Origin of the sequence: Zeimonas arvi (assembly GCF_008039575.1) — a bacterium.
In the GTDB taxonomy this organism is placed as follows: Bacteria; Pseudomonadota; Gammaproteobacteria; order Burkholderiales; family Burkholderiaceae_E; genus Zeimonas; species Zeimonas arvi.
The window spans coordinates 1-54,996 of record NZ_VDUY01000008.1 but is presented as its reverse complement, the minus strand read 5'-3'; the positions used below and the strand labels follow the sequence as shown (position 1 = coordinate 54,996).

51 protein-coding genes, 3 tRNA genes and 1 other RNA gene (1 of these 55 only partly in view) are annotated in these 54,996 nt (G+C 70.0%); 21 read left to right on the top strand and 34 right to left on the bottom strand.

Features of this window, described 5'->3' with window-relative positions; all coding sequences use genetic code 11:
- A protein-coding gene (locus tag FHP08_RS16885) for a hypothetical protein (RefSeq protein WP_147705669.1) crosses the window boundary here: on the top strand, positions 1 to 629 show its 3' portion. The gene continues 37 nt to the left of window position 1, outside the view; only the last 629 of its 666 coding nucleotides appear in the window; its start codon lies off the left edge, out of view; the stop codon is at positions 627 to 629.
- 163 nt (positions 630 to 792) lie between these two features.
- Complete coding sequence (locus FHP08_RS16880) at positions 793 to 2,301, top strand: sensor histidine kinase (RefSeq protein WP_187272342.1); 1,509 nt, start codon at positions 793 to 795, stop codon at positions 2,299 to 2,301.
- 13 nt (positions 2,302 to 2,314) lie between these two features.
- Here the strand turns inward: FHP08_RS16880 and FHP08_RS16875 are convergent, their stop codons facing one another.
- Positions 2,315 to 2,719 carry a c-type cytochrome gene (locus FHP08_RS16875; RefSeq protein WP_147705752.1) on the bottom strand — a complete coding sequence of 135 codons (405 nt, stop codon included), beginning with the start codon at positions 2,717 to 2,719 and terminating at the stop codon, positions 2,315 to 2,317.
- Between the two features lie 221 nt (positions 2,720 to 2,940).
- Positions 2,941 to 3,768 (bottom strand): RNA polymerase sigma factor, encoded by an 828-nt coding sequence (locus FHP08_RS16870; RefSeq protein WP_225879182.1) that lies wholly within the window; start codon positions 3,766 to 3,768, stop codon positions 2,941 to 2,943.
- A 192-nt stretch (positions 3,769 to 3,960) separates the two neighbouring features.
- Here FHP08_RS16870 and FHP08_RS16865 point away from each other — a divergent pair, with 192 nt between their 5' ends.
- Positions 3,961 to 4,551, top strand: a complete 591-nt coding sequence (locus FHP08_RS16865) for a ferritin-like domain-containing protein (RefSeq protein ID WP_147705667.1) — start codon at positions 3,961 to 3,963, stop codon at positions 4,549 to 4,551.
- Positions 4,552 to 4,642: 91 nt separating this feature from the next.
- Positions 4,643 to 5,890: a c-type cytochrome gene (locus FHP08_RS16860; protein WP_225879181.1), complete on the top strand. Its 1,248-nt coding sequence runs from the start codon at positions 4,643 to 4,645 to the stop codon at positions 5,888 to 5,890.
- A gap of 93 nt (positions 5,891 to 5,983) precedes the next feature.
- On the opposite strand, the gene FHP08_RS16855 is transcribed toward FHP08_RS16860, so the two are convergent.
- The 7 genes from FHP08_RS16855 to FHP08_RS16825 form a co-directional block, all read right to left on the bottom strand.
- A tRNA-His gene (locus FHP08_RS16855) sits at positions 5,984 to 6,059 on the bottom strand.
- A 9-nt stretch (positions 6,060 to 6,068) separates the two neighbouring features.
- A tRNA-Arg gene (locus tag FHP08_RS16850) sits at positions 6,069 to 6,145 on the bottom strand.
- A gap of 67 nt (positions 6,146 to 6,212) precedes the next feature.
- Positions 6,213 to 6,289, bottom strand: a tRNA-Pro gene (locus FHP08_RS16845).
- A gap of 61 nt (positions 6,290 to 6,350) precedes the next feature.
- Complete coding sequence (gene glmM / locus FHP08_RS16840) at positions 6,351 to 7,700, bottom strand: phosphoglucosamine mutase (protein ID WP_147705665.1); 1,350 nt, start codon at positions 7,698 to 7,700, stop codon at positions 6,351 to 6,353.
- 37 nt (positions 7,701 to 7,737) lie between these two features.
- Positions 7,738 to 8,589 carry a dihydropteroate synthase gene (gene folP, locus FHP08_RS16835; protein WP_147705750.1) on the bottom strand — a complete coding sequence of 284 codons (852 nt, stop codon included), beginning with the start codon at positions 8,587 to 8,589 and terminating at the stop codon, positions 7,738 to 7,740.
- A 72-nt stretch (positions 8,590 to 8,661) separates the two neighbouring features.
- Positions 8,662 to 10,572 (bottom strand): ATP-dependent zinc metalloprotease FtsH, encoded by a 1,911-nt coding sequence (gene ftsH, locus FHP08_RS16830; RefSeq protein ID WP_147705664.1) that lies wholly within the window; start codon positions 10,570 to 10,572, stop codon positions 8,662 to 8,664.
- A 238-nt stretch (positions 10,573 to 10,810) separates the two neighbouring features.
- Entirely contained in the window at positions 10,811 to 11,485 is a 675-nt protein-coding gene (locus tag FHP08_RS16825; RefSeq protein WP_147705663.1) for an RlmE family RNA methyltransferase, read from the bottom strand.
- Between the two features lie 15 nt (positions 11,486 to 11,500).
- On the opposite strand from FHP08_RS16825, the gene FHP08_RS16820 reads away from it, so the two are divergent.
- A complete protein-coding gene (locus FHP08_RS16820) occupies positions 11,501 to 12,193 on the top strand; it encodes a YhbY family RNA-binding protein (RefSeq protein WP_147705662.1) in 693 nt (230 codons plus the stop codon).
- On the opposite strand, the gene greA is transcribed toward FHP08_RS16820, so the two are convergent.
- From greA to FHP08_RS16785, 7 genes are all read right to left on the bottom strand, one after another.
- Entirely contained in the window at positions 12,138 to 12,614 is a 477-nt protein-coding gene (gene greA, locus FHP08_RS16815) for a transcription elongation factor GreA (protein WP_147705661.1), read from the bottom strand. The genes FHP08_RS16820 and greA overlap by 56 nt on opposite strands.
- A gap of 147 nt (positions 12,615 to 12,761) precedes the next feature.
- Entirely contained in the window at positions 12,762 to 15,983 is a 3,222-nt protein-coding gene (gene carB, locus FHP08_RS16810) for a carbamoyl-phosphate synthase large subunit (protein WP_147705660.1), read from the bottom strand.
- Positions 15,984 to 16,022: 39 nt separating this feature from the next.
- Complete coding sequence (carA, locus tag FHP08_RS16805) at positions 16,023 to 17,240, bottom strand: glutamine-hydrolyzing carbamoyl-phosphate synthase small subunit (protein ID WP_147705749.1); 1,218 nt, start codon at positions 17,238 to 17,240, stop codon at positions 16,023 to 16,025.
- Positions 17,241 to 17,582: 342 nt separating this feature from the next.
- On the bottom strand, positions 17,583 to 18,473 hold the full coding sequence (locus tag FHP08_RS16800; RefSeq protein WP_222707923.1) for a hypothetical protein: 891 nt from the start codon (positions 18,471 to 18,473) through the stop codon (positions 17,583 to 17,585).
- A 543-nt stretch (positions 18,474 to 19,016) separates the two neighbouring features.
- Positions 19,017 to 19,754: an ABC transporter permease gene (locus FHP08_RS16795; protein WP_225879188.1), complete on the bottom strand. Its 738-nt coding sequence runs from the start codon at positions 19,752 to 19,754 to the stop codon at positions 19,017 to 19,019.
- A 126-nt stretch (positions 19,755 to 19,880) separates the two neighbouring features.
- Positions 19,881 to 20,717 (bottom strand): ABC transporter ATP-binding protein, encoded by an 837-nt coding sequence (locus tag FHP08_RS16790; protein ID WP_147705658.1) that lies wholly within the window; start codon positions 20,715 to 20,717, stop codon positions 19,881 to 19,883.
- Complete coding sequence (locus FHP08_RS16785; protein ID WP_147705747.1) at positions 20,717 to 21,718, bottom strand: ABC transporter substrate-binding protein; 1,002 nt, start codon at positions 21,716 to 21,718, stop codon at positions 20,717 to 20,719. The genes FHP08_RS16790 and FHP08_RS16785 overlap by 1 nt, the downstream gene beginning before the upstream one ends.
- A gap of 228 nt (positions 21,719 to 21,946) precedes the next feature.
- Between FHP08_RS16785 and FHP08_RS16780 the strand changes: the two genes are divergently transcribed.
- Both FHP08_RS16780 and FHP08_RS16775 read left to right on the top strand, forming a co-directional pair.
- Positions 21,947 to 22,228, top strand: coding sequence for a type II toxin-antitoxin system Phd/YefM family antitoxin (locus FHP08_RS16780; protein WP_147705657.1), 282 nt, complete (start codon positions 21,947 to 21,949; stop codon positions 22,226 to 22,228).
- Between the two features lie 15 nt (positions 22,229 to 22,243).
- Positions 22,244 to 22,666 carry a type II toxin-antitoxin system VapC family toxin gene (locus FHP08_RS16775; protein WP_147705656.1) on the top strand — a complete coding sequence of 141 codons (423 nt, stop codon included), beginning with the start codon at positions 22,244 to 22,246 and terminating at the stop codon, positions 22,664 to 22,666.
- A gap of 28 nt (positions 22,667 to 22,694) precedes the next feature.
- On the opposite strand, the gene FHP08_RS16770 is transcribed toward FHP08_RS16775, so the two are convergent.
- The 5 genes from FHP08_RS16770 to ffs all read right to left on the bottom strand — a co-directional run bounded on the left by FHP08_RS16770 (position 22,695) and on the right by ffs (position 26,894).
- Positions 22,695 to 23,951 (bottom strand): CaiB/BaiF CoA transferase family protein, encoded by a 1,257-nt coding sequence (locus tag FHP08_RS16770; RefSeq protein WP_147705655.1) that lies wholly within the window; start codon positions 23,949 to 23,951, stop codon positions 22,695 to 22,697.
- Positions 23,952 to 23,967: 16 nt separating this feature from the next.
- A complete protein-coding gene (gene recR, locus FHP08_RS16765; protein ID WP_147705654.1) occupies positions 23,968 to 24,564 on the bottom strand; it encodes a recombination mediator RecR in 597 nt (198 codons plus the stop codon).
- 49 nt (positions 24,565 to 24,613) lie between these two features.
- Positions 24,614 to 24,940, bottom strand: coding sequence for a YbaB/EbfC family nucleoid-associated protein (locus FHP08_RS16760; protein WP_147705653.1), 327 nt, complete (start codon positions 24,938 to 24,940; stop codon positions 24,614 to 24,616).
- Positions 24,941 to 24,944: 4 nt separating this feature from the next.
- The gene (gene dnaX, locus FHP08_RS16755) at positions 24,945 to 26,714 is read right to left on the bottom strand and encodes a DNA polymerase III subunit gamma/tau (RefSeq protein ID WP_147705652.1); all 1,770 of its coding nucleotides are present in this window, start codon (positions 26,712 to 26,714) and stop codon (positions 24,945 to 24,947) included.
- Between the two features lie 81 nt (positions 26,715 to 26,795).
- Positions 26,796 to 26,894: signal recognition particle sRNA small type (ffs, locus tag FHP08_RS16750), an RNA gene on the bottom strand.
- 101 nt (positions 26,895 to 26,995) lie between these two features.
- Here ffs and trxA point away from each other — a divergent pair.
- The 5 genes from trxA (at position 26,996) to FHP08_RS16725 (ending at position 32,697) form a co-directional block, all read left to right on the top strand.
- Entirely contained in the window at positions 26,996 to 27,316 is a 321-nt protein-coding gene (gene trxA / locus FHP08_RS16745) for a thioredoxin TrxA (RefSeq protein WP_147705651.1), read from the top strand.
- Between the two features lie 288 nt (positions 27,317 to 27,604).
- Positions 27,605 to 28,870 carry a transcription termination factor Rho gene (gene rho / locus FHP08_RS16740; RefSeq protein ID WP_147705650.1) on the top strand — a complete coding sequence of 422 codons (1,266 nt, stop codon included), beginning with the start codon at positions 27,605 to 27,607 and terminating at the stop codon, positions 28,868 to 28,870.
- 154 nt (positions 28,871 to 29,024) lie between these two features.
- Positions 29,025 to 29,279 carry a type B 50S ribosomal protein L31 gene (locus tag FHP08_RS16735; protein WP_147705649.1) on the top strand — a complete coding sequence of 85 codons (255 nt, stop codon included), beginning with the start codon at positions 29,025 to 29,027 and terminating at the stop codon, positions 29,277 to 29,279.
- 242 nt (positions 29,280 to 29,521) lie between these two features.
- Complete coding sequence (locus FHP08_RS16730; RefSeq protein WP_147705648.1) at positions 29,522 to 31,252, top strand: glycosyltransferase family 39 protein; 1,731 nt, start codon at positions 29,522 to 29,524, stop codon at positions 31,250 to 31,252.
- Positions 31,249 to 32,697 carry an MATE family efflux transporter gene (locus FHP08_RS16725; RefSeq protein ID WP_225879180.1) on the top strand — a complete coding sequence of 483 codons (1,449 nt, stop codon included), beginning with the start codon at positions 31,249 to 31,251 and terminating at the stop codon, positions 32,695 to 32,697. The genes FHP08_RS16730 and FHP08_RS16725 overlap by 4 nt, the downstream gene beginning before the upstream one ends.
- Here the strand turns inward: FHP08_RS16725 and orn are convergent.
- Positions 32,619 to 33,281, bottom strand: a complete 663-nt coding sequence (gene orn / locus FHP08_RS16720) for an oligoribonuclease (RefSeq protein ID WP_147705647.1) — start codon at positions 33,279 to 33,281, stop codon at positions 32,619 to 32,621. The two genes, FHP08_RS16725 and orn, sit on opposite strands and share 79 nt — an antisense overlap.
- 116 nt (positions 33,282 to 33,397) lie before the next feature.
- Between orn and FHP08_RS16715 the strand changes: the two genes are divergently transcribed.
- Genes FHP08_RS16715 through rsgA form a run of 3 tightly spaced genes read left to right on the top strand, consistent with a single transcriptional unit; the run spans position 33,398 to position 35,981 of the window.
- Complete coding sequence (locus FHP08_RS16715; protein ID WP_147705646.1) at positions 33,398 to 34,675, top strand: M48 family metallopeptidase; 1,278 nt, start codon at positions 33,398 to 33,400, stop codon at positions 34,673 to 34,675.
- A 10-nt stretch (positions 34,676 to 34,685) separates the two neighbouring features.
- Positions 34,686 to 35,039, top strand: a complete 354-nt coding sequence (locus tag FHP08_RS16710; protein ID WP_187272340.1) for a 4a-hydroxytetrahydrobiopterin dehydratase — start codon at positions 34,686 to 34,688, stop codon at positions 35,037 to 35,039.
- Positions 35,040 to 35,048: 9 nt separating this feature from the next.
- Positions 35,049 to 35,981, top strand: a complete 933-nt coding sequence (gene rsgA / locus FHP08_RS16705; RefSeq protein ID WP_147705645.1) for a ribosome small subunit-dependent GTPase A — start codon at positions 35,049 to 35,051, stop codon at positions 35,979 to 35,981.
- Here the strand turns inward: rsgA and FHP08_RS16700 are convergent.
- The 8 genes from FHP08_RS16700 to FHP08_RS16665 all read right to left on the bottom strand — a co-directional run bounded on the left by FHP08_RS16700 (position 35,953) and on the right by FHP08_RS16665 (position 43,489).
- Complete coding sequence (locus FHP08_RS16700) at positions 35,953 to 36,948, bottom strand: CobD/CbiB family protein (protein WP_147705644.1); 996 nt, start codon at positions 36,946 to 36,948, stop codon at positions 35,953 to 35,955. The two genes, rsgA and FHP08_RS16700, sit on opposite strands and share 29 nt — an antisense overlap.
- 27 nt (positions 36,949 to 36,975) lie before the next feature.
- Positions 36,976 to 37,713: a CoA pyrophosphatase gene (locus FHP08_RS16695; RefSeq protein ID WP_147705744.1), complete on the bottom strand. Its 738-nt coding sequence runs from the start codon at positions 37,711 to 37,713 to the stop codon at positions 36,976 to 36,978.
- Between the two features lie 174 nt (positions 37,714 to 37,887).
- A complete protein-coding gene (gene rplS / locus FHP08_RS16690; RefSeq protein ID WP_147705643.1) occupies positions 37,888 to 38,268 on the bottom strand; it encodes a 50S ribosomal protein L19 in 381 nt (126 codons plus the stop codon).
- A 144-nt stretch (positions 38,269 to 38,412) separates the two neighbouring features.
- Positions 38,413 to 39,927 carry a DEAD/DEAH box helicase gene (locus tag FHP08_RS16685; RefSeq protein WP_147705642.1) on the bottom strand — a complete coding sequence of 505 codons (1,515 nt, stop codon included), beginning with the start codon at positions 39,925 to 39,927 and terminating at the stop codon, positions 38,413 to 38,415.
- Positions 39,928 to 40,191: 264 nt separating this feature from the next.
- Positions 40,192 to 40,989 (bottom strand): tRNA (guanosine(37)-N1)-methyltransferase TrmD, encoded by a 798-nt coding sequence (trmD, locus tag FHP08_RS16680; RefSeq protein WP_147705641.1) that lies wholly within the window; start codon positions 40,987 to 40,989, stop codon positions 40,192 to 40,194.
- Positions 40,990 to 41,060: 71 nt separating this feature from the next.
- Positions 41,061 to 41,750 carry a ribosome maturation factor RimM gene (gene rimM, locus FHP08_RS16675; RefSeq protein ID WP_147705640.1) on the bottom strand — a complete coding sequence of 230 codons (690 nt, stop codon included), beginning with the start codon at positions 41,748 to 41,750 and terminating at the stop codon, positions 41,061 to 41,063.
- Between the two features lie 104 nt (positions 41,751 to 41,854).
- Positions 41,855 to 42,127: a 30S ribosomal protein S16 gene (rpsP, locus tag FHP08_RS16670; RefSeq protein WP_147705639.1), complete on the bottom strand. Its 273-nt coding sequence runs from the start codon at positions 42,125 to 42,127 to the stop codon at positions 41,855 to 41,857.
- Positions 42,128 to 42,232: 105 nt separating this feature from the next.
- Positions 42,233 to 43,489: a PA0069 family radical SAM protein gene (locus tag FHP08_RS16665; RefSeq protein WP_147705638.1), complete on the bottom strand. Its 1,257-nt coding sequence runs from the start codon at positions 43,487 to 43,489 to the stop codon at positions 42,233 to 42,235.
- Positions 43,490 to 43,700: 211 nt separating this feature from the next.
- Between FHP08_RS16665 and FHP08_RS16660 the strand changes: the two genes are divergently transcribed.
- The gene (locus tag FHP08_RS16660; protein ID WP_147705637.1) at positions 43,701 to 44,576 is read left to right on the top strand and encodes a hypothetical protein; all 876 of its coding nucleotides are present in this window, start codon (positions 43,701 to 43,703) and stop codon (positions 44,574 to 44,576) included.
- A gap of 65 nt (positions 44,577 to 44,641) precedes the next feature.
- Here FHP08_RS16660 and FHP08_RS16655 read toward each other — a convergent pair whose 3' ends face one another.
- From FHP08_RS16655 to FHP08_RS16645, 3 genes are all read right to left on the bottom strand, one after another.
- Complete coding sequence (locus FHP08_RS16655; protein ID WP_147705636.1) at positions 44,642 to 46,444, bottom strand: acyl-CoA dehydrogenase; 1,803 nt, start codon at positions 46,442 to 46,444, stop codon at positions 44,642 to 44,644.
- A gap of 111 nt (positions 46,445 to 46,555) precedes the next feature.
- Positions 46,556 to 47,488, bottom strand: coding sequence for an electron transfer flavoprotein subunit alpha/FixB family protein (locus tag FHP08_RS16650; protein ID WP_147705635.1), 933 nt, complete (start codon positions 47,486 to 47,488; stop codon positions 46,556 to 46,558).
- Positions 47,489 to 47,502: 14 nt separating this feature from the next.
- A complete protein-coding gene (locus FHP08_RS16645) occupies positions 47,503 to 48,252 on the bottom strand; it encodes an electron transfer flavoprotein subunit beta/FixA family protein (RefSeq protein WP_147705634.1) in 750 nt (249 codons plus the stop codon).
- 150 nt (positions 48,253 to 48,402) lie between these two features.
- On the opposite strand from FHP08_RS16645, the gene FHP08_RS16640 reads away from it, so the two are divergent.
- The gene (locus FHP08_RS16640; RefSeq protein WP_187272339.1) at positions 48,403 to 48,828 is read left to right on the top strand and encodes a MarR family winged helix-turn-helix transcriptional regulator; all 426 of its coding nucleotides are present in this window, start codon (positions 48,403 to 48,405) and stop codon (positions 48,826 to 48,828) included.
- 8 nt (positions 48,829 to 48,836) lie between these two features.
- Here FHP08_RS16640 and FHP08_RS16635 read toward each other — a convergent pair whose 3' ends face one another.
- Positions 48,837 to 49,640: an enoyl-CoA hydratase gene (locus FHP08_RS16635; RefSeq protein ID WP_147705632.1), complete on the bottom strand. Its 804-nt coding sequence runs from the start codon at positions 49,638 to 49,640 to the stop codon at positions 48,837 to 48,839.
- Positions 49,641 to 49,817: 177 nt separating this feature from the next.
- Here FHP08_RS16635 and FHP08_RS16630 point away from each other — a divergent pair, with 177 nt between their 5' ends.
- Genes FHP08_RS16630 through mltB form a run of 4 tightly spaced genes read left to right on the top strand, consistent with a single transcriptional unit; the run spans position 49,818 to position 54,818 of the window.
- A complete protein-coding gene (locus tag FHP08_RS16630; protein WP_147705631.1) occupies positions 49,818 to 50,741 on the top strand; it encodes an AAA family ATPase in 924 nt (307 codons plus the stop codon).
- Entirely contained in the window at positions 50,738 to 51,751 is a 1,014-nt protein-coding gene (locus tag FHP08_RS16625) for a DUF58 domain-containing protein (RefSeq protein WP_147705630.1), read from the top strand. The genes FHP08_RS16630 and FHP08_RS16625 overlap by 4 nt, the downstream gene beginning before the upstream one ends.
- The gene (locus FHP08_RS16620) at positions 51,748 to 53,820 is read left to right on the top strand and encodes a transglutaminase TgpA family protein (RefSeq protein ID WP_147705629.1); all 2,073 of its coding nucleotides are present in this window, start codon (positions 51,748 to 51,750) and stop codon (positions 53,818 to 53,820) included. Before FHP08_RS16625 ends, FHP08_RS16620 begins: the two co-directional genes overlap by 4 nt.
- Entirely contained in the window at positions 53,796 to 54,818 is a 1,023-nt protein-coding gene (mltB, locus tag FHP08_RS16615) for a lytic murein transglycosylase B (protein ID WP_147705628.1), read from the top strand. The genes FHP08_RS16620 and mltB overlap by 25 nt, the downstream gene beginning before the upstream one ends.
- The last annotated feature ends 178 nt before the right edge of the window (positions 54,819 to 54,996 follow it).

Genomic DNA, 54,996 nt, shown 5'->3' with positions numbered 1-54,996 from the left:
TCGCCGGGGTCGCTGGTGCCGAGGCGATCGCCGAAACCGATCCGATCGCCAGGCCCCGCACGATCGCGGGCACCGCGGCGATCGCCTGCCTCCCGCTGCTCCTTCTCTGGCCGGCCCTGCGCCACGCCATCGAAAGCCGGATGCTCCTGCACATGCTGGTCGAGTTCCCGGCGCTGCTGGCCTCGGGCTGGGCTGTCCGGCGCATGTGCCCGGCTTCCGGGCCGATGCGGGCGTTGTCGTTGGCGTGGCGGCAACTCGACTGGCGCGGCTGGACCGGCGCGACGCTGCTGAGCGCGGTGACTGCCGTCTGGATGATCCCCACGCTGCTGGACCTGGCCCTGCTGACGCCGGCGGTCGCGGCGGCCAAGCACGGCGCCTGGTGGCTGGCGGGCTGGGCGATTGCCGACAGCTGGGGCCGCCTCGACCCCGAGCTGCGTCTCTGGATGCTGGGCAACCTGGCCTGGATGACGGGCACCGCGGGCCTGCTCTACCTCGATGCGCCGCAGCGCTTGTGCGTGAACTACCTGCAGGACGATCAGCGCCTCACCGGAATCGCGCTGATCGCGCTCGCCTTGCTGCTGGGCGCGCTCGGGCTGCGCGAGGCGATGCGGCCGCCCGCTTCGCCATAGACCGGGGCGCGCCGGATGGATGCCTGCCCGGCGGCACATCTGGCATACTGCCCCGCGCCGTCCGCGGCTCGCCCGGGGCCGGGCCCCGCCGGGGGCCAAGCCCGCGGGTACGAATTCTTGCACCGACGCCGTCCAGCCGATCGGACAACCGACCACTCCTGCCGTGACGCCGCCGCCATCGCCCCACGATCCCGCCGCGAACGCCGCCGAGAGCCCGGCCCGCCTTCTGACGCAGCTCGGCCTCGAGCCTCGCGGGGGCCACGCAACCGAGTCGCTGAGCCAGAAGGTGCTGGTCGATGCCGACGAAGCGGCGCGTCACAGCGAGGATCGCCGGCGTCACTTCAATGTCGACGTCTATCCGGTGGTGCGGGCAATCGGCTTCCAGCTGCTGATCCTCGTGCTGGTCGGGCACAACGCTGCCAACGACATCGACGACTGGCGACCGGTGATCGCCTACGCCGCCATCGCCGAGGCCTACTGCCTGCTCTCGTGGCTCGTGCTCGCGCGCTTCTACAGTCGCGTCCGGATCGTCGACCTGGGCCTGCTGTTCCTCGCGGTGGACATGGTGCTCTGGACTGGCGCGGTCTACGTGTCGGGCGGGCACAGCAGCTGGCTGTTCTTCCTGCTCGCCCTGCGCGTGGCCGACCAGAGTTTCGTGAGCTTCCGCCGCGCCGCGGCCTTCGCTCACTTCGCGCCGGTCTGCTACCTGGCGATGCTCGCCTACCAGCTGCATGTCGACGGTGTCCAGATCGCCTGGGGACAGGCGCTCGCGCAGTTGCTGTTCCTGTACCTGTCCTCGCTCTACCTGCTGATGAACGGCCGCAACGCCGAGCAGTTGCGCAAGCGCACGACGGCCGCCGTGCGCCTGGCGCGCGACTCGATTGCGCAACTGCAGCAGCGCTCGGTCGAGCTGGCCCGCGCCAAGGAGGCGGCCGACGCGGCGAACGTCGCCAAGTCGCAGTTCCTCGCGAACATGAGCCACGAACTGCGCACGCCGCTCAACGCGGTGATCGGCTACAGCGAGATACTCGAGGAGGAGTTGAAGGAGGACGGCGCGCCGCCCCAGGTCCTGGGCGACCTGGCCAAGATCAAGGGCGCCGGCAAGCACCTGCTGGGGCTGATCAACAACGTGCTCGATCTCTCGAAGATCGAGGCCGACCGCGTCGAGCTGAGCCAGGAGGACTGCGACATCAGCCAGCTCGTCGACCAGGCCGCCTCCACCGTGCGCCCGCTGCTCGCCGCGAATCGCAACACCCTGGTGCTCGACCTGCCCGAGCGGCCGGGCCAGCTTCGCGCCGATCCGATGCGCCTGGGGCAGGTGCTGATCAACCTGCTGTCGAACGCCGCGAAGTTCACCCGAGGCGGCAGGGTCACGCTGCGCGTGCGCAGGCGGACCGAACAGGGCGTGGAAGTGGTGGCATTCGAAGTCGAGGACACCGGCATCGGCATGACGCCCGAGCAGGTCGCGAAGGTGTTCGAACCCTTCACCCAGGCCGACGCCGCCACCACCCGCAAGTACGGCGGCACCGGGCTGGGGCTCGCGATCAGCCGGCGCCTTTGCCGGATGATGGGCGGCGACGTGGTCGTCGAGAGCGCGTACGGCGCCGGCAGCCGGTTCACCGCGACGGTGCGCACCGACCTCAGCGACAGCTCCGAGTCGATTCCGGGCTGAACGGGCCGCGCGATCAGCGTGCCACCGAGCAGGCCTTCCCTGCCCGAGTGGCGACGCGCAGCCAGGCGATCAGCTCGGCGCGCTCGCGCGCGTCCTTCACCCCGGCATAGCCCATGGTGGTGCCCGGCAGGAACTCGGTCGGTGCCTGCAGGAAGCGGTCCAGGCTGCGATCGTCCCAGACGATCTTCGCATCGCGCATGGCGGGCGAGTACGCGTCGTAGCCAGGCGCGGTTCCGGCACTGCGGCCGAACAACCCGCAGTGCTGGGGGCCCGTTCGATTGGCCTCGATGGCGTGACAGGCCACACAACGGGAATAGACCTGCTCGCCGCGCCGGAGCGCGGCAGGATCGGCAGCGGCTTCGGTGGCAGCAGGAGCCGGTCGAGCGGCCTGCGCGGCAAGCGCCGACGCAGGACCCATCAGTATCCCCAGAAGCAGGCCCAGCAGCACGCCCATCAACGCGCCGATCAGGCCGCCGAGCAGCGTGCCGACGGCGATCGTTGGCGCAGCGCGCCAGCGGTTCCTGCCCGCCGCGCCGACGTCGAGACCTTCGGGCCGCCTGCCCGCCGGCACGGCGCCGTCGCCGGATCGATCGTTCATGCAAAACTGGCGGCTCATGGGCATTCCCTCGGCTGAGCGACTCAAAGGCGAGATTCGGATTCGACGCAAGTCGCCGGACGTTCCTGCGCGTCGGTGCAAACGAGTCCCTGGCGCCGGAGTTCGTCCAGCACACCGGCGACGACCGCGTCGCAGCGGGAACCGGCGAATGCATAAGCCTCGCGGGCGCGCGGTTCGAGCCGATCGCCGAGCGCATCCCGCAGCTTGGTCCGCGCGCGCAGGTAACGGGTCTTGACGACCGCGTCGCTGACCTCGAGACAGTCGGCCGTCTCCTCCACGCTCATTTCCTCGACGGCGCGAAGGATGAACACGCTCCGGTAGATCGGCGGCAGGGCTTCGATCGCGTTCGTCAGGAGCACTCGCATCTCGCCGCGCTCAGCCTGAGAGTCGGGCGACTCGGCGGTCGAGACATTCCAGTTCATCATCGGCTCCACATCGGATTCGGTCCCTTCTTCGGACTCGTCGTCGAGCGACACGGTTCGGCCGCGCCGGCGCTGCGCGTCGATCGCAGCATGAAAGGCGATTCGCGCCAACCAGGTGCCCAGCGCGCAATCTCCACGGAACCCTGCCAGGGTCGAGAAGGCGCGCAGGTAGGTTTCCTGAACCACGTCCTGCGCCTCGGCGTCGTCGCCGAGCACGCCCCGGACGCAGCGGAAGAGCAGCCGGTTGTAGCGCCTCATGATCGCCTCGAAGGCGCCCGCTTCACCTCTCAATGCGCGAGCGACGAGCTGGGCGTCGGCCGGGGCAGGCGCGGCCTTCGCGGCCCCTGCGCCCGCACTGCCGTCGCCCTGACTGCCGGCCATGCCATGGACGCTCTCTATCGGCGCGCCGGACTCGGAGACGATGAACATGCTGTGCCCTCGGTTCGCTGTGTTCCTGGCGATTAGACGCTCGGACCCCGGAAAAGGTGACAAAGACCGCCTTCCGGGAATGCCCCGCGCCTGGAAACCGGGCGGCTTGTCACCTTTGCCCGGCCGGGGCGTCTATTCATCGCGGGCCGGCACCGCTCGCGCTGCAGACACCTCTTACCCAAGGACGAAATCATGACGAGCCGAGAACTGTTCATTCCTCCCCAGGCGTTGACGCTGTCGCGCCGCCGCGCAATGACGGGGGGCGCCGGTCTCCTGTCGGCCGGCGCCATCGCGCTGCTCGGGGGTCGCGATGCGCTCGCGGCCTCGGCCAGGGTCGCCCCGGCCGACATCGAGGCCGATGTGCGCATCCTCAACACCGCGCTGGGAGCCGAACTCGAAGCCGTGGCGGCGTACCAGGTCGGCGCCGAGAGCGGCCTGCTGAGCAAGGACGTGCTGAAGGTGGCCGTCCAGTTCCAGGGCCATCACAAGGAGCATGCCGATGCGCTCGCGGCCACGGTCCGCAAGCTCGGTGGCAAGGCGGCCGCCGCCAAAGACAAGTACAGCTTTCCAGTCGAGAAACTGAAGAATCAGGCCGACGTGCTGAGATTCGCTGCCGGGCTCGAGAAGGGCGCAGTCTCCGCCTACCTCGGCGCGGTCCCCCTGTTCGCCGATCGGACCCTCGCCCAGGTCGCCGCCAGCATCCTCGGCGACGAGGCCATGCATCTGGCCGTCCTTCGCCACGTCGTCGGCGAGGTTGCAGTGCCCACGGCGTTCATGTCGTGAGGAGCCGGGGCAGGCGCTCGCCTGCTCCCGGAACATGCGCCAGATCTTGTCAAGGAGACTGTCAGTGAGGAACTCAGGCGGTGGAGAACGCATGCCCGCACGGCGCAGGCGGATCGCGGATCGGGCGGCGGACGTCGTCAGGCCATTGGCGGCTGCGGGGGTGGGGGCCGCAGTCGCCGCATTCGTGGCTGCCTGCGGCGGCTCGTCGGAGGCGCCCGTGGACGCTGCGGAACAGGCGGCCCTGATCGCCGAAGGCAAGGACACCTTCCGGTTCGACACCTTCGGCGACGAGCGCTTCTGGACGGACACGCTGAAGATGCACGAGGTGATCGCCTCGGCCGTCGATCCGCTCACCGCCTTGTCGGTGGGCCTGAAGGTCGATTCCGAAGCCCTCCCCGCTTCGCTGGTCGAGGCCATCCAGGCCGGAGCCGTCGACCTCACGAAGCCCGCAACGACCCTGGCGCTGCTACGCCTCGATGCGGTCGTGGGCGTGAAGGGAACGGTCGAGACGGTGAACGGCGTGGACACCCTCACCAGGGTCGGCATCACCTGCGCCTTGTGCCACTCGACCGTCGATGACTCCTTCGCTCGCGGAATCGGCAAGCGCCTGGACGGCTGGCCGAATCGCGATCTCGATCCCGGTGCGATCATCGCCTTGTCTCCCGCCCTCGATGCCGACGGCAAGGCGAGCTACGCATCGTGGGGCCCCGGCAAGTTCGACCCCCGTCACAACATCGACGGCAAGAACAAGCCCGTCGTCATCCCGCCCGCCTACGGCCTGGACGGCATTCACAGTGTCACGTTCACCGGGGACGGCACCGAACTTGCGTACTGGAATCGCTATGTCGCGGTGGCCGAGATGGGCGGCCAAGGCACCGTCACCGAGCCCCGGCTCAACCTGGTCGTTCAGAACGGCATCGAAGATCTCGTGACGGCGAAGCTCCCGGGCCTGCAGGCCTATCAGCTGTCCCTGAAGGCCCCGGCGCCTCCGGCGGGCAGCTACGACGTCGGCGCCGCCCTGCGCGGCAAGGCGGTCTTCGAGGGCGCGGGCACCTGCTCGACCTGCCACAGCGGGCCGCAGTTCACCGACGCCAACATACGGTTGCATCCGGCGAGCGATTCCATGGCCGAGCCCGAATCACCCAGCTACGCCTCACGATCGGCCACCAAGCAATATCGAACGTCGCCCCTCAAGGGGATCTGGCAGCACCCGCCCTACTTCCACGATGGCTCTGCAGCCACCCTGGCCGACGTTGTCCGGACCTACGACACCCGTCGGTCACTGGGCCTGACCGCACAACAGGCCGCCGATCTGGTCGAATACCTGAAATCGCTGTAGCGCGAAGCCCGCGTTGCCGGGCGCGGCGTGCATGAAGGAAAGGCCCTGGTCTCCTCTGGAGAGCAGGGCCTTTTCGTATCGACGGAAACTGGGTGGGGTGGCTGATGGGACTCGAACCCACGACAACCGGAATCACAATCCGGGACTCTACCAACTGAGCTACAGCCACCACTGAAACTGGCCTGCCCGACAGGATTCGAACCTGTGACCCTCGGCTTAGAAGGCCGATGCTCTATCCAACTGAGCTACGGGCAGCGGGGTCGGACCTTGTCGGGCCGGTTCCGGGTAATGCCGCTGGCATCGGCGCTGCCCGGGAACAACGTGGTCGGGGCGAGAGGATTCGAACCTCCGACATCTTGCTCCCAAAGCAAGCACTCTACCAGGCTGAGCTACGCCCCGGAGGACGCGAATTGTAGCGCAAAAACGAGCGGCCCGTTTTCGGTGCGCCGTGCGCGAGGCCTCAATGCGCCGCGGCAGGCCTGCCCACCGAATCGGCGAGCCGCTTCGCCATGCCCTGCGCGAGGCCTTCGTCGCGCGCCTCGACCATCACGCGCAGCAGCGGTTCGGTGCCGGAGGGGCGAATCAGGATCCGCCCGGCGCCGCCGAGCTCCGCCTCGACCTCGCGCTGCGCGCGCTGCAGGCCCTCGTGCGTCTGCCAGTCGAAGCCGCGCTCCACCCGCACGTTGATGAGCGTCTGCGGATAGAGCCTGAGCTCCGCGCACAACTCCGCCAGGCCGCGGCCTTCGCGCCGGATCGCGGCCAGCACCTGCAGCGCGCTGATCGTGCCGTCGCCGGTGCTGTGCCGGTCGAGGCACAGCAGGTGGCCCGAGCTCTCGCCCCCGAAGAGCCAGCCCCTCTCGCGCAGACGCTCGAGCACGTAGCGGTCGCCGACCTTGGCGCGCTCGAAGCCGATTCCCATCCGGCCGAAAGCCTGTTCCAGCGCGAGGTTGGACATCAGGGTGCCCACCGCGCCTTGCACCGGGCCGACCTTCATCCGGTCGCGCACGATCGCGTAGAGCAACTCGTCGCCGTTGTAGATCCTCCCGCCCGCGTCGACCATCAACAGGCGGTCTGCGTCGCCGTCGACCGCGATGCCGAGGTCGGCCTTCTGCTCCAGCACCTTGGCCCGCAGCGCCTCGGGCGCGGTGGCGCCGACGCCGTCGTTGATGTTGAAGCCGTTGGGCGAGGCGCCGATGGTCACCACCTCGGCGCCCAGCTCGTCGAAGACCAGCGGGGTGGTGTGATAGCCGGCGCCGTTCGCGCAGTCCACCACCAGTTTCATGCCGCGCAGGTCCAGGTGCGAGGGAAAGCTGCTCTTGCAGAACTCGATGTAGCGGCCGGCCGCGTCCTCGATCCGGCGCACGCGGCCCAGGCCGTCGGAGCGCACGCAAACGAAGGGCTCGTCGATCGCGGCCTCGATCTCGGACTCGACCTCGTCGGGCAGCTTGTCGCCGTCGGCCGAGAAGAACTTGATGCCGTTGTCGTCGTAGGGATTGTGCGAGGCACTGATGACCACGCCGGCCGACAGGCGCCAGGCGCGCGTGAGGTAGGCGATCGCCGGCGTGGGCAGCGGTCCGGTCAGCAGCACCTGCATGCCGGCCGAGGAAAACCCGGCCTCGAGCGCGGACTCGAGCATGTACCCCGAGATCCGCGTGTCCTTGCCGATCAGCACGGTGCGGCGCTGGCCATCGGCGCGCCGCGCGAGCACCCGCCCGGCCGCCTGGCCGAGCTTGAGCACGAAGTCGGGGGTGATCGGCGCGTCGCCTACGCGGCCGCGGATGCCGTCGGTGCCGAAATACTTGCGGGACATTTCGTGTTCTCTCCTGTTGCCTGCGCAGGCCGCGCGTTCAGCCGGCGCCTGCCTCCTCGATCGCCTGCCACACGCGCAGCGCGTCGCGGGTCTCGGGCACGTCGTGCACCCGCACGATCTTCGCGCCGCGCGCCAGCGCCGCCAGGGCAGCGGCCAGGCTGCCTGCCAGCCGGCCGTCGACCGGCCGCCCGGTCAGCGCGCCGATCAGCGACTTGCGCGACACGCCGATCAGCAGCGGCATGCCGAAGACCGCGAACTCGTCCAGCGCCTCGAGCAGTTGCAGATTGTGCTCGACGGTCTTGCCGAATCCGATGCCCGGATCGAGCACGATGCGCGTGGCGTCGACGCCGGCCGCCCCGAGCGCAACCACCCGCTCGTGCAGCCAGTCCTGCACCTCGGCGACCACGTCGCCGTAGGCCGGGGCCTGCTGCATGGTGCCCGGTTCGCCCTGCATGTGCATCACGCACAACCCGCAGTGGCTGGCCGCAACGGCCTCGACGGCGGCGGGCGTCGAAAAGCCGGCGATGTCGTTGATCATGTCGGCGCCGGCGGCGAGCACCTCGCGCATGACCTCGGGCTTGCGGGTGTCGATGGACAGGGGCACGCCGCAAGCCGAAAGCCCGGCGATGACCGGCAGCAGGCGACGGATCTCCTCGGCGGGCGTGACGGTCGCGGCCCCGGGACGCGTGGATTCGGCGCCCAGGTCCAGGATGTCGGCGCCTTGCGCCACCATGGCCAGCCCGGCGTCGATCGCCGCCCCGGGATCCAGGTGACGACCGCCATCCGAGAAGGAGTCGGGCGTGAGGTTGACGATCGCCATGAGCAAGGGCCGGTCGAGCGAAAGCTCGAATCGGCCACATTGCAGGACGGCTTGCTGCCGGCGCGGCATCGACGGAAGGGAGCCGGGACGCGAACTCACAGGCGATCGGGGCCGCCCCGGCTGGGGCGGCCCCGATCGCGTTCACTGTGCGGCGGGCTCCGCCGGCGGGGCCGACGGGGCGGCCGGCGCGGCCGGCGTCACCGGGGCATTGCCGGACCCACCGCTGCCGGAAGCGCTGCTGCGCTCCTTCGGCGGGCGCGGCGGACGGCCGGCCATGATGTCGTCGATCTGGTCGGCGTCGATGGTTTCCCACTCGAGCAGCGCCTTGGCCATCACCTCGACCTTGTCGCGATTGTCCTCGAGGATCTTGCGAGCGGCCGCGTACTGCTCGTCGATGATGCGGCGAATCTCGCTGTCGACCTTGCGCATGGTCTCTTCGGACATGTGCGTGGTCTTGGTGATCGAACGGCCCAGGAAGATCTCGCCTTCGTTCTCGGCGTAGACCATGGGACCGAGCAGGTCGCTCATGCCGTAGCGGGTGACCATGTCGCGCGCGATGGCCGTGGCGCGCTCGAAGTCGTTCGACGCGCCGGTGGTCATCTGGTTCATGAAGAGCTCTTCGGCGATCCGGCCGCCGAAGAGCACCGCGATGGTGCTGAGCATGCGCTCGCGGTCCATGCTGTAGCGGTCACCCTCGGGCAGTTGCATGGTCACGCCCAGCGCGCGGCCGCGCGGGATGATGGTGACCTTGTGCACCGGGTCGGTCTTGGGCACCACTCGCGCCACCACCGCGTGACCCGACTCGTGGTAGGCCGTGTTGCGGCGCTCGTCCTCGGGCATGACGATGGAGCGCCGCTCGGCGCCCATGATGATCTTGTCCTTGGCGCGCTCGAAGTCGATCATCTCGACCAGCCGGGCGTTTCGGCGCGCGGCGAACAGCGCCGCCTCGTTGACCAGATTGGCCAGGTCCGCGCCCGAGAAGCCCGGCGTGCCGCGCGCGATGACATCGGCGCGGACGTCCGAGCCCATGGGCACCTTGCGCATGTGCACGTTCAGGATCTGCTCGCGGCCGCGGATGTCGGGCAGCGGCACGACCACCTGGCGATCGAAGCGGCCCGGCCGCAGCAGCGCCGGATCGAGCACGTCGGGCCGGTTGGTGGCGGCGATGACGATGACGCCCTGACCGGTTTCGAAACCGTCCATTTCGACCAGAAGCTGGTTCAGCGTCTGCTCGCGCTCGTCGTTGCCGCCGCCCAGGCCGGCGCCGCGCTGGCGACCGACCGCGTCGATCTCGTCGATGAACAGGATGCAGGGCGCGTGCTTCTTGGCGTTCTCGAACATGTCGCGAACGCGCGCGGCGCCCACGCCGACGAACATCTCGACGAAGTCCGAACCCGAGATGCTGAAGAACGGCACCTTGGCCTCGCCGGCGATCGCCCTGGCCAGCAGGGTCTTGCCGGTGCCGGGCGAGCCCACCATCAGCACGCCGCGCGGAATGCGACCGCCGAGCTTCTGGAACTTGGACGGATCGCGCAGGAACTCGACCAGCTCCTGTACCTCTTCCTTGGCCTCGTCGCAGCCGGCCACGTCGGCGAAGGTGACGTTGTTGTTGCTCTCGTCGAGCATGCGGGCCTTGGACTTTCCGAACGAGAACGCGCCGCCTCGCCCGCCGCCCTGCATCTGTCGCATGAAGAAGACCCAGACGCCGATCAACAGCAGCATCGGGAACCACGACACGAAGATGTTGAGCAGCAGCGACTGCTCCTCTTCGGGGCGCACGTTGACCTGCACGCCGTACTTCATCAGGTCGCCGACCATCCAGATGTCGTTCGGCGCGTTGACGGTGATCGGGCGGCCGTCCTTGGAGCGCGCGCGCAGCGTCTTGCCGTCGACGACGACGCTGTCGATGCGCCCGTCGCGGGCTTCGGCCATGAACTGCGAATAAGGCATGTCGCCGCCGCGCGCCTGCCGTGTGTCGAACTGCTTGAACACGGTGAACAGCACCAGCGCGATGACCAGCCAGACCGCAGCCTTGGAGAACGCGTTGTTCACTAACCACTCCTTTTGGGGGCCCTGGGGCCCATCCTGTCGGGCCTCGAGCCCCTCGCGGGCCTTCCGGGCCCGCCACACGCTTCGCAGGCTTTCAGGCCCACTGACACGCTTCGATTCTACGCCGTTTGACCGGAGCGCCGGCCGGATCCCATGATGGGTCAGTGCCGCGCCCGTCGCCTTTCAGCGTCCTCCGGTCGATTCGGCGCCGGACACCGCCGCCGGCATGCCGGCCCGCGGCTCAGTCGCCCGCCACCGGTTCGATCGGCCCCGCCGCCTTGAGCCCCCGGCCCAGCAAGTAGGTCTCCGCGGACTTGTCGCGCGAGGCCTTGGGCTTGCGCGGCGACACTTTCACGAAGGTCTTCCTGAACAGCTCGACCGTCTGGCTGTAGCCGCTGCCGTGGAAACATTTGACCAGCAGCGCGCCTTCGGGCTTCAGGTGCGCCTTCGAGAAAGCCACCGCCAGCTCGATCAGGTCGGCCATCCGCGCGGCATCGGCCACCGCCACGCCGCTCAAGTTGGGGGCCATGTCCGAGACCACAAGGTCCGCCTTGCGCCCGCCGAGCACCGCCTCGAGTTCCGCGAGCACCGCGTCGTCCCGGAAATCGCCCTGGATGAACGCCACGCTCTCGATCGGCTCCATCGGCAGCAGATCCAGCGCGACGATCCGGCCGTCGATGCCGCCGCCGTCGCTGGCCGGCCGGGCCAGCCGCTCGCGCAGCACCTGGCTCCAGGCGCCGGGCGCCGAGCCCAGGTCGACCACGGTCATGCCCCGGCGCAGAAGCTTGTCCTGCTCGAGGATCTCGATCAGCTTGAAAGCCGCGCGCGAGCGATACTGATGCTTCTGCGCAAGCTTCACGTACGGATCGTTGATATGCTGCGCGAGCCAGGCGCGATCGACCTTGCGTTTCTTCATAAGACCACCGACATCATGACTACCGCCCCGACTTCCGCGCGCCGCGCGGCGCCCGAGCTCACCTCGGCCGAACGCAAGGCCCTGCGCGCCCTCGCCCACCACCTCGACCCCGTGGTCACCGTGGGCGACGCCGGGCTGACTCCGGCCGTGCTCGCCGAAACCGGCCGCGCGCTCACCGCCCACGGCCTGATCAAGATCCGCGTGCATGGCGATGACCGCGAGCGGCGCCTGGCGATCCTCGCCGAGATCTGTTCCACCCTGGGCTGCGCGCCGGTGCAGGCCATCGGCAAGCTGCTGGTGGTCTGGCGCGAGAAGCCGGAGACCGGCACCGGCGGCGATGCCGGCACCGCCCGCCGCCGCCCCGGGCGGCAGACCAAGAAGGCGGCCGGCGCCGGGCAGAAGGCTTCGGTCGCGCGGCGCGCCGCGGCAGGCAAGGCGGCTGCGCCGGCGAAGGCGGCGGCTGCGGCGGGCAAGACTTCTGCGGCCGGCAAGCCGGCGGCGCCTGCAAGGGCACCGGCGAAGGCGCCGTCACGGGCCCGTCCGGCTGGCGCCGCCACGGTGCCCGGGCGCAAGGCTCCCGCCAAGGCCAAGACCGCCGCCAAGGGTCGCGCGCCCGCGCGCGCCGGAGCCGGCCCGGCGGCCGCCAGCGGCCTCACTCGTAGCGCACGTCCAGGATCTGGTACTCGCGCACGCCGCCGGGCGCCCTGACCTCGGCCACGTCGTCCACGCCCTTGCCGATCAGCGCGCGCGCGATCGGGCTGGACACCGAGATCCGGCCGGTCTTGATGTCGGCCTCGTCCTCGCCGACGATCTGGTAAGTCACCGCGTCGCCCGACTCCAGGTCCTCGAGCTCGACGGTGGCGCCGAACACCACGCGGCCGTCGGCGTCGAGTTCGGCCGGGTCGATGACCTGCGCATTGGCGAGCTTCGACTCGATCTCGGCGATCCGGCCTTCCACGAAGGCCTGCCGTTCGCGCGCGGCGTCGTACTCGGCGTTCTCGGACAGGTCGCCCTGCGCGCGCGCTTCCGCGATCGCGTTGATCACCGCCGGCCGCTCGACCGACTTGAGCCTCTGCAGCTCGTCCTTCAGCAGCTCCGCGCCGCGGCGGGTGAGCGGAATGGTCGCCATGTGGAATCCCCTGAAAAGAATTCGGACCGCGGGCCCTCGCGGGTCCGCGGTCCGATCGAATGGAAACGATTGTAACGCCAAGCGGCGGCCGGGGCGCAAGGCCCCGCCCGCTGCACGGGAACGCGGCCTGCGGCGCCGGCCGCCCTCTCAGAGCGCCGCGTGCAGCTCCTGCAGCGAATACACCTCGAGCCGATCCAGGTGGCGCATGCCTTCCACCGCGGCGCGGGCGCCGGCGATCGTGGTGTAGTAGGTCACACGCTGGGCCAGCGCAGTGGTCCGGATCGAGCGCGAGTCGTGGATCGCACCGCGCTTCTCGTCCACCGAGTTGATCACCAGCGAGATCTCGCCGTTCTTCAGGATGTCGACCACGTGGGGGCGGCCTTCCTGCACCTTGTTGACCGCGGTGACCGGCAGGCCGGCTTCGGCGATGGCCGCCGCGGTGCCCTTGGTGGCCACCAGCGCGAAACCCATCTCGTGCAGCGTGCGGGCGATCTGCACCGCCTTCGGCTTGTCGGCGTTCTTGACCGACACGAAAACCTTGCCCGATTCGGGCAGCTTGACCCCCGCGCCGAGCTGCGACTTCACGAAGGCCTCGCCGAAGGAGTGGCCCACGCCCATCACCTCGCCGGTGGATTTCATCTCCGGCCCCAGGATGGTGTCCACGCCCGGGAACTTCACGAAGGGGAAGACCGCCTCCTTGACCGAGAAGTACGTCGGCACCACCTCGTGCTCGACGCCCTGGTCGGCCAGGCTGCGGCCCGCCATGCAGCGCGCGGCGATCTTGGCCAGCTGCAGGCCGGTGGCCTTGGACACGTAGGGCACGGTGCGCGAGGCGCGCGGATTCACCTCGAGCACGTAGACGGTGCCGTCGCCGCCCGCCGGATCCTGCTGGATCGCGAACTGCACGTTCATCAGGCCGCAGACCTTCAGCGCCTTGGCCATCAGGCCGGTCTGGCGCTTGAGCTCGGCCACCACCGCCGGCGACAGCGAGTAAGGCGGCAGCGAGCAGGCCGAGTCGCCCGAGTGCACGCCGGCCTGCTCGATGTGCTCCATGACCCCGCCGATGAACACACGCTCGCCGTCGGACAGGCAGTCCACGTCGACTTCGATCGCGTCGTTCAGGAAGCGGTCGAGCAGCACCGGGCTCTCGTTCGAGACCTTGACCGCCTCGCGCATGTAGCGCTCGAGGTCCTTCTGCTCATGCACGATCTCCATCGCGCGGCCGCCCAGCACGTAGCTCGGGCGCACGACCAGCGGGTAGCCGATCTCGGCGGCCAGCTCGAGCGCCTGCGCCTCGGTGCGGGCGGTGCGGTTGGGCGGCTGCTTCAGTTTCAGTTGGTGGAGCAGCTTCTGGAAGCGCTCGCGGTCCTCGGCCACGTCGATCGACTCGGGCGAGGTGCCGATGATCGGCACACCGTTGGCTTCCAGCGCCAGCGCGAGCTTCAGCGGGGTCTGGCCGCCGTACTGCACGATGACTCCGACCGGCTTCTCGATGGCCACGATCTCGAGCACGTCTTCCAGCGTGAGCGGCTCGAAGTACAGGCGATCGGACGTGTCGTAGTCGGTCGAGACGGTCTCCGGGTTGCAGTTGACCATGATCGTCTCGAAGCCGTCGTCGCGCAGCGCGAAGGCCGCGTGCACGCAGCAGTAGTCGAACTCGATCCCCTGCCCGATCCGGTTCGGGCCGCCGCCCAGCACCATGATCTTCCTGCGGCCGGTGGGCTGCGACTCGTCCTCGTCCTCGTAGGTGGAGTACAGATAGGCGGTGTCGGTGGCGAACTCGGCCGCGCAGGTGTCGACCCGCTTGAACACCGGCCGCACGCCCAGCTCGTGGCGGCGCGCGCGCAGCGTGTCGGCATTGGTGTCGAGCAGCATGGCCAGGCGCCGGTCGGAGAAGCCCTTGGCCTTGAGCCAGCGCAGCTCGTCCGCGGACAGCGCCTGCAGCGACCGGCCCTTCAGCCGCCGCTCGATGTCGACCAGCTCCTCGATCTGCGCGAGGAACCAGGGGTCGACGCCGGACTCTTCGTAGATTTCCTCCACGCTCATGCCCACGCGGAAGGCGTCGGCCAGGAACAGGATGCGCTCGGGGCCGGGCTCGCCCAGTTCGGTGGCGATCTCGTCGCGGTCGGTGCTGCGCTCGTCCAGGCCGTCGATGCCGGTCTCCAGGCCGCGCAGCGCCTTCTGGAAGCTCTCCTGGAAGGTGCGGCCGATGGCCATGACCTCGCCCACCGATTTCATCTGGGTGGTGAGCCGGGAATCGGCCAGCGGGAACTTCTCGAAGGCGAAACGCGGGATCTTGGTGACCACGTAGTCGATGGTCGGCTCGAACGAGGCCGGCGTGGCGCCGCCGGTGATCTCGTTCTTCAGCTCGTCGAGCGTGTAGCCGACCGCCAGCTTGGCCGCGATCTTGGCGATCGGGAAACCGGTCGCCTTCGAGGCCAGGGCCGACGAGCGCGAGACCCGCGGGTTCATCTCGATGACGATCATGCGGCCGTCGGTGGGGCTCACCGCGAACTGCACGTTGGAGCCGCCGGTCTCCACCCCGATCTCGCGCAGGATCGCGATCGAGGCATTGCGCATGATCTGGTATTCGCGGTCGGTCAGCGTCTGCGCCGGCGCCACGGTGATCGAGTCGCCGGTGTGCACGCCCATCGGGTCGAGGTTCTCGATCGAGCAGACGATGATGCAGTTGTCGGCGCGGTCGCGCACGACCTCCATCTCGTACTCTTTCCAGCCGATCAGCGACTCCTCGATGAGGAGCTCGTTGGTGGGCGAGGCCTCGAGGCCCCGCTTGCAGATGGTCTCGAACTCCTCGCCGTTGTAGGCGATGCCGCCACCGGTGCCGCCCAGCGTGAAGCTGGGCCGGATGATGACCGGGAAGCCGATGTTCTTCTGCGCCGCCCAGGCCTCGTCGAGCGAGTGGGCGATGGCCGAGCGGGCCGAGCCCAGCCCGATCCTGGTCATCGCCTCCTTGAACTTCTGGCGGTCCTCGGCCTTGTCGATGGCCTCGGGCGAGGCGCCGATCAGCTCCACGCCGTACTTCTTCAGCACGCCGTTCTTGTGCAGGTCGAGCGCGCAATTCAGCGCGGTCTGGCCGCCCATGGTGGGCAGGATCGCATCGGGCTTTTCCTTCTCGATGATCCGCTCGACGACCTGCCAGGTGATCGGCTCGATGTAGGTGACGTCGGCCGTTTCCGGATCGGTCATGATCGTGGCCGGATTGCTGTTGACCAGGATGACCTTGAAGCCCTCCTGGCGCAGCGCCTTGCAGGCCTGGGCGCCGGAGTAGTCGAACTCGCAGGCCTGGCCGATCACGATCGGGCCGGCGCCGATGATCAGGATGCTCTTGATGTCTGTACGCTTGGGCATGTTGCCTCGGTATTCGATGCTTTGGATGCGCCGCGCCGATCAGGCCCGCGCGCCGGCCGGCTGCGTGGCCGCGCCCTGCTTGCTGTCGCCCTGCTTGCCCTGCTCCATCAGCGCGATGAAGCGGTCGAACAGGTAGTGGATGTCCTGCGGGCCGGGGCTCGCCTCCGGGTGGCCCTGGAAGCAGAAGGCCGGCCGGTCGGTGCGCTCGAGGCCCTGGATCGAGCCGTCGAACAGCGACACGTGGGTCACCCGCAGGTTGGCCGGCATGCTCGAGGCATCGACCGCGAAGCCGTGGTTCTGGCTGGTGATGTGGACCTTGCCGGTGTCCAGGTCGCGCACCGGGTGGTTGGCGCCGTGGTGGCCGAACTTCATCTTCATCGTGCGCGCGCCCGAGGCCAGGCCCAGCAGCTGATGGCCCAGGCAGATGCCGAAGATCGGCAGCCCGCGGTCGACCAGTTCGCGGATCGCGGTCACCGCGTAGTCGCAAGGCTCCGGGTCGCCGGGACCGTTGGACAGGAAGATGCCGTCGGGCTGGTGGGCCAGCGCGTCGGCCGCAGAGGCCTGGGCCGGCAACACGATCAGCTCGCAGCCACGGTCGGACAGCAGGCGCAGGATGTTGCGCTTGACGCCGTAATCGAAGACCACGACCTTGAACTTGCGCGAGGACGGCGACACGAAGCCCGTGCCCAGCCGCCAGGAGCCCTCGGTCCAGGCGTAGGGCTCGGCGGTGGACACCACCTTGGCCAGGTCCATGCCGGCCAGCCCGGGAAAGGCGCGGGCCGCGGCGATCGCGGCCTGTTCGTCGATGAGGTCGCCGGGGTTCGCAGCCGCGACCAGGCAGCCGTTCTGCGCGCCCTTGTCGCGCAGCAGGCGGGTGAGCTTCCGGGTGTCGATGCCGGCGATGCCCGGCACGCCCTCGCCCTTCAGGTAGTCGGTCAGGCTGCCGTTGCTGCGCCAGTTGGACAGGCGGGCGGGGACGTCCTTCACGATCAGGCCGGCGGCCTGGATCTTCAACGACTCCAGGTCTTCGGCGTTCACGCCGTAGCTGCCGATGTGCGGGTAGGTCAGCGTGACCAGTTGCCGGCAGTAGCTCGGGTCGGTGAGGATCTCCTGGTAGCCGGTCATCGAGGTGTTGAAGACCACCTCGCCGACCGCCTGCACCGGCGCGCCGATCGAACGGCCGCGGAACACGGTGCCGTCGGCCAGGGCCAGCAGGGCGGGAGCGGACTCGGGGATGAGACCCGCGCCTGGGCTCAGGGCGGGGTCATTCTTTTGATCGGGTGACAACGGCAACTCCTGGGGCGGAATTCACCGGCGCACCCCTGACCGATTCTCCCGACGCGACGCGGGCCCGGGCGGGCCAGTCGGGTTGCCTCGCCGGGCAGCGCAAGGCCGCGGGCGGGCGGGATCGGAGGCAGGAATTCTGGGAAGGCAGGCGCTAACCGGTGGGCATTGGGTAAACCTTCGAATTATATCATTTCGCCCGGACTTTCATGCCGGCGCTGCCCGATCGATGCGCGGAAAGGCCCGTCTCGACAGGCCCTCCTTGCGGATCTCGCGCGTGGCCGCCCCGCCCCGCGGCCGGCCACGCGCTCCGAACTACGCCGCAACCTTCCTGAGACGCCGGGCGCCGAGAAGCGCAGTCAGGCCCGCGAGCATCAGCGGGATCGTCGGCGCCACGGGAACACCCTGCGGCGGACAGGCCGGCTGGCCCGGCTGCCCGCACTGGATGATCGTGCTCGCACCGCCCCCGATGATGTAGGAGCGCTGCTGACCGTCGAACGCAAGCGTCGTGAGTCCGCCGAAGTTACCGGTGAAGTGGCTATGGCAGGGTCCGGCGTTGGCGTCGACATCCGAGTTGCTGAGCCCGGGAAACGCTGCCTGTCCAGCAGCGGTCAAGGTGGCGCCGGAAGAATTGCAGCCGCTGACCTCGCTGATGCCAGGCAGCAATGCCGACAGCCAACCGTACGCGTCACCACCCGAGCCGTGCGCCATCAATCCCCCTCCAGCCGTAACGAAGGAGTTGATCGCCAACGCGTTGGCGGTCAGGGACGCGCCTTCGGACGAATCGAGATCGTTCGAGGCCCCGGTTCCCGCCAGCCACATCACGGTCGGCTTCACCGTACCGGCCGCGAGTGACGTGAAGAAACCATCGATCGAGGCACTGCCGTCGTAGTAGTTGACCGTCCATCCCGAGAGGGCGGCGGCATGGTGAACTGCCGCACCGGCGTCACTGCTGGATGCAGTGGAGTCGGCGGCGCCCAGCACCGCGATCTGGACCGTGCTGCCGGTGATCGTTGCCGTACCGAGAAGGTTCGCCAGCGCCCTCTGGATGTACAGCCAGCCTTCCTGAAGAGTGCCCCCGCTGATGGAGCCATGGTCGGTGAGGTCGTCGCCTCCGAGGATCACGGGCCCGGCGTGAGCCTGCGGTGCCAGACCCAACAGCGCCAGCGACATGGCCGCGCTCAGGATCCCCCTGCGTGCATTCATCATTTTCTTCTCCTCCGTTTTGAGCTGTTCCGACTGGTGGCTGCGTGCCGAAGCCGGTCATTGCCTGAAGCAAGATCGATACCATGAGCGCATAGAAACAAAGAGAACAGTGTTTCTTGTTTTTATTCAATTACTTATATACCCCCCCGATTTCAGGGGGTCTGAGAATTTCCGGAACTTTCCGGAACTGACTGTAAGCTTGGCCGACAGTCGCGCAGGCCTCCATGGGGTGCATCGAGGTAGCCGCGCCTTGGATGACGCTGCTTGCACGGACGATGACGAGGCCCTCGGTTCGCGCTCGGCGCCCGGCCAAGACCCGGCACGCCCTCACCTCTTCCAGGCGATCGGTCGAGACACCGAGCGCGCGGCCAGCGCCACGGCATCGAGACGCTTGCGTCGGAGGCATCACCCGGCCACAGCGTCGCCCCGACGCGAGCTCCCGCACCTCAGGAGCGATCGACAGACTCGGCGCCCGTCGGCCCGGCTGCCACCCGGACCTCCAGGGGCGCAAGATCACGTTGGCGATCCTCGACGCGCTCCGGGTCAGAGCTTCTCCGTCTCCCCGCTCTTCGGCTGCCACTTCATCAGCCGCTTTTCCACCACCCCCACCGCCCAGTCGAGCACCAGTGCGAAGGCGGTGAGCACCACGATCCCGGCCATCACCGTGTTCATGTCGAAGGTGCCTTCGGCCTGCAGGATCAGGTAGCCGACGCCCGCCGCCGAGCCCAGGTACTCGCCGACCACCGCGCCCACGAAGGCCAGGCCCACCGAGGTGTGCAGGCTGGAGAACACCCAGCTGGTGGCGCTGGGCAGGTAGACGTGGCGCAGCAGCTGGCGCTTGTTCGCACCCAGCATCCGCGCGCTGGCCAGGATGTTCGGGCTGACCTCGCGCACGCCCTGGTACACGTTGAAGAACACGATGAAGAAAACCAGCGTGAAGCCCAGCGCCACCTTCGACCACACCCCCAGGCCGAACCAGACCGAGAAGATCGGCGCCAGGATCACCCGTGGCATCGAGTTCATCGCCTTGATGTAGGGGTCGAGGATGGCCGCGGCGGTGGGCGACAGCGCGAGCCACATGCCCACGGCCAGCCCCGACACGGTGCCGATCACGAAGGCGGCCATGGTCTCGAACAGCGTGATCCACAGGTGCCGGTAGATCTCGCCGCTGACGAACCACTCGACCACGCGCCCGAAGACCTTCAGCGGCTCGCCGAAGAAGAAGGCCGCCTGGCTGGGATTGTCGAAATAGAAAGGCGGCAGCAGCGTCGGGCTGGTCATCACGTGCCAGAAACCGAGCACGGCGGCCAGCACCAGCACCTGCAACATCCGCAACTGGAAAGAGGAAATCTTCATCTGGGTAGACCGGGATTCATTCGATGACGGAGCGCCCGGCCGGGCCCCCGCTCATGCAACGCGCTTCTGCTGCGCGTAGCCCTTCAACACTTCCTCGCGCAGCACCGACCAGATCTGCTCGTGCAGCGCGATGAACTCGGGCTGGGTGCGGATCTCGGCCACGTCGCGCGGGCGCGGCAGATCCACGACGAACTCGCCGATCGGGTGCGAGGCGGGACCGGCCGACAGCACCACCACGCGGTCGCTCATCGCGATCGCCTCGTCGAGGTCGTGGGTGATGAACAGCACTGCCTTGCGACTGGCCGCCCACAGCTCGAGCACCTCGTTCTCCATCAGCTGGCGCGTCTGGATGTCCAGCGCCGAGAAGGGCTCGTCCATCAGGATGATGTCCGGGTCCAGGATCAGCGTCTGCGCGAGCGCCACCCGCTTGCGCATCCCGCCCGAGAGCTGGTGCGGATAGCGGTCGCCAAAGCCGCCCAGGCCCACGCGGCGCAGCCACTCTTCGCCCTGCTCGCGCGCCTGCGCATCCGGCACGCCCCGGAACTGCAGGCCGGCCATCACGTTGGCCAGCGCGCTGCGCCAGGGCATCAGCGCCTCGGCCTGGAACATGTAGCCGGCACGCGCGTTCACGCCCTTCAGCGGCTGGCCGAACACCTCGACCTTGCCGGTCGAGGGCTCGAGCAGGCCGGCGCCCACGTTGAGCAAGGTGGACTTGCCGCAACCGGTGGGGCCGACCACCGACACGAACTCGCCCGGCGCGATGCGCAGGTCGACGTCGCGGACCGCGGTGTAGCGCTGGCCCGGATCGTCGCGCGAGACGAAGGTGCAGGTGACGCCTTCGAGGGAGAGCGCGGCCGCGCCGGAAGACGGCGTGGAGGCCGTGGACATCACTTGACCCGCGCGAGCGCCTTGCGGACGAACTCGTTCGTGTAGGTCTTGGACAGGTCGATCTGCTTACCGGCGAGCTCCTTGTCGAAGGCCTGCAGCGTGCGCAGCGCGGTGCGCGCGCCGGCCTCGGGGATCAGGCCGTCGGGCGAGATCGCCTCGCGCACCTTGGTCCAGGCGGCCAGGTAGAGCGCGCGATCGCCCAGCAGGAAGGACTCGGGCACGGTTTTCACGATGTCCGACGGGCCGGCCTGCTGCAGCCACTTCAGCGCGCGCACCATGGCGGTGGCCAGCGCCTGCGCGGTGTTCGGATTGCCCTGCAGGAAGGCGCTGGGCGCGTACAGGCAGCCGGCCGGCATCGGTCCGCCGAAGACCGCCTCGGTGTCCTTCAGCGTGCGCGTGTCCGACACGATCTTGAGCAGGCCCTGGGCATCGAGCATCGAGATGACCGGGTCCAGGTTGGCGATCGCGTCGACCTGGCCCGACTGCACCGCCGAGATCGCGCCCTTGCCCGCGCCCACGCCGATGAAGGACACGTCGGTGGGCTTGAGCCCGCCCTTGGCCAGTACGAAGTTGGCCATCATGTTGGTCGACGAGCCCGGCGCGGTCACGCCGATCTTCTTGCCCTTCAGGTCGGCCAGCCCCTTGTAGTCGGGCATGGTCTTGGTGGACACGGCCAGCACGATCTGCGGGGCGCGGCCCTGCAACGCGAAGGCGGTGAACATCTGACCCTTGGACTGCAGGTTGATCGTGTGCTCGTAGGCGCCCGAGACCACGTCGGCCGAGCCGCCGACCACCGCGCGCAGCGCGGCCGAGCCGCCCGCGAAGTCGACGATCTCGACGTCCAGGCCCTCTTCCTTGAAGTAGCCGAGCTGTTCGGCGATCGTGAGCGGCAGGTAGTAGAAGAGGTTCTTGCCGCCGACGGCGATCGTGACCTTCTTCTTCTCGATGCCCTGGGCCAGCGCGGAAGCTGGCAGCGCGGCCGCGGCGGACACGGCGGTCATCGAGGTCAGGAAGGTCCGGCGCTGTTTCGTGTTGGTGTGCGGGGTCATGGTCCTGCTCCTCTCCTTGTGGCCGCCGATTATGGGTCTCAGCGGGTCGATTCGAACCTGGGCGGAAGATTAACCCATCCGATCGATGCATCCGGCTGCGGCTCATCCCAACGGCCGATTGACCGAACCGCAGCCCCTTCCTAAAATGACCATCCAGATAGTCATTTAATGGAGTCTGCGATGTCCGAGGTCTCGGTAGCCGACGCAAAGGCCCATCTGACCCGCCTGCTCCAGCAAGTCGAGACCGGCGAACCGGTGCAAATCACGCGGCGGGGCAAACCGGTAGCAGTGATTCTCTCGCAGGCCGACTACCAGCGGCTTGCGCACCCGCGGCGCAGCTTCGTCGAGTTCGTGAACGAGTGGCGCGCCGCGATGGCGGAACAGGATGCCGCTTTCGCAGATCCACAGGATTTCGAGGGGCTGCGCGACCAGGGCGAGCGCCCGGTGCCTGATCTCGGCTGACGGCCGGGCAACGCGATGCCGATCCGCTATCTGCTCGACACGAACGTGATCTCCGAGATGGCCGCGAAGGCGCCGGACGCCGGCGTGGCGCGCGCGCTCGCGCGGCACGAGGCCGACTGCGCCCTGCCCGCACCCGTTCTGGAGGAACTGCACTTCGGTGTTGCCCGCCTGGCGCCCGGGCGCAAGCGCGCGATGCTCGAGCGGTGGCTCGCGGCCCTGGCGGATCGGATCGAAGTGCTGCCCTACGACGCCGGCGCTGCGACCTGGCTGGGCCGCGAGCGGGCCCGTCTTTCCGGGCTCGGCAAGCCTGCGCCTCGCGCGGACGGCGAGATCGCCGCGATCGCGGTCACTCGGGGACTGACGCTGGTCACCCGCAACCTGGGAGACTTCGCCGGCTTCGAGGGCCTGTTCCTCGAGAACTGGCATACCGGCAAATGACCGGCCAGGCGCGCGAATCCCGTCGGGATCAGATGACCCCGTCCTCGCGCAGCGCCGCGATCCGCGCGGCGTCGTAGCCGAGCTCGGCCAGCACCGCGTCGGTGTGCTCGCCCAGCCGCGGCCCGGGCCAGCGGGTGGCGCCCGGCGTGTCCGAGAGCTTCGGCACCGCGGCCGGCATCGCCAGCGGCGTGCCGTCGGCGAGCGTGGCGCGCTCGATCATGCCGCGCGCCAGGTACTGCGGATCGGACACCATGTCGGCCGCGCTGTAGATCCGGCCGCTGGGCACGTCGGCGGCCTCCATCACCGCCAGGCCGTCGTCGAGCGAATGGGCCGAGGTCCAGGCCGCGATCGCGTCGTCGATCTCCTGCGCGCGCGCCGCGCGGCCGGCATTGTTGGCCAGTGCCGGGTCGTCGGCGAGGTCGTCGCGGCCGATCGCGCGCATCAGCCGCTTGAAGATCGAGTCGCCGTTGCCGCCGATCACGATGTGCCGGCCGTCCGCGGTCGGGTAGGTATTGGAGGGCACGATGCCGGTCAGGTTGGTGCCGGTGCGCTCGCGCACGATGCCATAGCGGTCGAACTCGGGCAGCGTGCTCTCCATCATGTTGAACACCGCCTCGTAGAGCGCCACGTCGACCACCTGCCCCTTGCCGGTCTCGCGGCGATGGTGCAGCGCCATCAGCGCGCCGATCACCGCGTGCAGAGCGGCCAGCGAGTCGCCGATCGACAGGTTCATCCGCACCGGCGGGCGATCCGGGAAGCCGGTCACGTAGCGCATGCCGCCCATCGACTCCGCGATCGCGCCGAAGCCGGGCCGGTCGCGATAGGGGCCGGTCTGGCCGTAGCCGGACAGGCACACCAGGATCAGGCCGGGGTTCGCGGCCGACAGCTGCTCGTAGCCCAGGCCCCACTTCTCGAGCGCGCCGGGGCGGAAATTCTCGACCACGATGTCGGCGCGCGCGGCCAGCTCGCGCACGATCTGCTGGCCGGCCTTCGCCTTCAGGTCCACGGTGACCGAGCGCTTGTTGCGCGCCTGCACGGACCACCACAGCGAGGTGCCGGAAGGATCGTCGGGGTGCAGCTTGCGCCACTTGCGCAAGGGATCGCCGCCCTCGGCGCCCTCACGGGCGGGCGGCTCGATCTTGATCACGTCGGCGCCGAAGTCGGCCATCATCCGGCCGGCGAAGGGGCCGGCGATCAGCTGGCCCAGTTCCAGCACGCGCAGGCCGGCCAGCGGGCCGGCGGCGGATGCCCCGGGTGTCGCGGGGTTCGCGCCCTTGTCGCTCATCGAAGCAATCTCCTGGTCAGACGGAGCGCCGGTCGCGCATCGCCTGCGCGATCGTGCTCGGGTCCACGTATTCGAGCTCGCTGCCCACCGGCACGCCGCGCGCCAGGCGCGAGACCTTCAGGCCGCGGGCGCGCAGCAGCTCGCCGATGTAGTGCGCGGTGGCCTCGCCTTCCTGGGTGAAGTTGGTCGCCAGGATCACCTCGCGCAGCGCCGGATCGGCCGCCCGCTCGAGCAGCCGGGCCAGGCCGATCTGCTTCGGTCCGATGCCGTCGAGCGGCGAGAGCCGCCCCATCAGCACGAAGTAGAGGCCGTTGTAGGCCATCGTCTGCTCGACCATCAGCTGGTCGGCCGGCGTTTCGACCACGCACAGCTGCGAAGGATCGCGGCGCGGCGACGAACAGGTCTCGCAGACCTCGAGCTCGGTGAAGGTATTGCAGCGGCTGCAGTGACGGATCCGCGTGACCGCCTCGGACAGCGCGCGCGCCAGCAGCGCCGCGCCCTCGCGGTCGTGCTGCAGCAGGTGATAGGCGAAGCGCTGGGCCGATCGCGCGCCCACGCCGGGCAGGCGGCGCAGGGCTTCGGTCAGCGCTTCGAGCGGCGCCGGGGCCTTCATCGGGCGTCGGGAATGCGGCTCGCGGGGTCGGGAATGCCGCTCGCGGGGATCAGAACGGCATCTTGAAGCCGGGCGGCAGCGGCAGGCCGGCGGTGACCGAGCCCATCTTCTCGGCGGCGGTCTGCTCGGCGCGGCGCAGCGCATCGTTCATGGCGGCCACGACCAGGTCCTCGAGCATGTCCTTGTCGTCGGCGAGCAGGCTGGGATCGATGCTGATGCGCTTGACGTCGTTGCGGCAGGTCACCACGACCTTGACCAGGCCGGCGCCGGACTGGCCCTCGACCTCGACCTGGGCCAGCTGCTCCTGCATCTTCTTCATGTTGTCCTGCATCTGCTGGGCCTGCTTCATCAGGCCCGCGAGCTGGTTCTTCATCATCGTTTCATTCTCCTGGGGGTCGATCGGCGGCGGACGGACGCACCGATCCGGGCACGATCGTGCCGCCGAAATCCTTCAACAAGGTCTGCACGAAGGGGTCGGCCTCGATGGCCGCCTCGGCCTCGGCCTGCCGCTCTGCACGCTGGCGGCTTGCGACCGCCGCGGCGGTGGGCCCCTGCACCACGCCGACCTCGACGCTGAGCCGCACCTCGGCGCCGAAGTGCGCGCCGAGCGCCTCGCGGGCGCGGTTGACGGTGGCCGGCTCGGCCAGCGGCCGGATCGGCACCTTCACCTTGAAGTGCAGGCCTTCGTGATCGACCAGCGCACTCTGCTGCAGGAACTGCGCGGCCATGCCGCCGGCGCGCACGCGGGCGACCAGCGCGGGCCAGTCGCCGTCGAAGGCAGAGGCGCTGGCGGCGGGCGCGGGCTGAGGCGAGAACTGCTCCTGGGGCGAGGGACGGGGCTGCGGTCCGGCGTCGCGCTGCGGTGCCGGCCGGGCTTGCGGCGCGGCAGGCGCCTCGGGCTCCGAGGCCGGTTGGGCGCCGCCGGCTCGCGTCGGCAGCGCGGCGCGAGCCGGCGACGGCGCGCGAAGCGCCGCGCTGCGCGCAGCCGCCGCGGGCCGCGCGAGAGGCGCGGCCGCATTCGGCGCCGTGCCCTGCGCGTTGCCCGGCGCGCCTTCGCCCGCCCGGCCACCCGACTCGTCCGGCCGGAAGGCCAGCATCCGCAGCAGCGTCATGGTGAAGCCGGTGTGCGCATCGGGCGCCAGCGGCAGGTCGCGCTGCGCATGAATCGCGATCTGATAGTGGACCTGGACCTCTTCGGGCGCCAACAGCCCGGCCAGCCGTTCGAGCAGCGGGGCCTCGTCGCCGGGCACCGCCACGCCGGCCTGCACCAGCGCCACCCGCTGCAGCAGCACCGCCAGTTCGGACAGTGCGGTCTCGAAGGGCGCGTTGGCCTCGAGCATGGCGTCGGCCTGCGCCACCAGCGCGGCGCCGTCGCGTTCGGCCAGGCCGTCGAGGATCCTTTCGAGCCACGCCCGGTCGACCACGCCGAGCATCTCGCGCACCGCGGCCTCGGTGAGTTCGCCGCCCGAGAAGGCGATGGCCTGGTCGAGCAGCGACAGCGCGTCGCGCATGCTGCCGGCCGCCGCACGGCCGATCTGGGCCAGCGCGCCGGGTTCGCAGGCGATGCCCTCGGCTTCGAGCACCCGCTGCAGATGCGCGGCGATCGTGGCCGGCGGCATGTTCTTCAGGCTGAACTGCAGGCAGCGCGACAGCACCGTGACCGGCACCTTCTGAGGATCGGTGGTGGCGAGCACGAAGACCACGTGCGGCGGCGGCTCCTCCAGCGTCTTGAGCATCGCGTTGAACGCGTGGTTGCTCAGCATGTGGACTTCGTCGATCACGTAGACCTTGTAGCGGCCCGAGGTCGGCGCGTAGACCGCATTCTCGAGCAGCTGGGTCATGTCCTCGACGCCCCGGTTGGACGCCGCGTCGAGCTCGATGCAGTCGACGAAGCGGCCGGCGTCGATCCCGGTGCAGGCCGCGCAGACGCCGCAGGGCCTGGAGCCGACCCCGGTCTCGCAGTTCAGCGCCTTGGCCAGGATGCGCGCGATCGTGGTCTTGCCCACGCCGCGGGTGCCGGTGAACAGATAGGCATGGTGCAGCCGGCCGCTGTCGAGCGCATGCGTGAGCGCTCGCACGACGTGCTCCTGCCCGACGAGCGATCCGAAATCTCGCGGGCGCCACTTGCGGGCAAGCGCCTGATGGGTCATCGGGAAGCGGGTTCGCGTGGGGTTCGCGTGGAGCTCGGGTAGCGCGGCCCAGCCGGGCCGGCGACCCGGATGAGTGTTCGGGTGGGCGAGCCGGAACCCCGGCACACGCGGGGAAAGGCTGTGGCTGCTTCCTTCCGGACCTGACCAGGTTCACCCGTCCGCGCTGCGGGGAGGCCCGCCCGGAACGGATTCTATCAGCCGGCGTTATGATGGCGTTTCCGACGAAGCCGGGCCGTGCAACCGATCTCGATGGGCGAGCGGGCGCGCCGGCGGGAGCCAGAATGTCAATCCAGCACATTTCCGACGAGAACTTCCAACAGGCAGTCCTCGAGTCCGACCTGCCGGTCCTGGTCGACTACTGGGCCGAATGGTGCGGCCCCTGCAAGATGATCGCGCCCATCCTCGACGAGGTCGCTCGCGATTACGGCGACAAGATCCGGGTGGTCAAGGTCAACGTCGACGAGAACCAGTCGGTGCCGGCCAAGTACGGCATCCGCGGCATCCCCACCCTGATGCTGTTCCGCAACGGCGCGGTGGTCGACACCAAGGTCGGCGCGCTTTCCAAGTCGCAGCTCACGCTGTTTCTGGACAGCCATCTCTGATTCGTTGTAAAGTCGCGCCGCCGGGCTTCCGGCGGCCAGCCTGACGTCTTTCCGGGCCGGAACCGCCGAACCCTCCGGCCTCGGCGGCAACTCTCTCGGCAGCGGCCCGGCATCCCCGGCCAGCGCCCGGCCCGCCGGCCCCGGATCCTCGCGATCCGCCGAATTCCCGATCAGGCATCCAGGGCGGTCGTTGCGCCGCCCAGTCAATCGTTCGACACCTCTTCGTCCGACATCCCTTCATCCGACGCACATCCGTCCGTCCACGTCCCCAGCGGGGAGCCCGTCTACATGCATCTGTCCGAACTGAAAGCTCAGCACGTCTCGCAGCTGATCGAACTGGCCGCGAGCCTCGACATCGAGAACGCCAACCGCCTGCGCAAGCAGGAACTGATGTTCGCGATCCTGAAGCGCATGGCCAAGACCGGCGAGCAGATCTTCGGCGACGGCGTGCTCGAGGTGCTGCCCGACGGATTCGGCTTCCTGCGCTCGCCCGAGACTTCCTACCTGGCGAGCACGGACGACATCTACATCTCGCCTTCGCAGATCCGCCGCTTCAACCTGCACACCGGCGACTCGATCGAAGGCGAAGTCCGCACCCCGAAGGAAGGCGAGCGCTACTTCGCGCTGGTCAAGGTCGACAAGATCAACGACGCTCCGCCCGAGGCGAGCAAGAACAAGATCCTGTTCGAGAACCTGACGCCGCTGCACCCGAACAAGCCGATGGTGCTCGAGCGGGACATCAAGGCCGAGGAGAACATCACCGGCCGGATCATCGACATGATCGCGCCGATCGGGAAAGGCCAGCGCGGCCTGATCGTGGCGCCGCCCAAGGCCGGCAAGACGGTGCTGATGCAGCACATGGCGCACGCGATCACTGCCAACCACCCGGACGTGGTGCTGATCGTGCTGCTGATCGACGAGCGCCCCGAGGAAGTCACCGAGATGAGCCGCTCGGTGCGCGGCGAGGTCGTCGCCTCGACCTTCGACGAGCCGGCCACCCGGCACGTGCAGGTCGCCGAGATGGTGATCGAGAAGGCCAAGCGCCTGGTCGAGCACAAGAAGGACGTGGTGATCCTGCTCGACTCGATCACCCGCCTGGCGCGCGCCTACAACACGGTGGTGCCGGCCTCGGGCAAGGTGCTGACCGGCGGCGTGGACGCCAACGCGCTGCAGCGCCCGAAGCGCTTCTTCGGCGCGGCCCGCAACATCGAGGAAGGCGGATCGCTGACCATCATCGCCACCGCGCTGATCGACACCGGCAGCCGGATGGACGAGGTCATCTACGAGGAGTTCAAGGGCACCGGCAACATGGAGCTGCACCTGAACCGCCGGATGATGGAGAAGCGGGTCTACCCGGCCATCGACATCAACCGCTCGGGCACCCGCCGCGAAGAGCTGCTGATCAAGCCCGACGTGCTGCAGAAGATCTGGATCCTGCGCAAGCTGCTGCACGACATGGACGAGCTCGAGGCGATGGAGTTCCTGCTCGACAAGGTGCGCCAGACCAAGAGCAACCAGGAATTCTTCGAGATGATGCGGGGCTCCTCGCGCTGACCTGGAAGACTTGCCAGAACAGCACGATCTTTCTTATAATTGCGGGCTTTGCTGACCGGATTCGCGCGCAAACTCGACTGATGGCGCCGCGGCCGGAACCCTTGCGCCAGTCAGCCCGACCCGGTCGCAGGCCAGCCCAACCGAGGTATTCCCGATGAAAGAAGGCATCCACCCCGCGTATCGCGACGTCGTTTTCCAGGACATGGCCAGCGACTTCCGGTTCATCACGCGCTCGACCGTGAACACCCGCGAGAAGATCACGATCGACGGCAAGGAATACCCGCTGTTCAAGCTCGACGTGAGCTCCGAGTCGCATCCGTTCTATACCGGCGCGCAGCAGCGCGTGAACGAGGCGGGCCGCGTCGAGAAGTTCCGCCAGAAGTTCGCCCGGTCCGGCAAGGCCGGCTGAATCGGCGAGGGGAAGGCCGGCTGATCCGGCCTTTCGGAGAAGCCGACCCGGCTTCCGGGCAAGCCGACCCGGCCGGCGCGCCGATACGCCAGCAGGGCCGGTTCGCAAGAATCGAGAAGGGCAGCTTCGGCTGCCCTTTTCTTTGCCGCGCGCAGCGCCGACGCTTGGCCGCGCTCGGCGCCAACGATTGCCCGCACTCGGCGCTGATGATCACCCGCACTCAGCGCTAAGCTTCTCGAGACATGCGACCCTTCATCGTCACCGAGATCGAAGCCGGAAAGCTGCCCCGCTGGGGCCTGCTGCTGCTGTGCGTGCTCTACGTGCTGCCCGGCTTCGTCGGTCGCGATCCCTGGCGCACCGAAGACGCCGCCGGCTTCGGCATCGCACTCACGATGGGCCGCGGCGGGCTTTCCGACTGGCTGATGCCCAACATAGCCGGCGACATGGTGCCGGCGCAGGGGCCCCTGCCCCACTGGATCGCCGGCGCCTTCGCCCGCCTGGGCAGCCCCTGGGCTCCCGACGCGCTGTTCACCGAGCACGCGATGGTCCGTCTCGCCACCGTGCTGCTGCTGGCCGCCGCGCTGGCGCTCGTCTGGTACGCGAGCTTCGCGCTGGCCCGCCGCCCTGGCGCGCAGCCTTCGGACCCGTTCGGCGCCTCGGCAACCAGCACCGACTTCGCGCGGGCGATCGCCGACTCGGTGTTGCTGGTCACCATGGCCACCTTCGGCCTGATCACCCGGATGCACGAGACCACCGCGGATGTAGCGCAGGTCACCTGGGTGGCCGCCTTCCTGTTCGGCTGCGCCACCGCGCTGGAGCGGCCGGTACGCGGCGGGGCGATCGCCGGCGCGGCGATCGCGGCCACCTTGCTCAGCCGCGGCTTGCCGCTGGCGATCGCCATGCTGATGCTGCTGATCGCGCTGCCGCCGCTGGTCCGGGCCTTCTCCCTGGTGCGCAGGCCGATGCTCGCCACCGCGATCCCGGTGACCCTTCTCGGCGCGCTGGCCTGGCCGCTGGCGCTGGCCGCGGGCGACGCTGCCATGCAGCAGCACCTCGCCGACTGGCTGCAGGCCCAGGCCGAGACCGCCTCGGGCCCCAGCATCGAGGGCCTCGCCTATTTCGTGCGCACCACGCCCTGGTTCTACTGGCCTGCCTGGCCGGTAGCCACCTGGGCAATCTGGCGCTGGCGCCAGCGCTGGACCGAGCCGGCGGTGGCACTGCCCTTGCTTGCCGCCGCCGCCTTCAGCCTGCAGGCGCTGATCGCGCCGCAGGGCATCGAGGGCCGTCTGCTGCCGGCCGCGCTTCCGCTGGCCTTGCTGGCCGGCGTGGGCCTGCCGACGCTCCGGCGCGGCATCGTCAGCCTGATCGACTGGTTCGCGGTGACCAGCTTCACGCTGTTCGGCGTGGCGATCTGGGCCTGGTGGATCGCGTTGATGACCGGTTTCCCGCCCCGCATGGCCTATCGCGCCTCGCAGCTGGCGCCGGGCTTCATGCCCTCGGGCATCGTGCCGGGGCTCGTGCTGGGGGTGCTGGCCACGCTGGCCTGGCTGGCGCTGGTGCGCTGGCGCATCGCCCGCCGGCCGCGGATGATCTGGCGCGCGATGGCGCTTTCCTGCGGTGGCCTGGTCCTCGCCTGGTTCCTGCTGATGACGCTCTGGCTGCCGGTGTTCAACGAGCGCAACACTTATCGCGACGTGGCCCTGGGGCTGCGCACCGCGCTGGCCGCGGCGCCCGAGGACTGCGTGAGCACCCGCGGCCTGGGTCCGGCGCAGCGGGCCAGCTTCCTCTATTTCGCGCGCCCGCGCTTCGACAATGACGGCGCCTGTCGCTGGCTGCTGATCCAGGACGACGGGCCGATCGCGCAGACGCCGGCCGAGCGGCTGCGCGACGCCGAACCGGTCTGGCAGGGCCAGCGGCGGTCCGAGCGCGGCGAGCGCTTCCGGCTCTACCGGCTCGATCCGTTCCGGAAGTGAACCGCGACATCCTGAAGCTCGCCTGGCCGGTCTTCATCGGCCAGGTGGCGGTGATGCTCAATGGCGTCATCGACACGATGATGGCGGGCCGGCTGTCCGCGGTCGACGTGGCCGCGGTGGGCCTGGGCGCCAGCATCTACATCACCGTCTACGTGGGCCTGATGGGCGTGCTGCTGGCGCTCGCGCCGATCGCGGCCCAGCACTGGGGCGCGGGCCGGCCCGAGCGCATTGCCGAGGCCACCGGCCAGGCCATCTGGCTGGCGCTGGCGCTGGCCGTGCCCGGCTGCATCGCGCTCGGCTGGACCGAACCCTGGCTGGCGTTCGCGCAGGCGCCCGACGAGGTGGCGGGCGTGGCCCGCGGCTACCTGCTGGCCGTGGCCGCCGGGTTGCCGGCGGCGCTGCTCTTTCGCGTCTTCTATGCGCTGTCGAACGCGATCGCCCGGCCTCGCACGGTGATGGCGATCAACCTGGCCGGCGTGGCGCTCAAGCTGCCCTTGAATGCGCTGTTCATGCACGGCTGGCAGACCGAGGCCGGCCAGGTGCTGGTGCCGGCGCTCGGGGGCGCGGGCGCCGGGGTGGCCACCGCGATCGTGCTCTGGCTGTCGCTGCTGCTGTCGCTGGTCGCGCTCTACGCGATGCCGATCTACCGGTCGCTGCGCATCCGCTGGCCGATCCGGCCCGACACGGCGCAGCTGCGCGAGCTGCTGCAACTGGGCCTGCCGATCGGCGGCGCCTATCTGGTCGAGGTGACCTCCTTTGCGTTCATGGCGCTGTTCCTGGCCCGGCTCGGCGCCACCGTGGCCGCCAGCCACCAGATCGCGGCGAACCTGGCCGCACTCGCCTACATGGTGCCGCTCGCGCTGGCCAACGCCACCAGCACGATGGTGGCGCAATCGATCGGCGCGGGCAGGCCGGACCGGGCGCGTGCCTACGGCCGCCACGGCCTGCGGCTCGCGATCGGGATCGCCTGCGCGATCTCCGCGGCCCTGTGGTTCGGGCGCGAAGGCATCGTCGGCGCCTACACCACCGATGCGGCCGTGGCCGCCGCCGCGGCCCCGCTGGTCGCGCTGGTGGCCGCCTTCCACCTCTTCGACGCGATCCAGGCAACCGCCACCTTCGTGCTGCGCGCCCACCGCATCACCACGCTGCCGATGCTGGTCTACCTGGTCTGCCTGTGGGGCGTCGGCCTGGGAGGCGGTTGGTGGCTGGCCTTCGGCGTGGGCGCCGGGGACTCCCAGCTGGGGCAGGCGGTGGCCGGCGCGCGCGGCTTCTGGATCGCTGCCGGCGCGAGCCTGATGGCCGCGTCGGTCCTGCTGGCGCTGATCCTGCGCAGCGTGTGGCGGGAGTGCGAGCCAGCCTCGCGGATTCAGACCGGCGGCGGCAGCGCGTCGGCGGCCGCAGGCGCGGCGGTCTCGATCGACAGCACCAGGAAGCGTTCGCGGTAGTAGCGCAGCTCGTCGATCGACTCGACGATGTCGGCCAGTGCGGTGTGCGCGCCGCGTTTGGTGAAGCCCTTGGCCAGGTCGGGGCGCCAGCGCTTGCAGAGCTCCTTGAGCGTGCTGACGTCGAGGTTCCGGTAGTGGAACCAGGCCTCGAGCTGCGGCATGTAGCGGGCCATGAAGCGCCGGTCCTGGCAGACCGAGTTGCCGCACATCGGCGACTTGCCGGTCGGCACCAGCGGCGCGAGGAAGGCGAGCATCGCCTGCTCGGCGTCGGCCTCGCTGCTGCGCGAGGCCTTGACCCGGTCGATCAGCCCCGAGCGCCCATGCGTGGACTTGTTCCACTGGTCCATCGCGTCGAGCACCGAGTCGGGCTGGGCGATCGCGATCGCCTCGCTCTGCGCCACCACCTGCAGCGCGTTGTCGGTGACCACGATCGCGATCTCGATGATCCGGTCGACCGCCGGATTCAGGCCGGTCATCTCCATGTCGACCCAGATCAGCCGGGTCTCGTCGGGTACCGCGCGGGGAGCGCTGGCGCCGGCGTTCGCAGCGGTCTGCGAGTAAGTCTGCGAAGGGGGCTGTGACATAATTTTCTCCGGCCGGCATTGTCCCACAGCCCTTCGCGCCGCTTGCGCCCGCTCGGCCAGGCCCGCCGCAGCCAGCCCCCGCGCCAGCCAAGCTCGATAACCCTGTCCGAACCGCCTTGACCGAATCGCCGTCCCTGCATCCGTTCACCCTGCTCTTCGTCGCCGCGCTGCTGCTCTCGGTCGCCCTGCGCTTCTGGCTGGCCAGCCGCCAGGTGAGGCACGTCGCCCGTCACCGGGGCGCGGTGCCCAATGGGTTCGCCGACCGGATCGGGCTCGCCGCGCACCAGCGTGCGGCGGACTACACGATCGCGCGCGTACGGCTGGGCATCGTCGAGACGGTCGTCTCCGCCGTCCTGCTGATCGGGTTCACGATGCTCGGCGGGTTGCAGTGGCTGATGGGCGCCGCGCAGGCCATCGCCCCGGGCTCGCCTGCGATCGCGTCAGCGATCTTCGTCGCGCTGGTGGTGCTCACCGGCGCCATCGTCGACCTGCCCATCGAGGCCTGGCGGCGCTTCCGGCTGGAACAGCGCTTCGGCTTCAACCGGATGACCCCGGCGCTGTTCGTGGCGGACACGCTCAAGGGCGCGCTGGTCGGCGCTGCGCTGGGGCTGCCGCTGCTGGCGCTGGTGCTCTGGCTGATGCGCGCCAGCGGCGAGCTGTGGTGGCTGTGGACCTGGATCGCCTGGATGGCCTTCAACCTGGCGGTCATGGTGCTCTTCCCGACCGTGATCGCGCCCTTGTTCAACAGGTTCGAGCCGCTGCCGGAAGGGGAGGTCCGCGACCGGGTGCAGGCGCTGCTCTCGCGCTGCGGCTTTCGCGCCCGCGGCCTGTTCGTGATGGACGGCAGCCGCCGGTCGGCGCACGGCAACGCCTACTTCACCGGCCTGGGGCGCGCGCGCCGCATCGTGTTCTTCGACACGCTGCTCGCCAGGCTCGACGCCGACGAGATCGAAGCGGTGCTCGCCCACGAGCTCGGCCACTTCAAGCTGCGGCACATTCCCAAGCGCATCGCGCTCACCTTCGGGATCAGCCTGGCGGGCCTCTGGCTGCTGGGCTGGCTGTCGCGCCAACCCTGGTTCTACCAGGCGCTGGGCCTCACCCCCGAGCCGGCGATGGCCGATGCCGCGGCGCTGGTGCTGTTCTTCCTGGCGCTGCCGGTGTTCGCCTTCCCGCTGCAGCCGCTGTTCGCGCTGGCCTCGCGGCGCCACGAATTCCAGGCCGACGCCTTCGCGGCGGCCCAGACCGACCCGAAGCACCTGGCCAGCGCGCTGGTCAAGCTGTACGAGGACAATGCCTCGACGCTCACGCCCGACCCGGTGCATTCGACCTTCCACGATTCGCATCCGCCCGCCGTCCAGCGCATCGGACGACTGACGGCCGCGCCCGCCACCTGAGCAGCCCCCGATGAAACCCGCCCTCACCCGCCAGCAGCTCGTGTCGCGCAAGTCCCGCCCCATGGAAGGCGAGCGTGCCTACACCGACAGCGAAATCGAAGTGCAGTTGTCCGAGCTCGCCGGCTGGTCCTTCCGCCACGGCGCGATCGAACGCACCTACGCGTTTCGCGACTACCACGACACGATCGCCTTCGTGAACGCGCTGGCCTGGATGGTCCACAGCGAGGACCACCATCCCGACCTGCAGGTCGGCTACAACCGCTGCGCGGTGCGCTGGAACACCCATTCGGTGGGCGGCGTGTCCGAGAACGACTTCGTCTGCGCGGCCAAGTCCGACGCGGTCTTCGCGCGCGCGCTTGGCTGACCGCAGCCGATGCCTGCGCTGGTCGCAGCCGAACCCGCGCTGGTCACGGCCAGCTACGGCCGCCACTACCTGGTCCGCCCTGCCCAAACGGGCGGCGAGCTGATCGCGGTCTCCCGCGGCAAGCGCACCGACGCCTGCGTGGGCGATGTCGTTTCGATCCGCCGCACCGGCGAGGGCCAGGCGGTCATCGAGTCGATCTCGCCCAGGCGAAACCAGATCCTTCGCAGCGACCAATGGCGCAGCAAGCTGCTCGCTGCCAACGTGGACCAGGTCGGCGTGGTGCTGGCGGGCGATCCGCCCTTCTCGGAGGAACTGCTGCTTCGGATCCTGTGCGCCGCCTCGGTGGCCGGCGTGCCGGTGGCGCTGATCGCGAACAAGATCGATCTCGGCGAGGCCCACGCGGCGATCCGCGCGCGGCTCGACGCCTGCCGCGCGCTGGGCCTGCCGGTGTTCGAGATCGCGGCCCGCGGCAGTGCCAGCCGGGTGCGCGACACGCTGCGCGGCTGGCTCGAGCGCCGCACCACCCTGCTGGTCGGCCAGTCCGGCATGGGCAAGTCCACGCTGGTCAACACCTTGGTGCCCGACGCCGACCTGCGCACCCAGGCGATCTCCACCGCGCTGGCCACCGGCCGGCACACGACCACCTTCACCCGGCTGTTCGACCTGCCCGAGGCGGTCGCCACCGACGCGCGGTTGATCGACACGCCCGGCTTCCAGACCTTCGGCATCGCGCACCTGTCGGCCTCGCAACTCGCGCACGCGATGCCCGAGTTCGCCCCGCTGCTTGGCCGCTGCCGCTTCAACGACTGCACCCACCGCGGCGAGCCCGGCTGCGCGGTGCGCGCGGCCACGGAGGCGGGCAACATCGACGCGCGCCGCTTCCAGCTTTACGGACGCCTGGTCGAGGAAACGCTCAGCGCCCCATCCAGGCCGAGACCGTGATCAGGGCGAACAGCCCGATCCAAAGGATCAGCGAACGCCAGACCAGGCCGGCCGCCCCCGGCAGGCTGGCCGGCTGCGCCTCGCCGCCCGGGCACTCGAAGGGCCGCGCGCTGCCCGCCCAGCGCTGCGCCAGCGCAGGGTCGGCGAGCCGCACGCCGAGCGCGCCGCTGCCCACCGCCATCAGCACCGAGCGAGAGTCCCAGTGCCCGACGGCGGCACTGGCGCCTCGCCAGCAGTAGACGGCGTCCTCGAAGTTGCCGACGATCGCGAAGCCGGCAGCGGTGAGCCGCACCGGGACCCAGTCGATGATCGCGAAGGCGCGGGTCGCGAAGGCGGCCCAGGGCGTCGCCGCGCCGTTCGTCGATCCGGTCTCCGCAGCCGGCACGGGCGCCTCGCGGTCCCGCCGCTGCCAGTGCCGGACCAGCAGCTCGGCCACCCGGTACAGCACGGGGCCGATCGCGCCCGGCAGGACGATGTAGCAGAAGAGCGGCCCGAGCACGTGGCGGTGCGCTGCCAGCAGCGCGTGTGCGATGGCCTGGCGGCAGGTGCTGGCGACCGTCGTCTCGCGGTCGGCGAAGGCCTCCTCGGCCGGATCCTCGCCGCGCAGCCATCCCGACAGCACGCGCCGCGCGCCCTCGGCGTCGTCGGCGGCGAGCGCGATCCGGATCTCGGTGAAGGCCTGGCTGAACTGCCGGAAGCCCACGGTGCAGTACAACACGAAGACGTGCAGGGCAAAGAGCGCGAGCGGATGGATCGCCTGGGCGATCGACTCGACCAGCATCACTGCCGCGACGCTGCCGCCGATCACCACCGCCCAGCCGATCGCGCCGTGCCGGCGCTCGCCACCGTCGAGATTGCGCCGGACCATCGCCGCGAAACCCGCGAACAACGAATGCACCCGGTTTCCCGGCCGCAAGGGACGCGATTGCTCGATCAGCAGTGCGAGGACGAGTGCGAAGAATCCCATCGGTCCTTCCTTCGTGGATGTCGCCGTTCAGGCGCTCAGCAGACGATACAGATTGCGAAGCATGGCCGCGGTCGCACCCCAGATGAAGTACTCGTCGGCCGCCGGATGAGGCCGCCAGGGCATCGCCCAGAAGATCCTCTGCTCGCCGGCGACCTCGATCAGACGCTGCTGGTGATGCCGGGGGTCCATCAGGAACCCGAGCGGCACCTCGAAGATCGCGGCGACCTCGTGCGGGTCGGGGCGGGCCTCGAAGCCCGGCTCCACCAGGCCGACCACAGGCGTGACCTGGAAACCGGTGCCGGTCAGGTACTCGGGCAAGCGGCCGATCACCTCGACCCGCGAGGGCTCCAGACCGACCTCTTCGTGCGCCTCGCGCAGGGCGGTGTGCACCGGCGTGCGGTCGGCCGGCTCGTGACGGCCGCCCGGAAACGCGACCTGCCCGGAGTGCTGGCGCAGGTGGGCGGTGCGCTGGGTGAGGAGCACCGCCGGACCGGCGGCGTGCAGCACGATCGGCAACAGCACGGCCGCGGGGCGCGGCGGGCCCACGTGCAGGCGGATCCGGTCGCCGGTCATCTCCGGCGACCACCGGGGCGGATTCGAGAAGCGCTCGCGCAGCCGATCGGCCGCCAGGCAGTCGCAGCCCACCGCCGGCAAGGCCTCGGGACCGTCGGCCACGACCGCCGCCTGGCGCGGGTCGAAGGCGGGCGCCACCGCGGTCGGCGGCGCCTCGGTCGTCGACGAGCCTGGTGTCTGCGAGTCGGGCATCTTGCGGGTCGGCGGGGTCATGGAAGGCGGGTCATCGTGGCGCGAAGGATCCTGACAGCTGTGCCGGACATCATCGGAGAAAACAAAAAAGGGCGCATCGCTGCGCCCTTCTGCCGGTCGGCAATCCCGGCCGGCCGGCCGACCCGCCGGGGGCCGGCCAGAGTGCGGAAGCGATCAGGCCGCCGCGTTGCCCGAGGTCTTGCCGGGCAGCTTTTCCTTGATCCGCGCCGACTTGCCCGAGCGCGCGCGCAGGTAGTACAGCTTGGCGCGGCGAACGTCGCCACGGCGCTTGACCTCGATGCCGGCGATCAGCGGCGAGTAGAGCTGGAAGGTGCGCTCGACTCCCTCACCCGAGGAGATCTTGCGAACGATGAACGAGGAGTTCAGGCCCCGATTGCGACGGCCGATGACCACGCCTTCGAAGGCCTGGACGCGCTTGCGCGTGCCCTCGACCACGTTCACGCTCACGACCACGGTGTCGCCGGGCGCGAAATCGGGAATGGTCTTGCCGAGCCGGGAAATTTCTTCCTGCTCGAGCTTTTCGATCAGATTCATGTGCGCTCCTGGACCATCTTGCGCCGGGGGGTTGGAGAATTTCTGTTCCGGGCAGAGGATGGGTTCTGCGGAATTCCGCAAAGCCGAAAATTATAGCTGTTCCGGCCGGATCTGGCCAGCTGCGCCGGCCATCCGGGTCGGCCGTCAGGCTTCCTGGCGACGACGGGCGAAACCGGTCCCGGGCGCGCCGCTGCGCGGGTGACTCGCTGCGGCACCACGAGCGCCGTCTCGGCCACCGGCCCGGTTGTCGCGCCGCTCGCCCGCGGGGCGCGCCTGCCATTCCCCGGCAGGGCGAGGCTTCCACTCGCCTGCGGGACGCGGCTTCCACTCGCCGGCAGGCTTGGCCTTCCAGTCGCCGGCGGGCTTGTCGCTCCACGCGCCGCGCGGCTTGTCGCTCCATCCGGCGCCCTGCTTGCCACCCCAGGCGCCGGCCGGCTTGCCGGTCCAGCCGTTGCCGCGCTTGGCGCCCCAGGCGCCGGCCGGCTTGCTGCCGGGTTTTCCTGCCGGTCGCGACGCGCGGGCCCGAGGCTCGAGCCCCGGAATCACGTCGATGCGGATCGGCTGGCCGGTGTAGCGCTCGATCAGGCGGGCGCGGTAGTGCTCGTCGTGGCGAAGCAGGGTCACCGCCATGCCGCTGCGGCCGGCGCGGCCGGTGCGGCCGATCCGGTGCACATAGTCCTCGGCCTGGCGGGGCACGTCGAAGTTGATCACGTGGGTGATGCCGGCCACATCGATGCCACGGGCGGCCACGTCGGTGGCCACCAGCACGCGGGTGCGGCCCGCCCGCATGCCGTCGAGCGTGCGGTTGCGTTGCCCCTGGTGCATGTCGCCATGCAGTGCGGCCACGCTGAAGCCGCTCGCCGAGAGTTGCTCGCGCAGGTCCTCGGTGGACTGTCGGGTGGCGGCGAAGACCACGCACTGCTGCATGTCGTCGCGGCGCAGCAGCGCGTCGAGCAGGCGCGACTTGTGCGACAGGTCGTCGGCATACATCAGCACCTGCTCGATGTCGGCCTTCTGCGCGACGGTCGAGGCCACGTCGATGCGCCGCGGCGAACGAGTCAGGCGGCGCGCCAGGTCGCCGACCACGCCGTCGAGCGTGGCCGAGAAGAGCAGCGTCTGGCGCTCGGCGGGCGTGGACCCGACGATGCGCTCGATGTCGGCCAGGAAGCCCATGTCGAGCATCCGGTCTGCCTCGTCGAGGATCAGCACCTCGAGGCGCGAGAAATCGATCCGGCCGGCCTCGAGGTGGTCGATCAGACGGCCCGGCGTGGCGACCACCAGGTCGAGCGGGCGCGACAGCTTGCGCATCTGCGGAGCATAGGGCGCGCCACCGACCAGCGTGGCGCTGGTGAACCGGCGCACGCCGGCCGCGTACTGCGTGGCGGCTTCGTTGACCTGGAGCGCGAGTTCACGCGTGGGCGCCAGCACCAGGATGCGCGGCCCCTTGCCGGCCTTCGAAGCGGGCTCGAGCAGTCGCTGCAGCGAGGGCAGCATGAAGGCCGCGGTCTTGCCACTGCCGGTCTGTGAAGACACCAGCAGGTCGGCGCCTTCCAGCACGGCGGGAATCGCGTCGCTCTGGACCTGCGTGGGCTGGGTGAAGCCGGCTTCGGACAAAGCGGCGAGCAAAGGGGCGGCAAGCCCCAGATCGGAGAAAGTCATTCGAACCTCTGGATCAACGGAATGACGGACGGCGTTCGGAACGAACGCCGCGCGGCGTCGAGCATCGGCGCCAGACAGATTCCGGATGACCCGGGCAAGGACTGCCGGGGTGCGAACAGAGGTCGGGGGACGATGAGCGTAAACGTGCGGATGCTGCGCCGCACAAGCGGAACTATACAGGCAAACCGCCGAAAGGGCGAGAAAAGAAACGAGGCGCGAGAGAAAGTGTCACCCGCCGGCGCGCAACACACCTTCCGCCCCCCTTTAACCCTCTCCTTCCTCGCGCCCGTCCCCCGATGCCCGGAAGCCCGCGAGAAACGCTTCGTCCGTCGGACCGAGCAGGCCGTTCCGGCGCGCCTTCTCGATCAGGTCGGGACGACGGCGGAATGTCGTCTCGAGCGAGCGCTCGCGGCGCCAGCGCGCGATCCGGGCGTGATGGCCGGAAAGCAGGACCTCGGGCACCGGGAGGCCCTCGAAGACCTCGGGCCGCGTGTAGTGCGGGCAGTCCAGCAAACCGTCGGCGAAGGAGTCGTGGGCGGCCGAGGCCTCGTCGTTCATCGCGCCCGGCAGCAGCCGCACGACCGCGTCGATCAGCATCATGGCGGGCAATTCGCCGCCCGACACGACGAAATCGCCGATCGAGATCTCCTCGTCGACGTGACGATCGATCAGCCGCTGGTCGATCGCTTCGTAACGACCGGCCACCAGCACCATGCCGGCGAGCGCGGCAAGGCTGCGCACCGTCGCGTCGTCGAGCGGCGCGCCCTGGGGCGAGAGCGCGATGACCGGTCGCGCGCGGGCGGGCGCCGTCGAGTCGGTCCGGCCCTCGCCTGCGGCCCGCGCCGCGTCGATCGCATCGGCCAGCGGCTGGCCGAGCATGACCATGCCCGGGCCGCCGCCATAGGGGCGATCGTCGACGCGCCGGTAGGCGTCGGTGGTGAAGTCGCGCGGATTGTGCGCGCCGAACTGCCAGAGCCCGCGTTGCAGCGCGCGGCCGGTGATGCCGAAGCGGGTCAGCGCGTCGAACATCTCGGGAAAGATCGTCACGACGTCGATGCGCATGCATGAGGCTCCGGGACGCCACCGCGGCTCCGCGGTGGCGGGAGGCGGCCGGTCCGAAGGACGCCGCCGGGTCAGAACGCGGGGTCCCAGTCGGCGACGATGCGACGGCCGACGACGTCGACATCCGGCACGTGGGCGTCGACGAAGGGAATCAGCCGCGCGCCACCGTCTTCTGCGCGCAGCCGCAGCAGGGGGTGCGCGCCGTGGTCGTCGACCGCCTCGACCACGCCGAGCGGCACGCCGTCGGGCGTGACCACCACGCAGCCGACCAGGTCGACCCAGTAGTACTCGCCGCTCTCGGGCGGCGGGAAATCCGCCCGGCTGACCGCGATTTCGCAGCCGCGCAGCGCGTCGGCAGATTCCTTGACGTCGATGCCGGACACGGTCGCGACCAGACCCGCCCCATGAACGCGGCAACGTGAAACCTCGACGACAACCGGGAAGCGAGAAGGCGAGGCCTGCCGACCGGCAGCGCCAGGCGCGACAGGACCGTCCGTCCCCGACGGGCCCTTCTGCCGCGATGCAGGCCCCGTCAGGTACCAGCGACGCGCCTTCAGCAGCACGGAATCGCGAGGATCGTTGAAGGGCTCGATTCGCATCGCGCCGCGCACGCCGTAGGCGCCTTCGACCCGGCCGACCACCACCGCGTCAGCCGGCAGTGCGGCAACCGTGACGACGGCAGCCGGCGAGGCGCCCCCGCCGTTCCCGGCCGGGGCGACCTTGCCGGCCCTGGCCGGAGCCGCCGAACTGCCAGCCGTCATCTCAGCGCCTGGCTGGTGCGACAGCCGGGCCGCTGTCGCCGCCCGCGCGCCCCGGCTGCGTCAGCGGCCGGTACGCGCGACGCCGCAGCAGCGGCCGGCACCTGTCAGGCCGCGGCAGCGGCCGGCGCGCCCTGCGCCTTGGCGTACTGGCGAACCAGACGCTCGACGGTGGGCGACAGCTGCGCGCCCTTCTGTTGCCAGTAACCGATGCGGTCCATGGACAGCACGAGACCGTTCTCGGTCGCGGCGGCAACGGGGTTGTAGAAGCCGATCCGCTCGATGAAGCGGCCGTCGCGGCGGCTCTGCTTGTCGGTGGCGACGATGTGATAAAAGGGGCGCTTCTTGGCGCCGCCGCGCGTGAGGCGGATGACGACCATATCGGTATCCTTTGTCCGTGGGCGGAAAACCCTAAATTATAGCTGGCCAACGCCGTTGCAGCAATCGATGGATTGCGCGCACCGACTGGGAACAGCAAGCGCCGGTCAGAACAGACTCTGCTGAAGGGCAGCCGCGGCGGCCTTCTCGAGGGCGACCCTGCTGCTCGCGGGAACCATCGCGCCGGGCGCCCGTTGCGGTCGTGCCGGCGGCTCGAACAGATCCGTGCGCAGCGACCGGCGCTCGCGATCGAGCCCCAGCTTGCGGGCGGCGAGCTCGAAGCGCAGACGGACCAGTTCGGCCCAGCCGCCCTGCCCGGTCATCCGGTGGAAGAAGCGGGGATCGTTCAGGGGGCGCGCGCCGCCCGCGCCGCCGGCGCTCCTGCCGCCGAGGCCTCTGCCCCCCGCCCGCCCGTCCCCGGCGCGCATGTCGCCGAGCCGGTTCATGATCCGGGCCGCGCGGTCCGGATAGACGGACTGCAGCCAGTCGACGAACACTTCGCGCAGCTCCCACGGCAGGCGCAGGATCGTGTAGAAGGCCGAGCTCGCACCGGCCTGAGCGGCCTGTTCGAGCACCCGCTCGAGCTCGGGCTCGTTCAGGAAGGGCACGACCGGCGCCACCGCCACACCCACCGGGATGCCTGCATCGGCCAGCCGGCGGATCGTGCGAAGGCGCCGCCACGGCGCGGCGGCCCGGGGCTCCCAGGCCCGGGCCAGTGCCGGATCGAGCGTGGACACGGAAACGTAGACGGCAGCCAGGCCGCGACGGGCCATTGGAGCGAGCAGGTCGATGTCCCGCTCGACCAGCGAGGACTTGGTGACGATGGTCAGCGGATGCGAGCATTCGGACAACACCTCCAGCACGGCCCGGGTGAGCCGACGCTCCCGCTCGATCGGCTGATAGGCATCGGTGGCCGAGCCGATGTTGACCGGCGCGCAACGGTAGGCCGGCGCCGCCAGCTCGGCACGCAAACGCTCGGCCGCGTTGACCTTGGCCCGCAGCCGGGTCTCGAAGTCCAGCCCCGGCGACAGGCCCAGCCAGGCGTGGGTGGGCCGGGCGAAGCAGTACGTGCAACCATGCTCGCAACCCCGATAGGGATTGAGCGAGCGATCGAACGGCAGGTCGGGTGAATCGTTGAAGGCGAGGATGCTCCTGGCGCGTTCCTCGGTGACCTCGGTGCGAAGCGCCGGGGGCTCGCCGTCCTCGCGGTACCAGCCATCGTCGGCCGACTCGCGGGCGAGCGTCTCGAAGCGACCCGCCGGGCTCGACACCGCCCCGCGACCGCCTGACGGCCGCTTGCTGGCGCGCGCCGCGCTGGCGGCGACGGCCTCTGCCAGTGCGCGCCGGGCTCGATTACTGTTCATTTGCACAGTATCGCTCCCGAAAGCCCTTCCCCGCAAGCACATCGCGCTATGCTCGACGGCACGAGGAGGCCGAACGATGATCGTCAGCTGTCCGTCCTGCGGGGGCGGAAACCCACCCTGGGCAAGGCGATGCGCCAAGTGCGGCGCGTCGCTCGACGAGCAGCCGGCGCCAGCGCCCGACGCGCCGCGCCCCGCTGCACGAGCGCCCACGGTGCCCTTGCAGGCTCCGGCGGAGGCAAAGCCCGTCGAACCACCCCCTGCAGAAGCGGCCGCATCGGCCCCTCGAGCCGACGCTGCCCCTGCCTGGCAGCCCTTCGAGCGCACGCGCCCGGCGCCAGCGAACCTTGCAGACCTGCTCGCGCGCGCGCCTGCGGGGGCGGATCCGCTGACGGGGCTGGCGCCACCGCCAGGCACCGAGCCGCGCCTGCCGGATTGGGACGCGGTTCCGAGCGGCCGGGCGACCGAAGCCCGAACCGAGTCGAGCGCGCGCACCGAGCCGAGCGAGCACACCGAACGGGAGCTCCCCGAACCCAGCCTCCCCGAACCCAGGCTCGCCGAAGGCAGGCTTCCCGAACCGAAGCTCGCCGAACCGAAGCTCCCCGAGCCGGAAGTCCCCGAACCGAAGCTCGGGACGATCGATTCGAAGCCCGGTCCGGCTCAGCCCGGGCCGCGCTTCGTCGAGCCGAAGCTCGGCCCCGCCGGCGTCCCTCCGGAAGCGGCCGAACCGCAGCTGCGCGCGAACGGTGCGGATCCTGCGCCGGCGAACCGAGGAACCGGCCCGACGGAGCCCCACCTGGGCGATATCCGGGCGTCCGCGCGGCCGATCGGCAACGAACCCCGGCTGGGCGATCCCGAAGCGCCGGTCGTCCGGCGCGCCAGGCCCGCACCGGCGATCGAGCTGCCGGCAAGGCGCAGCCCGGCCTGGCTCGCGCCCTTGCTGGTCCTGCTGGTGCTCGCCGCCGGCGTGGGCGCCTTCCTGGCGGTGTGGATGTCGGCGCCCGAAGGCGGCGGCGGCGGCATCGACTTCGGCGAGCTGGCTGCGCGGGCCCGCGATCGCCTGGTCGAATGGGGGCTGATCGCGCGCTGACCCCCGGCGTGCAGCCCCGCTCGAAACGGCCCGGTTGCGGCGCCCCCGGGCGCCGCTCGCGCCGATCAGAAGCGCTCGCTCTCCAGCGCCAGCACACCCGTCGCGCCATCGACCACCGAGCTCGCCAGGCCGGGCGCCTGACTCAGGATGTGGTCGGCGTGGAAACGGGCGGTCGCGATCTTGGCAGCCATGAAGCCGGCGTCATCGCCCGACTCCAGGCGCGACGCGGCAGCCTGGGCCGCCCGGCCCATCTGCCAGCCCGACAGAACGATGCCGGCCAGCTTCAGGTAAGGCACGCTGCCGGCGAACACGGCGCGCACATCGGACTTCGAGTTGGCGACCACGAACTCGATCACCGACGCGAGCGCGTCGCAGCCAGCCGACAGGCGCCGCCCGATCGCCTGAAGGTCGGCGTTCGCGCTGGCGGACAGCGACGCCGCGCTTTCGCGCGCCTGTTCGAGCAGTCCCTTCGCCACCGCGCCGCCGTCGCGCGCGGTCTTGCGCCCCACCAGGTCGTTGGCCTGGATCGCGGTGGTGCCTTCGTAGATGGTCAGGATTCGCGCGTCGCGGTAGTACTGCGCCGCGCCGGTCTCCTCGATGAAGCCCATGCCGCCGTGGACCTGCACGCCGAGCGAGGTGACCTCGAGCGACATCTCGGTGGACCAGCCCTTGACGATCGGCACCAGGTACTCGTAGGCGGCCATGCTCCGCTTGCGCTCGGTCGCATCGCCCGAATGGTGCCCCGCGTCGGACAGCGCCGCAGCCAGGTAGGCCAGCGCCCGCGCCGCCTCGGTGTGCGCGCGCATCGTCATCAGCATCCGGCGCACGTCGGGGTGCTCGACGATGGCCACCGGCCCGCTGGAACCGACCACGTCGCGACTCTGCAGCCGCTCCTTGGCGTAGGCGGCGGCCTTCTGGTACGCGCGCTCGGCGATTGCCACGCCCTGCATGCCGACCGCGAAGCGCGCCGAGTTCATCATGATGAACATGTACTCGAGGCCGCGATTCTCCTCGCCGACCAGGTAGCCGACCGCGCCCTCGCCCACTTCGCCCTTGCCGTCACCGTAGATCAGCACCGAGGTCGGGCTGGCCTTGATGCCCAGCTTGTGCTCGATCGACGAGCACCAGACGTCGTTGCGCTCGAGCGGCTCGCCGGCCTCGTCCACCAGGAACTTGGGCACGATGAACAGCGAGATGCCCTTCACGCCCTCGGGCGCGTCGGGCGTGCGAGCCAGCACCAGGTGGACGATGTTGTCCGCCATGTCGTGCTCGCCGAAGGTGATGAAGATCTTCTGGCCGAAGACCCGGTAGCTGCCGTCGGCCTGCGGCACCGCCTTGGCGCGCACCAGCGAGAGGTCCGAGCCGGCCTGCGGCTCGGTCAGGTTCATCGTGCCGGTCCACCTGCCCGAGATCAGGTTGGGCACGTAGCGCTTCTTCTGCTCGCCGGAGCCTGCGGTGAGCAGCGCCTCGATCGCGCCGTCGGTCAGCAGCGGGCACAGCGCGAAGGACAGGTTGGCCGCGTTGAGGATCTCGATGCAGGGCGTGGCGATCGCCTTGGGCAAGCCCTGGCCGCCGAACTCCACCGGATGCTGGACGCCCTGCCAGCCGCCCTCGGCAAACTGCTTGAAGGCCTCGCGAAAACCGGGCGTGGTCTTCACCACGCCGTTGCTCAGCGTGGAGGGCTGCGTGTCGCCGGTCCAGTTGAGCGGCGCGACCACGCCTTCGTTGAACTTTGCGCACTCCTCGAGCACCGCCTGGGCGGTGTCGAGCCCGGCATCCTCGAAGCCGGGCAGCTTCGCGACGGATTGCAGGTCGGCGACATGCTCGAGCGCGAAGAGCATGTCCTTGAGCGGGGCCTTGAACGACATCGTGTCACTCCATCCGGATATGAAAACGGCCGATCCGTCGCCGGTCGGCCGCTCGATCCTGCCTGCTGCCTGGCCGGGTGGCGCCGCGTGACGCGCGCCCGGCAATGGGCCTCAGCCCAGTTTCTCGGTCAGCTCGGGAACGGCCTGGAACAGGTCGGCGACCAGCCCGTAGTCGGCCACGCCGAAGATCGGCGCTTCCTCGTCCTTGTTGATCGCGACGATCACCTTGCTGTCCTTCATGCCGGCCAGGTGCTGGATCGCGCCCGAGATGCCGATCGCCACATAGAGCTGCGGCGCGACGATCTTGCCGGTCTGGCCGACCTGCCAGTCGTTCGGCGCGTAGCCGGCGTCGACCGCCGCGCGCGAGGCGCCCATCGCGGCGCCCAGCTTGTCGGCCAGCGGTTCGAGCAGCTTGAAGTTCTCGGCCGAGCCCATGCCGCGGCCGCCCGACACCACGATCTTGGCGGCGGTCAGTTCCGGACGATCGCTCTTGGCGATCTCGCGGCCCACGAAGCTCGACTTGCCGGAATCGGCGACCGCGTCGATCCTCTCCACGGCGGCCGAACCGCCGGTGGCGGCAGCGGCGTCGAAGGCGGTGCCGCGCACCGTGATCACCTTGACCGCATCGGCCGACTGCACCGTGGCGATCGCGTTGCCCGCGTAGATCGGGCGGGTGAAGGTGTCGGGCGACTCGACGCTGGTGATCTCGGAGATCTGCGCCACGTCGAGCAGCGCCGCCACGCGCGGGAGGACGTTCTTGCCCGAGGCCGTTGCCGGCGCCAGGATGTGCGAATAGCCGCCGGCCACCGCAACGGCCTGCGCCGCGACGTTCTCGGCGAGCTGGTCGGCCAGATGCGGGGCATCGGCCACCAGCACCTTGGCCACGCCCGCCACCTGGGCGGCGGCCTGGGCCGCGCCGTCGCAGCCGGCGCCCGCGACCAGCACGGTGACGTCGCCGCCGCACCGGGCGGCCGCGGTGATGGTGTTCAGCGTCGCCGGCTTCAGCGTCGCGTTGTCGTGTTCGGCGATAACAAGAGCTGCCATGTCGTGCCCCTTCCTCAGATCACTTTCGCTTCGTTCTTCAGCTTGTCGACCAGCGCGGCGACGTCGGCCACCTTGATGCCCGCCTTGCGGCCGGCCGGCTCGGTCACCTTCAGCGTCTTCAGGCGCGGCGCCGGGTCCACGCCCAGGTCGGCCGGCTTCACGTTGTCGAGCTGCTTCTTCTTCGCCTTCATGATGTTGGGCAGCGTGACATAGCGCGGCTCGTTCAGGCGCAGGTCGGTGGTGACCACCGCGGGCAGCGAGATCTCAACCGTCTCCAGGCCACCGTCGACCTCGCGGGTCACCTTGGCCTTGCCGTCGGCGACCTCGACCTTCGAGGCGAAGGTGGCCTGCGGCATGCCGGCCAGCGCGGCCAGCATCTGGCCGGTCTGGTTGGCGTCGTCGTCGATGGCCTGCTTGCCCAGGATGAGCAGTTGCGGCTGCTCCTTGTCGACCAGCGCCTTGAGCAGCTTGGCCACCGCCAGCGGCTGCAGCTCGGCGTCGGTCTCGACCAGGATGCCGCGGTCGGCGCCGATGGCCATCGCGGTGCGCAGGGTCTCCTGGCAGGCGGCGGGCCCGCAGGAAACGGCCACGATCTCGGTGGCGACACCCTTCTCCTTCAAGCGAACGGCCTCTTCGACAGCGATCTCGTCGAACGGGTTCATCGACATCTTGACGTTGGCGATGTCCACACCGGTCTGGTCGCTCTTGACGCGAACCTTCACGTTGTAGTCCACCACTCGCTTGACGGGGACGAGAATCTTCATCGAGGCCTCACGGAGTCGGTTGGAAGGTAAAGGATCGATTTTACAGGGGGCTCGCCCGGCGAGGGGTTTACATCCTGTCAACCCTGGTTGACACGAGGATTATCGCGATGCAACATCAGCATGTCAACCTTGGTTGACACCCGAGATCGAGTGACCCAGCCCATCGTGTCCGCCAACCTGAAACAACTGCTGATCGCGCGCTCCGACTGGTTCGCGCGCGAGATCATGCGCGGCGTGAAGAGCGGCGAGCACGCCTACATCACACCGGCCCAGAGCCGGCTGCTGGCGCACATGGCGGGCAAGCCGGCCAGCATGGCCGAGCTGGCCCGGCGGCTGGCCATCTCGCGCCAGGCGGTGCACAAGACCGTGGCCGAGCTGGCCCGCCGCGGGATCCTGGAGGTCCGGGACGACCCCGAGCGGCGAAATGCCAAGATCGTGAGCTACACCGAGAAAGGCCGGCAGGTGAACCGCGCCGGCGCACGCATCATCGAGCAGATCGAGCAGCGCCTGGCCGAGCGGCTGGGCGCCGGCCGGCTCGAAGCGCTACGCGAACTGCTGGCCGAAGACTGGGACTGACACCCGGATCACTTCCAGTCCGGCGCGCGCTTCTCGATGAAGGCCTGCACGCCCTCGAGCGCCGACTCGTCCATCATGTTGCAGGCCATGGTCTGGCCGGCCAGCTGGTAGGCCGCGTCGATGCCCATTTCGAGCTGGCGGTAGAAGAGCCCCTTGCCTGCGGCGATCGCCGCAGCGGGCTTGGCGCAGATCGAAGCGGCGATCCTGCCGATCTCGGCATCGAGGTGATCGGGCGCGACCACCGCGTTGACCAGCCCCTTCTCCTTGGCAGCCCAGGCGTCGATGAACTCGCCGGTGACCAGCATCTCGAAGGCCTGCTTGCGGCCGAGGTTGCGCGACAGCGCGACCGAGGGCGTGGAGCAGAACAACCCCAGGTTCACGCCCGACACCGCGAAGCGCGCGCCCTCGGCCGCCACCGCCAGGTCGCACATCGCGACCAGCTGGCAACCGGCCGCCGTGGCAATTCCGTGCACCCGCGCGATCACCGGCTGCGGCATCCGCTGGAGGGTCATCATCATTCGCGAGCACTGCGCGAACAGCTTCTGGTAGTAGTCGAGCGAAGGGTCGGCGCGCATCTCGCGCAGGTCGTGGCCGGCGCAGAAGGCCTTGCCGGCCGCCGCCACGACCACCACTCGCACCGCGGGGTCGGCCGCCGCGCGATCGAGCTCGATCTGCATGGCCGCCATCAGCTCGGCCGACAGGGCATTGAACTGCGCGGGGCGGTTCAGCGTGAGCGTGAGCACGCCGCCGCTGCGCGAGGCCAGCACCGGCGCGTCGTTCCCGTGGGAAGCGGTTGAGGGCACTGCGGACATCCTCGTTCCTCCATCGGACTGGGTTGCGGAACCGGCACCGCGGCCACCGCTCGCGCCGGCAATACAGCCGATTATCGGCGCGCCGAGGCCGAAGGCCAAACGCTGCGAACTCCGGCACCAGGCGGGCAGCGACGGCGGTTTACACTCGGCCGACCTTCCCCACAGGAATCTCCCCGGATGCTCGAGCGGATACAGGCGGTCGCCGCCCAGGTCGGTTCGGTCGTCGTGGGCAAGCAGGCTCAGATCCGGCTCGCGCTGGCCTGCCTGCTGGCGCGCGGCCACCTGCTGATCGAAGACCTTCCCGGCGTCGGCAAGACCACGCTGGCCCACGCGCTGTCGATCTCGCTCGGCCTTCAGTACAAGCGCGTGCAGTTCACCAACGACCTGCTGCCTGCCGACGTGGTCGGCGTCACGGTGTTCGATCGCGACAAGTCGGCCTTCGTGTTCCACCCGGGCCCGGTGTTCTCGCAGGTGCTGCTGGCCGACGAGATCAACCGGGCCTCGCCGAAGACGCAGTCCTCGCTGCTCGAGGCCATGGAGGAGCGGCAGGTCTCGGTCGAGGGCCGCGCGCATCCGCTGCCCGATCCGTTCTTCGTGATCGCCACGCAGAACCCGCAGGACCAGATCGGCACCTTCCCGCTGCCCGAGTCGCAGCTCGACCGCTTCCTGATGTGCATCGAACTGGGCTATCCGGACCCGAAGTCCGAGCGGGCCATCCTCGAGGGCCAGGACCGGCGCGAGCTGCTCGAGACGCTGCAACCGGCGATGACCCCGCCGCAGCTGCTCGAGGCGCAGGCGCTGGTGCGCCAGATCCGCTGCGCCCCGCCGCTGATCGACTACATCCAGAACCTGCTCACGCACAGCCGCCGCAGCGCCGCCCTGGCCGAAGGCCTGAGCCCGCGCGCCGGCCTGGGCCTGATCCAGGCGGCCCGCGCCTGGGCGCTGCTCGACGGCCGCAACCACGTGCTGCCCGAAGACGTGCAGGCCGTGCTCACCGCGGTGGCCGGGCACCGGCTGCGGCCCGCGCGCGGCGTGGCGAGCACGCATCGCGCCCGCGCCGAGCTGGTGGCCGAGCTGATCAAGGCGGTGCCGGTGCCGTGACGGCCGCCCGCACCGCCGAGCCCGGCGCCCGGCGCGGCTGGCTCGAGTCGATCATCGCGAGCCGGCATCGCCCGGTGGCCGGCGACCATCGGCTCGGCCATCGCCATGTGTACGTGCTGCCGACCCGCCCCGGCCTGCTCTACGGCGCGGTGGTGGCCACGATGCTGATCGCCTCGATCAACTACCGGCTCTCGCTCGGTTACGCGCTGAGCTTCCTGGTGGCAGCCGTGGCCATCGTGGCGATGCTGCAGACCTGGCGCAACCTCGCCTCGCTGGTGCTGCGCCCGGGGCGCGCGGAGCCGGTGTTCGCCGGCGACTTCACCACGCTCACGGCGATCGTGCGCAACCCGGGGCGGATCGAGCGCTTCGCGCTGTCCTTCCTCGCGCCCGGCATGGCGCGGCCCGAGCACTTCGACGCGAGCAGTGGCGCCGAGCAGATCGTGTCGCTGGCCCTGCCGGCGCGCGAGCGCGGCTGGCATCCGGTGCCGCGGCTGCGGCTGGAAACCCGATTCCCGCTCGGCATCTGGCGGGCGTGGACCTGGTGGCAGCCGGCGTTGCGCGTGCTGGTCTACCCCAAGCCCGAACCCCCCGGCGCGAGCCTGCCGGCGCGGCTCGCCAGCAGCGGCGACGGCCAGGCGCGCGGCGGCGGCGAGCAGGACCTGGCAGCGCTGCGCCCGTGGCGGGCGGGCGACTCGCCGCGGCGGATCGCCTGGAAGGCGATGGCCCGCACCGCTTCCGAAGACCTGATCGTGCGCCAGTACGAGGGCGGCGAGCTCGGCGAGCTGTCGCTCGACTGGGATCTGCTCCCGCCCGGCTGGGACGACGAGCGCCGGCTGTCGCGCATGACCCGCTGGGTGCTCGAAGCCGATTCGCTCGGCGTGCGCTACGCGATGACACTTCCCGGCGTGGCCATCGTCGCGGACGCGGGACCGGCACATCGCGAGCGCTGCCTCGAATCGCTCGCCACCTGGGGCCTCGCGCCCGCCGCCTCGACCGGACGCTCGCGATGAACGGCGCAGACGGACTGAGGCTCTCGCTGCGCGCGCTCGGCGGCCGGCTCGGCGCGCAGTGGGAGCGCGAGCGCCGCGACACGCTGTTCCTGATGCTGCCGGTCTTCGTGGCGGTGTTGCCGCACTTCGGCTGGATGCCCTGGTGGGTCGGCGCGGGCTTCGTGCTGCTGTTCGCCTGGCGACTCGGCCTGCTGTTCTCCGGGCGCTGGCTGCCGCGCGCCTCGGTGCGCTGGGCCGGCGCGATCGCCGCCACGGCCGCGGTCTGGGCCCACTACCAGACACTGCTCGGGCGCGAGCCCGGCGTCGCCCTGCTGATCCTCTTCCTGGGCCTCAAGCTGATGGAGATGCGGGCCCGGCGCGACCTGTTCGTGGTGATCTTCCTGTCGCTCTTCCTGTTGCTGGCGGCCTTCCTCCACTCGCAGTCGATGGGCACCGCCGCCATCGTCGGCCTGGGACTCGCCGGGCTGATCGCGGCCATGCTGACCATGCAGTACCAGCGCCAGGAAGCGCCGATCCGCCAGCGGCTGAAGTGGGTCGGCATCCTGCTGCTGCAGGCGCTGCCGGTCGCGGCGGTGCTCTTCGTTCTCTTCCCGCGGCCGGCCGGCACGCTATGGGGCATGCAGTCGGACACCCGCCGTGCGAGCACCGGGCTGAGCGAAACCATGACGCCCGGCGCGATCTCGGATCTGGGCGAATCGACCGCGATCGCCTTTCGCGTGCGCTTCGAGGGCGACACCCCGCCGACCGCGCTGCTCTACTGGCGCGGCCCGGTCTTCGGCGACTTCGACGGCGCCACCTGGCGGGCGCTCCGGAATCCGGTGGCGCCGCCTCCGCCGCCGCAGGTGCGCTACGCGCGCGACGCCCGGATCGCCTACGAAATCACCCAGGAGCCGTCGTCCCGCCCGTGGATGTTCCCGCTCGAGATGCCGATCGACGTGGAGCCGCCGCCCGGCCTGCGGGTGACCCTGAACCCGGACCTTCAGCTGCTGGCGTCGGCGCCGCTCGATTCGCGCGCCCGCTATCGGGTGGAATCGTCGACCGCCTGGCAGGCCGGCCTGAACGAAAGCCGCGACTCGCTGCAGAACTGGCTCGAGCTGCCTGCCGGCTTCAACCCGCGCACGTCGGCGCTGGCCGCGCAGTGGCGCGCCGAGCTCCTGGCCGCGGACAGCACGGGCGGCCGGACGCCCGATCGGGGCCAGGGCGACCTGCGCCTGGTCGAGCGCGCGCTCGCCATGTTCCGCCAGCAGGGCTTCCGCTATACGCTGCAGCCGCCGCTGCTGGGCCGCCACAGCGTCGACGATTTCCTGTTCGAGACCCGGGCGGGCTTCTGCGAACATTTCGCCGGCGCCTTCGCGGTGCTGATGCGCGCGCTCGACATCCCGGCGCGGGTCGTGACCGGCTACCAGGGCGGCGAGCGCAATCCCGTCGACGGCTGGTGGCTGGTCAGGCAGGCCGATGCCCATGCCTGGGCGGAGGTCTGGCTCGAAGGCCAGGGCTGGACCCGGGTCGACCCGACGGCTGCGGTGGCACCCGAGCGCATCGAGCGCGGCCTGCGGCTGGAACCCGGTTTCGCCGGCATGCCAGGGCTCGACTTGGCCGGGCCGCTGCTGTCCACGCTGCGCTTTCGCCTCGATGCATTGACCAACGCGTGGAACCAGTGGCTGCTCTCCTACGACCGCGGCCGCCAGGTGCGCCTGCTCGAGCGGCTGGGCCTCGAGGCCGACGACTGGCGCGCGATCGCCGGTCTGCTCGCGCTGTCGCTGACCGCGATCGTGGGTGCGATCGCGGTGCTGACCCTGCATCCGCGCCGCGCGCGCGACCCGGTCGAGCGCGCCTGGGACGACTTCTGCCAGAAGCTGGCGGTGACCGGCCTGGCACGTCAGCCGCACGAGACCGCCACCGCCTACCTGGCGCGGGTGGAACGTCTGGTCGAGCCCGACCGGGTGGCCGACGCGCGTCGCATCGCCGCGCTGTACAACCGCTTGCGCTACGGCGGCGACCGTGCCGATCCCGGCACGCGCGGGGACGTGCGACACTTGCTGCAATGCGTAAGACAGTTCAGACCCTGAAATTCCTGCTGGCCGGAGCCGGCCTGGCGCTGGCCACCGGATGCGCGACCACGCCCGAGGCCGTCGCCCGCGATTACCCCGCCCGCCCGGACGTCCGCGCCTTCATCGACGGCCTGGCCGAGCGCCATGCCTTCGACCGGGCCGCGCTCGACGAGATCTTCGCCCGCGTGCGCCGCAGCGACGCGGCGATCCGCCTGATGACGCCGGCGCCGCCCGGCTTCAAGCGCTCCTGGAAGGTCTACCGCTCCCGCTTCATCGACGACACCCGGATTTCGACCGGCGTGCGATTCTGGCGCGAGCACGCGGACGCGGTCGCGCGCGCCTCGGAGCGCTACGGCGTGCCCGAGGAGATCATCGTCGCGATCATCGGCGTGGAGACCGTGTTCGGGCGCATCACCGGCGATCACCGCGTCATCGACGTGCTGACCACGCTGGCCTTCGACTATCCGCGCCGCGCCGACTACTTCCGCGGCGAGCTCGAGCAATACCTGCTGCTCACGCGCACCGAGGGCGTCGACCCCCTCGCCGTTCGCGGCTCCTACGCCGGCGCGATCGGCCTGCCCCAGTTCATGCCCGGAAGCATCCGGCGCTGGGCGGTCGACTTCGACGGTGACGGCCGCATCGACCTGCGCGAGAGTCCCGCCGACGCGATCGGCAGCGTGGCGAACTTCCTCGCCGAGCACGGCTGGGCGCCCGGCGAGCCGGCGCGCTACGCCGCGCGCATCGCCGACCCGAAACGTCTGTCGCCGCTGATCGAAGCGGGCATCACGCCGGCCTTCACCATCGACAGCCTGCGCGACTACGGCGTGAGCAGCCGCGATCCGGTCGCCTTCGACACCAAGCTCGCGCTGATCGACCTGCCGAATGGAGACGATGCGCCCGACTACTGGCTGGGCGCGCGCAACTTCTACGTGATCACCCGCTACAACCGCTCGAGCTTCTACGCGTCGGCGGTCATCGAACTGGCCGAGGCGCTGCGCGCCGAGATCGGGCGCTGAGCCGGACCGACTCGCTCGACCGTCGGGTCGCTCGCATCTTGCCCCGGCGACGCTAGGTGTGAAGCTTCAATAGGTTGTTGTGTCCATTCGGACTGGGTTTGAGAGACTGGAAGTCGCCAAACACCCAGATCCCAGGGACGCCAGCCGAATGAACACGCACAAGAATGCCCGACTCACT

Excerpts from the sequence above, each read along its gene's own strand:
- FHP08_RS16875 (WP_147705752.1), bottom strand. The coding sequence starts at position 2,719 with ATGGGTCCTGCGTCGGCGCTTGCCGCGCAGGCCGCTCGACCGGCTCCT.
- FHP08_RS16870 (WP_225879182.1), bottom strand. The coding sequence starts at position 3,768 with ATGTTCATCGTCTCCGAGTCCGGCGCGCCGATAGAGAGCGTCCATGGC.
- FHP08_RS16865 (WP_147705667.1), top strand. The coding sequence starts at position 3,961 with ATGACGAGCCGAGAACTGTTCATTCCTCCCCAGGCGTTGACGCTGTCG.
- FHP08_RS16860 (WP_225879181.1), top strand. The coding sequence starts at position 4,643 with ATGCCCGCACGGCGCAGGCGGATCGCGGATCGGGCGGCGGACGTCGTC.
- glmM (WP_147705665.1), bottom strand. The coding sequence starts at position 7,700 with ATGTCCCGCAAGTATTTCGGCACCGACGGCATCCGCGGCCGCGTAGGC.
- folP (WP_147705750.1), bottom strand. The coding sequence starts at position 8,589 with ATGCCGCGCCGGCAGCAAGCCGTCCTGCAATGTGGCCGATTCGAGCTT.
- FHP08_RS16825 (WP_147705663.1), bottom strand. The coding sequence starts at position 11,485 with ATGAAGAAACGCAAGGTCGATCGCGCCTGGCTCGCGCAGCATATCAAC.
- FHP08_RS16820 (WP_147705662.1), top strand. The coding sequence starts at position 11,501 with ATGACTACCGCCCCGACTTCCGCGCGCCGCGCGGCGCCCGAGCTCACC.
- greA (WP_147705661.1), bottom strand. The coding sequence starts at position 12,614 with ATGGCGACCATTCCGCTCACCCGCCGCGGCGCGGAGCTGCTGAAGGAC.
- carB (WP_147705660.1), bottom strand. The coding sequence starts at position 15,983 with ATGCCCAAGCGTACAGACATCAAGAGCATCCTGATCATCGGCGCCGGC.
- FHP08_RS16800 (WP_222707923.1), bottom strand. The coding sequence starts at position 18,473 with ATGAATGCACGCAGGGGGATCCTGAGCGCGGCCATGTCGCTGGCGCTG.
- FHP08_RS16795 (WP_225879188.1), bottom strand. The coding sequence starts at position 19,754 with ATGACCAGCCCGACGCTGCTGCCGCCTTTCTATTTCGACAATCCCAGC.
- FHP08_RS16790 (WP_147705658.1), bottom strand. The coding sequence starts at position 20,717 with ATGTCCACGGCCTCCACGCCGTCTTCCGGCGCGGCCGCGCTCTCCCTC.
- FHP08_RS16785 (WP_147705747.1), bottom strand. The coding sequence starts at position 21,718 with ATGACCGCCGTGTCCGCCGCGGCCGCGCTGCCAGCTTCCGCGCTGGCC.
- FHP08_RS16780 (WP_147705657.1), top strand. The coding sequence starts at position 21,947 with ATGTCCGAGGTCTCGGTAGCCGACGCAAAGGCCCATCTGACCCGCCTG.
- FHP08_RS16775 (WP_147705656.1), top strand. The coding sequence starts at position 22,244 with ATGCCGATCCGCTATCTGCTCGACACGAACGTGATCTCCGAGATGGCC.
- FHP08_RS16770 (WP_147705655.1), bottom strand. The coding sequence starts at position 23,951 with ATGAGCGACAAGGGCGCGAACCCCGCGACACCCGGGGCATCCGCCGCC.
- recR (WP_147705654.1), bottom strand. The coding sequence starts at position 24,564 with ATGAAGGCCCCGGCGCCGCTCGAAGCGCTGACCGAAGCCCTGCGCCGC.
- FHP08_RS16760 (WP_147705653.1), bottom strand. The coding sequence starts at position 24,940 with ATGATGAAGAACCAGCTCGCGGGCCTGATGAAGCAGGCCCAGCAGATG.
- dnaX (WP_147705652.1), bottom strand. The coding sequence starts at position 26,714 with ATGACCCATCAGGCGCTTGCCCGCAAGTGGCGCCCGCGAGATTTCGGA.
- trxA (WP_147705651.1), top strand. The coding sequence starts at position 26,996 with ATGTCAATCCAGCACATTTCCGACGAGAACTTCCAACAGGCAGTCCTC.
- rho (WP_147705650.1), top strand. The coding sequence starts at position 27,605 with ATGCATCTGTCCGAACTGAAAGCTCAGCACGTCTCGCAGCTGATCGAA.
- FHP08_RS16735 (WP_147705649.1), top strand. The coding sequence starts at position 29,025 with ATGAAAGAAGGCATCCACCCCGCGTATCGCGACGTCGTTTTCCAGGAC.
- FHP08_RS16730 (WP_147705648.1), top strand. The coding sequence starts at position 29,522 with ATGCGACCCTTCATCGTCACCGAGATCGAAGCCGGAAAGCTGCCCCGC.
- orn (WP_147705647.1), bottom strand. The coding sequence starts at position 33,281 with ATGTCACAGCCCCCTTCGCAGACTTACTCGCAGACCGCTGCGAACGCC.
- FHP08_RS16710 (WP_187272340.1), top strand. The coding sequence starts at position 34,686 with ATGAAACCCGCCCTCACCCGCCAGCAGCTCGTGTCGCGCAAGTCCCGC.
- rsgA (WP_147705645.1), top strand. The coding sequence starts at position 35,049 with ATGCCTGCGCTGGTCGCAGCCGAACCCGCGCTGGTCACGGCCAGCTAC.
- FHP08_RS16700 (WP_147705644.1), bottom strand. The coding sequence starts at position 36,948 with ATGGGATTCTTCGCACTCGTCCTCGCACTGCTGATCGAGCAATCGCGT.
- FHP08_RS16695 (WP_147705744.1), bottom strand. The coding sequence starts at position 37,713 with ATGCCCGACTCGCAGACACCAGGCTCGTCGACGACCGAGGCGCCGCCG.
- rplS (WP_147705643.1), bottom strand. The coding sequence starts at position 38,268 with ATGAATCTGATCGAAAAGCTCGAGCAGGAAGAAATTTCCCGGCTCGGC.
- FHP08_RS16685 (WP_147705642.1), bottom strand. The coding sequence starts at position 39,927 with ATGACTTTCTCCGATCTGGGGCTTGCCGCCCCTTTGCTCGCCGCTTTG.
- trmD (WP_147705641.1), bottom strand. The coding sequence starts at position 40,989 with ATGCGCATCGACGTCGTGACGATCTTTCCCGAGATGTTCGACGCGCTG.
- rimM (WP_147705640.1), bottom strand. The coding sequence starts at position 41,750 with ATGACGGCTGGCAGTTCGGCGGCTCCGGCCAGGGCCGGCAAGGTCGCC.
- rpsP (WP_147705639.1), bottom strand. The coding sequence starts at position 42,127 with ATGGTCGTCATCCGCCTCACGCGCGGCGGCGCCAAGAAGCGCCCCTTT.
- FHP08_RS16665 (WP_147705638.1), bottom strand. The coding sequence starts at position 43,489 with ATGAACAGTAATCGAGCCCGGCGCGCACTGGCAGAGGCCGTCGCCGCC.
- FHP08_RS16655 (WP_147705636.1), bottom strand. The coding sequence starts at position 46,444 with ATGTCGTTCAAGGCCCCGCTCAAGGACATGCTCTTCGCGCTCGAGCAT.
- FHP08_RS16650 (WP_147705635.1), bottom strand. The coding sequence starts at position 47,488 with ATGGCAGCTCTTGTTATCGCCGAACACGACAACGCGACGCTGAAGCCG.
- FHP08_RS16645 (WP_147705634.1), bottom strand. The coding sequence starts at position 48,252 with ATGAAGATTCTCGTCCCCGTCAAGCGAGTGGTGGACTACAACGTGAAG.
- FHP08_RS16635 (WP_147705632.1), bottom strand. The coding sequence starts at position 49,640 with ATGTCCGCAGTGCCCTCAACCGCTTCCCACGGGAACGACGCGCCGGTG.
- FHP08_RS16630 (WP_147705631.1), top strand. The coding sequence starts at position 49,818 with ATGCTCGAGCGGATACAGGCGGTCGCCGCCCAGGTCGGTTCGGTCGTC.
- FHP08_RS16620 (WP_147705629.1), top strand. The coding sequence starts at position 51,748 with ATGAACGGCGCAGACGGACTGAGGCTCTCGCTGCGCGCGCTCGGCGGC.
- mltB (WP_147705628.1), top strand. The coding sequence starts at position 53,796 with ATGCGTAAGACAGTTCAGACCCTGAAATTCCTGCTGGCCGGAGCCGGC.